Raw genomic sequence first — 56,946 nt, forward strand, 5'->3', positions numbered from 1 at the left:
TACTGAAGCGTACCGGCGTGGACTCGAGTTTCTGAGGTGGCAGATCAGTCACCTCCTTTGCAGGCGGTTGTTTGTCTCTGCGTGTTGAAAACGGGCCAATTTTGGATGGCGGAGTGTCTTTTTCAGTCTTACTGAAGCGTACCGGCGTGGACTCGAGTTTCTGAGGTGGCAGATCAGTCACCTCCTTTGCAGGCGGTTGTTTGTCTCCGCGTGTTGAAAGAGGGCCAATTTTGGATGGCGGAGGACTTGCCGGGGGGGCGAGCTTATTCTTTTTGGGAGGTAACTGATTTTTATCGTCTTGAACCGAATTACTTTTATCTGTTGGAAAATCCTGGTTGACTTTACTTCTATTGACCGCTGACACAACCATAACACCCCTCCAATATCTAATTTATATGGTTTGCTTATGTAAAACCCCAGATTTAATTCAAACATAGTTCAAGATTTAGGTAAAGAGTTAACTGTCATCTAACTTTCATACAGCAGAGATTATTGCCTCGGTTTATGTGCATAAGTCAGGTGGCGTGATTGTGTAGCAACCGGCGGAAACGGGAAGTTTCCAGCCGCGTTATACCAAATGTGGATGATTTGGACCGGTTGGGCCGGAGCCCTCTTCATCTCGCTGAAGCAGGAGGAATAGGCGCCTATAGCGGAACGCTGCCGCTCAAATAGCCTTATCATGGTCTTCAGACGGGTGATGGCTTCGCGTTTGGTGGTAAGCGCCTGACTGTAAGCGAGTCGGCCGAGCACTGGGGTGGGTTATCGCCGCAATACCTAACGATTGCCACCCGCCGGACCGAATGGTGGAACGAATTTGACATTTGATTCGCGCCTGCGTCACGCTTTCAGCTCAAATGTCAAATCCGGGAATGATCAAAGCGAATCACCAGAACGCATTAATAGGTGGAATTCTATGCGACCACGGGGCAGCCTTTTCGAGTTGTGCGGCCAGGGCGAAAAGGAGAGGTTCGCCACCGAAGGCCGCCGCGAAATGTGAGCCGATCGGCAGCCCGGCGGAGTTCCAATGCAACGGTACCGACATGGCAGGTTGACCGCTTGCGTTGAACAATGCCGTAAACGGAGAGAAGGAATGGAAGGTCTCGATGAGGCTGCCGATATCGTCTTCGTCCTTGACGACCAGTTCGCCGATCCTTGCAGGCGGTCGTGCCATCGTCGGTGTCAATAACACATCATAGCGCTGGAAAAGGGCAGCCATCCGCCTCCCGAAGGCATGAATATAATCAACAGCTGCTGCGTAATCCGCACCACTGAGATTGCCTTTGTCACGCAGAATTACACGGTGTCGGGCTTCCAGAAGCTGTTCGTCCATTGGATGGCCGGCCATGCGGCCCAGGAAGTTCATCAGGCTGCGTGTCTGCGAGCCGATGATTGTAAAGACCTGATCGTAGAATTCCAGTGCCTCGACCGGAAGGATGGTCTCCTCGACATGGTGACCAAGCGACTGGCATAGCTCTGCTGTCTTCTGTACCGCCTCGACACAATCCGCATGGCTTTGCCAAGGTGAGATATGTGATACGAGCCCTATGCGAAGTCCTTTCGGCGCGGCACCAGTGGCGGCCGAGAGAAGCGATTGAACATGATGCGGGGCAGCGTATGGGGCGCCGAGATCTGCACCGGCCAACTGATCAAGAGCAGCCGCACTGTCACGAACTGAAATGCTGATAACATGGCTGGTACTCATACCCGCCCATCCTTCACCAACCGCTGGGCCCATGGGGGTCAGACCTCTGGATGGCTTCAGACCAAATACGCCACAGGCTGATGCAGGGACGCGCAATGATCCGCCACCGTCGTTGCCATGCGCGACCGGAAGTACGCGAGCCGCGACCATGGCCGCCGCCCCACCGCTTGAGCCGCCGCAAATGTGGTCTAGCGACCAAGGATTGCGGGTAGCGCCGAAGAGCCTTGACTCTGTGGTATAGGACGATCCGAATTCGGGCGATGTGGTCGTTCCGAAGATGGTGAAGCCAGCCCGGCGAAGACGGATAGTAATTTCCGCGTCGAACGGCATGACGCTGTCCTTCAACGGCAACGAGCCGTTCGTCATCCGTGCGCCCCGGACTGGAGTGAAGAGGTCTTTGGTCAGGATCGGAACGCCTGCAAAAGGTCCCTCGGCAATGCCTGATTTGGCCTCTTCTGACGCTGTCTCGTAGAGCTTCTCGGCGATCGCGTTAAGCTGTGGATTGACCTTTTCAACCTTGCGGATGGCGTCAGAAAGGGCTTCGGCAGGTGTCAGGATGCCCTTCTGGATCTGAGACGCAAGATCCAGGCCGTCGGTTGTCGTCTTACTGGCTGAAATATTCATGTCAGATCCCTTTCAGTGTCATTTTTGTTGGCGGCGCAGTTTCGGGCGCCGCCAAGTTCGACTTTACCCGGCGACGGTCTGTTCGGGCTGCCTGCTTCTGGTGATTCCGACGAACAACCAGGCTGCCGCCAGTAGAGTAGCGAAGAGACCCCAAATGATGATCGCCGATGCGAGACCTGCAGGCATGCCGCCGAACGGTATTGCAATACCAGCGACAATAAGTGGGGAGGCGAACTGCCCGAGATACAGACAGGACGTGAATCCTCCGACGCCCCGTGCCCGCAAGCGCGGCGGCAGTTTCAGAAGCAGCGGAAGCGAGGCATTGGAAACGAGGAAGCCAGCTCCGAACCCTTGAATGACCATCGCAACCAACACGACTCCATAGGATGGGGCCAGCGCCAGTACAAATAGACCGCTCGCCATAAGAAGCAGCAGGAGGACGTTGACACCGGGTACACCAATTCGATCTCGCACGAACGACCAAGCGACCGAGCCGAGCAAGGTGCACAGGATCGCAAGTCCCGCCGCTGCACCGATCAATGAGGTGGAGGTCACGCCAAGGCCAACGAGAACCGTCGGTGTCTGAACTGTGACGACAAAGCAGGTGACCATACCGGCAAAGATCAGGAAGTAGGAAGAGGCAATGGTAAGCCTGAGCTTCTGCCCCGGAGCTGCAGGGACCGCAGTCTCTTCAGCGCGACGATCCGGCTCCCAGAGCCATGCCAGAATTGCCGGCATCATAAGCAATGGTGCAAGATAAAGCAGGAAGGGCGTTCGCCAGGACCCTTCTCCGGCAATGCCGCCGATCACGAAGAAGAGTGCTCCGACAACTCCGATCGTGATCACCTGACGGTTGATATAGCGCATTCTTTCTGCGGGTGCCCAGTAGTCGGCAATCAGCGTCGTGCAGCAGGTCATGATGATGGCTTCGGCGAAACCAAAAAACAGACGAGACAGCAGGATAAGCTTAATATCGGCGATAATCGCCGGGAGAGCACCGAACAGGGCGTAAAGAAGACAACCGACCAAAAGCATAGTCTTGCGTCCGAAGCGGTCTGCCAGAATGCCCGCAACAGGCGCGAACAGTGCAATGGCGAGTGCCGGAGCCGCTACGATCAAAGGCACCATATCGACCGATGCCGGATCGTTGGCAGCAACTTCTGCCGTAATCTTCGGCAACATCGGCGCGATCATCACGGAGCCCATGATTGTCAGGCTGCTGGCAAACTGGATAATCAACCCCTGCCGTGTGCCGGCGGTTCTGCTTTCGTGCGTTACATGTCCCATGGCAACCTCCTCAGAAGCTCATGGCTACACGAAGTGCGACGTTATAGCCTTCGGCACGGTTTTCAGCGCCGAATTCCTTGTAGGCATGCAGACTGACCAGCGGTAGACCCGGCTTGAAGAAGCTGATCGCCGGGCCAACGGCAAAGACTCGGGCGCGATTGCCGTCGGTGATGCCAGGCCCCTTGTCGTCGCTAATCTGCTGGTAGGCATAGCCAGCCACGCCGAACGTCCAATCCTGAACGTGTTGACCGATAGCGAATTCCTGTCGGTATTCGATGCCGCTTCGATAGTCGGTGTCCGGATTGACCGTATTGAAATTCAGCGTCGCCTGGGTGGAAATTTCGAAGCCGCTGTCGGAGAGATAGGTGACACCGAGAAACGGCGTAAACGTCCAGTGATTTGTGCCGGCATTGAAGGCATTCGACGTGCTGTAGGCTCCCGTCGGAGCCTGAACCTGGAGACCGGCATTGATGAACATGTTCGGAGGCGCCTGCCATCCGAGAATGAGAGGCAGGATCTGTATATCACCAACGCCGAAGTCATCACCAGCAATTGCGAGCGGCCCACCAGGGGTCCGTACATTGAGACGACCGTCGATGCTGATCATTGGCAGCACGCCACCGAAGCCGACCTTTGCACCGAATAGTTCCATGTCGGTCATATAGAAGTAGGCAAGCGCCAGAGATTCAACATTTATATTGAAGTTGTTGGGTATTTCGTTGCCTGATCCATCCTTCAATGTGGTTGCTGAGTAGTACGAGGCCCTGATCCCGACAGTGCCGTAGGGCGTGCTTGGCGGCAGAATTCCCGCACCGAAATCTGTGATCCCCATTGGGGTAATCGTTGCGCCTTGTTCGACAGCTAGAACTGGCTCGGAAAAGAGCGTCAGCATTGAAATCGCAGGTAGAGTAAGAAGTGCTGAGCGTTTGAGCACACGTTTAAAATTTGTCATTGATGTTCCCCAAGGTTTCTAGTTGAACCAGTGAGGAAACTGTAAAATGCTAGTCTGGAGCGCGTTATCCGTTTTGGGAAGTAACTGCGGTTTTACTTCGGTCGTTTTGATCACTATTGCGCAGCGTTTCCGAAGGGAGTTCGGCGAACATGTCTCTGTAATCGGCGGCGAACCGGCTTAAGTGCCAGAACCCCCACTGCGCGGCAATGTCGCCAATGACGGCGTTCTTGTTGTTGAGCCTCGCCTCAATCAACGCCTTTCGAACCATGTTTAACCGTTCTGCCCGAATAAACTCGGTGGCGGTCAGGCCAACGGATTTGTTGAAGCACGTCTGCAAATGGCGGCGGCTGATGCCTAAGTGCGCGGCAACCTCAGCGACGGTTGGTAGATCGGCGCCATCGCGGAACATCAGGCGACGCGCCTTGTCGATGATACGCTTGCTATTGGTATCGCTCACGGCCTCGATCTTGCGGGCTGAGGTAAGCGTCGTCAGCAGAAAATCAAAGACACAGTTTTGGACAGATGAGGCAACCGGCAAAAGCTGCATTGGTTGCACGGCGCTAAAATCCGACAGCAGCCGCAGAAATTGCGGGTCAAACGAAGGCCGCTCATCGTGCCACATGGCAATCGACGGAGAGGTGCGGATGTAGCCGGCCAGCCGGTCTTGCCCGTAGGTGGTCAGTTGTGCCGCGAGCCAAGCACGATTGATTGCGACATAGACGAGGTCAAGCGAGTGCGGTGTCACGATCTCCGGCAGAAACTGCCCATCCACCACGAGGCTGATCTGCGGATCAACCTCGTGCCCCGAAAGCCAGCCGGTACCTTGTGCATTGATAACGAAACTGAGAACGAGCGAGCCTGGCCAACTCGTGCCACGCTTCAGAAGCGACTTATCCGCTCGTTCGCGGAAGATCTGTATCATTCCGAGTTGCAGCGCAGAAAGCGAATAGGTGATCCTGCCCGGCGACATTTGCATGAGATCGAGTTGCCAGCCGCTCATGGCAAGCTCTGCTTCACCGAGCGAATGGACCGTTTTTGCGCAAAATTTTTGCGCTGCCCAACTGTCAGCAATTTCCATATCTACTGCCACCACGCCTTCCCCCTGAACTTGCTGTGTGATGGTCGGTCTTCAAGCGTCTCATCAATGAGTGAGACAGTTCATTTCATAGTATCATTATAATTGAATTTCCGAGTTTGATATTTGCTCTGAGAGCGTGCCGAAGAGGAAAACCAAATATCAAATTCATTCCACTATTGCCGAACATTATTTCATGTGGCCAACTTGATGTCCACTTCTAACCGTCGAAACGAGTTTTCACGCGAAGCGGAAGGTTTACTTTTTGCTCCCATATGCCAAGCGCAATAGCGGCTCTTCGATGAGCTTTGCTGCGCCGGATCCGGGTGGCGCACCATCACAAACTATGGTCGGCGGAATGTTTATGCTATTCGACCCCGCCACCCAGATAGGTTGCCATGACACGCGGATCGCTTGCCATGTCGGCCGCCTTGCCTTCGAGAACGAATTCGCCTGTGTCCATCACATAGGCATAATCCGCAACATCCAGCGCAGCGCGTGCATTCTGCTCGACAAGCAGGATTGAAACGCCTTGGTCGCGTAGTCCACGCACGCGTTTGAGAACATCGCGCACAATGGTGGGCGCAAGTCCAAGACTTGGCTCGTCGAGCAGGAGCAGGCGTGGCTGGGACATCAGTGCCCGGCCAATCGCCAACATCTGCCGTTCCCCTCCGGAAAGGGTCTGCGCCAGCTGCGCCTGTCGTTCCGCCAGCCTCGGAAACTGCTCAAAAACGCTTTCTAGGCTGTTCTTGACGTAGGCCTTGTCGCGGCGACGGACGAACGCACCCAAAAGCAGGTTGTCGAGAACTGGCATGTCACCGAATAGAGCCCTCTGTTCCGGCACCAGGCAAAAGCCTCGTTCCACTCTGTCTTCAACGGTCATGCGTGACAGGTCTTCTCCTTGATACCTTGCCCGCCCGCTCCAGGGCAGAAGCCCTGCCGCGGCGGAAAGGAGCGTGGTCTTGCCAGCCCCGTTTGCGCCGATCACGGTGGTAATCTGCCCCTCGCCAAGTGCAAGGTTGACACCACGCACGGCCTCAACCTTGCCATAGGCCACATGGATGGCTTCCAACGATAACAAAGCGTCGTTCATGCGAGACCTCCGAGATAAGCTTCCTGTACAGCCGGGTCCCGGCGGATTGTCGTTGGATCGCCTTCACGCAATTTCTGTCCGAAGACCATGACGACGATACGATCCACGAGATTCATGACGAAATCCATGTCGTGTTCGACGATCAGGATGGTCAAACCGTCGTCACGCAGTTTTCTCAGAAGTGCGGCAAGCGCATCCTTCTCCTTCTTGCGAAGGCCGGCCGCCGGCTCGTCGAGGATCAAGAGGACCGGATCGAGTGCCAGGGCACGGGCAATCTCCAGCACCCTTTGCTGACCCAGCGGCAGGTCTCCAGCCAGATCGTGCGCACGCTCGGCAAGACCAACCTGCTCCAGCCGCATGAGTGCTTCAAGCCGAGCGCGCTCTTCTTCCTCACGGTCGAGCTTGAGGCCGCTTTTGATGTAGCCAGCCTGGGTGCGCAGGTAGGTGCCGCCAACCACATTATCGAGCAGGGACATGGCGGGGCGCAATTTCACATGCTGGAAGGTGCGTGCGCAACCAAGGGCGGCGATCTGGCGTTGTGACAGGCGTCTGGTGTCCTTGCCAAGAAAGCGCACAGTGCCGCTGCTGACAGATAGCGTTCCCGTAATCAGGTTGAACATAGTGCTTTTTCCGGCGCCGTTAGGGCCGATCAGACCGACAATCTCGCCCGCCTTGACGTTGAAACTCACCTTGTTGACAGCGACAAGACCGCCGAAACGTCGCTCCACCGCATCAACCTCCAGCACTGTTTCGCCGGTCGCTGGCAACCTCCGCTTTGGCAAAAGGCCCGCCTGGACATCGACCGGACGCGGCATGCGTTTGACCAGTTTGAGAACCAGTGGCATCAGCCCGCTTCGCGCAAAACGCAGGATGAGGATCAGCATCAGCGCAAAGGCCACCTGCTCCAGTTGGGCAGGATTATCCGTAAGGTGCGGTAGCAGATCCTGAAGCCAGTTCTTGATCAGAACGATGAGGCTGGCCCCAACTGTTGCTCCCGCAACTTGAGAGGCGCCTCCAGTCATTGCCATCAGCAGGTATTCGATGGAGATCTTTACCTCAAACGGCGCCGGGCTGATGAAGCGGGTCATATGGGCATAGAGCCAGCCAGCGAGACCTGCAAGAATCCCTGCTATCACAAACACCCGCAGCCTCGTGCGGAATGTGTCCATGCCGATGCTTCCCATGAGATGCGCGCCGCCGCGCAGGAGACGCAGCGCCCTGCCCTCACGCGAGTCGAGCAGGTTCAGGCAAAAGAGCGTCGCCAGAAGCGTGAAGGTCCATATGAGATAGTACATCGCCGTCTGCGACATGAAGGAGACCGGTCCGAGCGTGATGGGCGGAATGTTCAGCATGCCGCTATGACGGCCGAGTGGCTCCAGATTGCCGAAGAGATAATAGATCGACAGGCCCCAGGCGATTGTCGACAACGGCAGGAAGTGTCCGCCCAGCCTGAGCGTAATTGCGCCGATGGCCAGAGCACTGGCCGCCGTGAGGGCGAGGGCGAACACCAGACCCAGCCATGGCGACCAGCCAAGCGCAGTTGTCAGCCAGCCGGTGGTGTAGGCGGCGATGCCTACAAAGGCTGCTTGACCGAACGACATCATGCCGCCGATGCCTGTCAGCAGAACAAGGCCCAGGACAACAAGCGAACTAACGCCGACATGGCTCATGAGGGTGACGAGAAAGGGAGGTGCCACGGCCGGGAGCGCCAGTAGCGCAAGGACCGCGAAAAGGGCGAATGAACGGGCGGGGATCATCTCAGGCAAGCTCCTCGATTTCTTCGTCGCCGTCTCGATGAACGGCAAATGAGCGCCAGATCAGGACGGGAATGACAACGCTGAAGATGATGATTTCCTTATAGTCACTCGCAAGAAATGAGGCCCAGCTTTCGAGGATGCCGATGAACACGGAGCCTATGGCCGTGATCGGATAGCTGGCCATGCCGCCGATGATTGCGCCCACGGAAGCCTTAAGCCCGATCATGAAGCCGGAATCGTAGTACATGGTGGTCACGGGCGCGATCAGAATGCCCACGATTGCCGCAAGTCCGGAGGCGATGAGGTATGCCGTCGCGGCTGCTCGCTCGGGCCGGATGCCCATGAGCCGTGCTCCGACGCGGTTTGACGCAGTGGCGCGCAGGGCCTTGCCCGTGATGGAGCGGCCAAAGAACAAATAGAAGACGAAGCTCAGCAGCAGGGCCACAATCATCATCAAGATCTGTTGTGCCGGCACGACGACACCGCCCGGCAGCGTAGTGACGCCGTCGAGAATGGGGTTCGTGCGCACGCCCTCGGGCCCGAAGACGATAAGGCCGATGCCGGCGATCAGGAAATGAACAGCGATTGCCACGATGAAGAGAATAAGCGTCGATGATGTGGCAAGGGGCCTTAGCGTCAGGCGGTCTATCAGTACACCCATAGGCAGGATCAAGGCCATCGTCGTAACAATCCGCAGTGCTTCCGGCACATCCTGTTTGGCGATCATCAGCCCGACGATGCAGGGTATGAGCGGCAAGACGGCGTAGAAGAAAATGGCATGCGGCAAACGCCGGGCGGTGCCGTTGCGCAGATGGGTCATGCACTCCGCCAGACAGGCAAGAGCCGCCATGGCCGCTACGAGCCAGATCGAGCCGGGCACGGTACGGCTTTGAAAGGCCGCAAGCGTTAGCGCTGCAAAGGCAGCAATATCCCCGGAGGGAATGAAGATCACGCGGGTTACCGAGAAAACCAGCACGAAACCCAGCCCGGCAAGCAGGTAAATCGCGCCGGTCGACAGCCCGTCGATCAGCAAAATCAATATGATGTCCAAAGACATTTGCGGACTCCCGAACATGGTGCAAGTCGGCCTCGGTCGAGGCCGGCGAATGGCGGCGGATACATGTATCCGCCGCGTCCAGCTCCATGGTTCAGGAGATGAGCTGCCAGGCACCTTTCTCGAGTTTTACCAGAACGCGAGAGCGTTCGTCATTGCCGTAGCGCGAGCCCGGCTTGAAAGTGTAGACCCCATGCGAGCCGACCACTTCGCTGGCATTGGTGAGAGCCTCGCGCATTGCAAGCTTGAATTCCGCCGTGCCCGGTGCCGCGGTCTTGATCGCAGTTTCGGCGGCAGTAAGGAATAGGATCCAGGCATCGAACGAGTAGCCGGAAAAGGCATTCGGCACGGCATCTGGCTGTGTTGCCTTCAGTGCCCTGGCGAATTCCTTTGAGACCGCCTTGGTTGGGTTGGAGTCTGGTAGCTGCTCGAAGACCACGACCGGGCCGGTGGATGCGATCAGACCTTCCACGGCGCTACCGCCAACCTTGACGAATGCCGGGTTGATGATGGCGGGCGTTCCGTAGAACTGGCCCTTGTAGCCGCGCTCCCGCAACGCAAGATAGGGAAGTGCCCCGGGCGTGCCGGAACCGCCAGCGACGAATACGTCCGGACGGGTTGCGAAGACCTTAAGTGCCTGTCCCGTTACGGAGGTATCGGCGCGGGCGTATCTTTCGTTCGATGTGACCTTGATCCCAGCGGCTGGCGTCGCTTCTATAAGCGCATTGTAAACGAGGTCGCCCCAAGGGTCGGCAAAACCCATGTATCCAACCGATTTGACGCCTGCTTGCTTCATGTGGGCTACTGCGCCCGCAATCATCAGTGGCGCAGGCTGCGGTATGGTAATTGTCCAATTGCCGGGCTCACCCTGGGGATTGGCGTTGGCAATACAGATCAACGGTGTCTTGGTTTCGGCGCATACGGTGGCGATTGCAAGCGCCCCTGGCGAACCTGCCGTGCCGATGATCACATCGACATTATTTTCCTGAATGAGCTTGCGCGCGTTGACTGCAGCAATGGTCGGATCGGATGCATCGTCCAGCGCGATCAGCTTGACTGTCTTGCCAGCAACCTGATTCTTGAAGGCGACAGCTGCCTTCAACCCCTGGTCATAGGGTATGCCGAGCGAAGATACAGGTCCGGACATCGAGGTGATGAAGCCAACGACAATGGTGCCGTCTGCGGCGCGGGCCGGTGACACCAAGCCCGTCGGCAAGGTCGACATCGCTGCGGCTGCCGCAAAAGTACTTGCACTGGTTTTGAGGAACTGCCGGCGGCCGAGATCGCCTGCTGTGCGCGTCAATAGCGAATGGATGGAACCCAGATTTTTCATGTCATGCTCCCCTGAGAGTTGAGTAAGATCTCGTTTGTGAAGATCCAGACGCTGCGGGCATTGTTTCGCCTCATCAGAGCATCCGGCAAAGCTTTGCCGTTGACGGACTTCGCACGCGAAGGCCGCCTCCCATCATTTTGGCACTATGGCCGCCAAAAAAGAAAATTCACGTGAAAATTCTACTTTTCGACTTGATGATTTTCAAGCGCCGTTCTGTTGTTCACGTCGAATTCTTCTTCGAATTCAGACTTCTCCTTTCATTTTGTCTTATGCGTTCGAATGGATGGGCCATCGGGCCCAGAAGGATTCTGTCTCTGGCGTAAGAGTTGCGAATAGTGGATTTTTCCACTATCGCCTTGAGCGTCGACTTGGCGCGCAAGCAGTTGCTGCTTCGGCGCCGAAGCTTTCCGAGAAGCCCGAAAGACCAAACAGGCGCGAGAAACCCATGTCTGAAAACACAGCCTCCAATGCTGCCAACCACACTGGAGTCACCGCAGAAAAACGAATGAAGAAAGATTGGCCGTTTTATTGGGTCTCTCGGGTGAATGCACGCTATGCACAAGTTCTGGAACGTCGGCTTAAGCCGTTGGATCTCGATGTGGCCCGCTGGCGCGTTCTGATGTCGCTGTACGAGGACGAACACCTGAGCGTCTCGGAAATCGCCGATTATGCTGTTATCAAGCTCAACACCGTGACGAAGATAGTTCAGCGCATGATTGCCGACGGACTTGTTGTCACACGCGTCCGGCCCAATGACGGGCGCGTGACCGAAGTCTGCCTCACCCCTGAAGGGGACCGTCTGCGTCGTCTCGCCCGCAAGGAGGCCGACCACGTTTTTGCCTCTTCCTTCGTCAACATTACGCCGGACCAGCTGGCGCAACTGAACAGCCTTCTGGAGAACGTATTCCAGCAACTCGAAGGGGCGTGAGGTTGTATAGGCCATCAATGCGGCTTCAGCGGATGGAAGGCACGGTCAAACCATACGAGGCCGTTGGCTTCCCCTTCAGCAACCTCGGTCGAGATCACTTCGCAAAAAAAGACGCTGTGCGTGCCACGAAGCTGCTGATCGACAATGCGGCAGTCGAAGGCAACTGCGGCATTCGCCAGAACCGGTGCACCCGTCGTCCGCACGTGCCATTCGGTGGTGGCGAAACGATCTTCGCCGGTCCAGCGAGCGAAGGCACGTGAGAGATCTTGATGCGCAGGGCCTAGAACATTAACGCAGATGGCACCGTTTTGAACGAAGGCATCGTGCGAGAATGCTCTGCTGTTGATGCAGACAAGTAGCGTCGGTGGCTGGTCGGTGACCGAGCACACGGCTGAGACCGTGAGGCCGTGGCGCCCAGCCGGACCGTCTGTGGTGACGATGTTAACGGCAGCGCCCAGACGGCTCATACCGTTTCGAAACGCCTGCGCTTCAGGAGTGGGAGGTTGAGGAGCGGTATCTTGGGTCATTGTCATACATCCAATACCAGGGTGGGAGTGGCAGCGCGTGAGCAGCAGGCGCAGATCATTGAGCATTCCTCGCGCTCCTCATCGGTGAGGAACTTGTCGCGATGGTCGGGTATGCCTTCCATTACATCCGTGACGCAGGTGCCGCACACACCTTCCTCGCATTTCACTTCGATCTTCACACCGGCAGCGGCAAGCGCTTTCGCAATTGTGTTACCTTCCTCGACGCGCACCGTGACGCCGGAGCGCTTGGCAACGACTTCGAACCCGCCGCCCGACTGGTCGACATTCGCCGAGAAGTATTCGCGGTGAACATTTGCCTTGGCATGGCCTGCACCTTCTGCGGTGCTGATCACCCAGTCCATGAAACCCTGAGGGCCGCAGACATAGAGATGGGTGTCGGGGGCTGGAGCAGGGAGATCCCGTACAAGATCGAGCCGCTGCTCTGCCGCCTGATCGTCGAAATGGAAAACCACCTTACTGCCCCAGGGCGCAGTTGCGATGAGGCCCCGGAAGGCTGTCACGTTTTCCGAGCGTGTGCAGTAGTGCAGCACAAAATCGCGCCCGAGCGCGTGCAGGCGCTGCGCCATGGCGAGCATGGGCGTGATTCCGATGCCGCCGCCTAGGAGGACTGACTTTTCAGCCGTCTCCTCCAGTGGAAAGTGGTTGCGAGGGCCTTCGACCTCGAAGGTGGTGCCGATCTGTGCAAGCCGATGCACTGCAAGCGAGCCTCCGCGCGATTTCGGGTCCAGTAGCACGCCGATTTCATAAGCGTCCTGCGTTGCCGGATTGGAGCAGAGCGAATACTGCCGCCAAAGGTCCATGGAGCCTTCGACGAGATGCAGATCGAGATGCGCGCCGGCCTCGAAGGTCGGCAGCATTGCACCTGACGCTTCAACAAGCCTCAGGTGCAGGATGTTGCCGGGCTCTTCGATCCGTTCGGCAACTTTCAGTTTCAGTGCGTTTGTGCTCATGACTGCCTCCTCATCGCATGTAGATGCCGCCATTGACGTCCCAGCAGGCGCCACTGACGAAGGATGCTTTCGGCCCGGCGAGAAGCGCCACCAGTTCGGCGACGAAGACCGGATCGCCGAGCTCTCCGACCGGGATATTGGCGAGCGCCGCCGCCATCTTTTCCGGCGTGATCACAGAGCGGACCATGGGCGTGTCCATTGGTCCCGGCGCGATTGCATTGCAGGTCACGCCATAGGGGGCGAGATCGCGGGCAAAAACCTTGGTGAGCGTCAGGATCGCGCCCTTGGAGGCCGCATAATGCGCGCCCGTTGCGGTGCCGCCATTCTGGCCCGCCAGCGACGCCAGATTGACGATCCGCCCATAGCCGCGAGCCTTGAAATGCCGACCGAAGATCTGGCTGCCAACAAAGGTACCGCCGGCATTGGTCGCCAGGATCGCGTTGAAGTCGGCGGGGTCGATATCGAGGACCGGTTTGACCGCTGTGCGCGCGGCATTGTTGACCAGCACTTCCACCGACCCCCAGCGCTCGACGCATTTGTCGAGAACCTCCTGAAAGTCTGCGGGCTTCATGACGTCCAGCGTTGCTGTCACCGCCATTTCTCCGGCAAGGTCGAGTTCGGAAGCGAGCGACGCGCCTGCCTCTGCCTCGACGTCGGTGATGACGACACGGAAGCCTGAACTATGGAGTGAGCGCACGATCTCCGCCCCAAGGCCACGGGCGCCGCCCGTCACCACGGCGGTCTGGATCTTTTCAGGAAGAGGGGCCGCCATCAGAACAGATAGCTGAACGAGTTCAGCACCCCATCTGAGTTGAGCAGACGCACCACCTTGGCGCGGATCTTGAAGCCCTGTTCCGAAACGACCAGCGTGTGCTTCATATTTGCTGCCCAGACGCGCTGGCGGCCGAACTTGTCCTCAATCACATGCTCGGCACTGGAAACCGTCACCGTATCACCCTCAGCGCTGTCAATGACAAAGCGGGAGACCGTGCGCACGGTAAGCGCCGGCGGGGCCGAGGAAATCGAGAAGCCCTGCTTGAAGCGCTGGATACGGTCGCGCCGCATCCGGTCGTTGTCGTGGCAGAGGTTCAACTGATTGTCAAAATCCTCGCCTTCACCGATCGGCAGGGTGTAGAAGCCTTCGGTTAGCCAGAGCGCCAGCCAGGCGTCGTAATCCTTGTCGTCCAGCAGAGCGGCTTCCGCCCACAGAAAGGCGCTGACCTTTTGCAGCAGCCCAAGATCGTTCACGTTGCTGATCATGTTCATCGCGACATCATCCTCTTCCACATCTTGTAGGCGGCGCGCATGCCGGTTTCGGCGCTGATATGGCCTCGGGGGCCAAGCGTGCCGGGTGTTTCGTCGACCAGGCCGCGATTGACCAGGATCGGCAGATCCTCCCCGCCCTTGGTGCCGCGCTGCACGCGTTCCCACACTTCCGCATCGTCTGGCGAGCCAAAGCCCATGGGGCCCTGGAAATGCTCGTGCAGGCGAAGGCGCATACGGTTTGCGGCAGCCGGACCGCCCTCCATGCCCAGAGCGATATGGCGGATATCGGTCTTCTCCACGTTGACAGGTGTCAGCACACGGAAGAAGGCGAGGGAGAAGGAGACGTTGGGAAACAGGTTAAGGTTGAAGCCCGCACCGCCCACAGCACGCACAATCTTCAAGACCTGATCTTCCGGGTAGCCATCGTCGCGCAACTCCTTGACGAGCGGCTGGAAGCGCTCCTCGATGGGATCGTCGAGATGCTCGTCGAGATCGATGCGCTCGGGGATCATCACCATGACCGAGTGGCCGTTGCCCAGATCCTCGACATAGCCCTTGCCGGTATCGAGGAACTTGAATGCCTCTTCCGCATCGCCGTCGAGCGACTGCATGAAGCTCTTGTGCACGACCGGGAAATGATAGGCGTCGGTCGTATTTTCGAGCTGAACCTTCCAGTTCATCGGTACGGAGAACTGATGCTCGCCCAGAACCTTGACCGGGAAACCGCCACCCTGCTTCATGAACAGGTCTATATAGCGGCACACTTCCGGCCCCAGGAAATCGACCAGCGGCTCGATCTCGTCGTTGAAGGTCGCGAAGATCATGCCGTTATAGCTTTCGGTGCGCAGCGTCTTGAGGCCATGCGCGCCCTTGTCGAAATCTGCGCCATATTGTTCGGGATAGGGCAGGCCGCGCAGCGATCCATCGAGACCATAGCCCCAGCCATGATACGGGCACTGGAAGGACGAGGTCTTGCCCTTCTTGACCTCGCAGACGGTCGCGGCGCGGTGGCGACACCGATTAACCAGTACGTTCACCTCGCCCTTGCGGTCACGCACTACTATGACTGGTTCGAGCCCGACATTCGAAAGCTTGAAAGACCCCTTATCCGCCAGTTCGCTGTCATGGGCGACCCACACCCAGGTCCGCTTGAAGATGCGCTCCATCTCCTCGCTGAAAAGATCGGCATCCTCGTACATCGATGTCGCAACTTTAGCATCGGGTGAGTAGAGCGCGTCGAGATCGCTGAATTTTTCGCTAGCGTGCAACATGGCAGCTCCTTTCAAATCTCAAAGTTCGGGAATGGTGAGCGCTCGGCCCATGCGGGCCTCAACGCGCATGTATTTCCAAAGGCGATGATCCTCGTCATCGACAACGATGGTTCTCAGCAGGTTACAGGCGGCAATCACCGACTGGCGGTCAGGGAAATCGCACAGCATGTACCAGGTCCAGGGAAAGGAGGGCGATGTGCCGACCTGCGTCTGGTCGTCATCCAGCGTGCCGAGGACGGTCACGCCTTCCAGTTTTGAAACTCCAGACATAAAGGCCTGCGTTGCCTTCCATACGCCGCCGATCTGGCCGAAAGGCAGATCGAAGAAGGAGGGCTGCACGGCAAGGCATAGAAGCGTGCGGATGGGTGTCGGTTCTGACATGGTGTCAATCCTGTCGGCAAGGGTTCTGGCTAAGGTGGCTCATGGGTAGCCGGGCGGGGTCTGCTGGTCGAAGAGTGCAGCGCCGGCGGCCTGCCAGCTGCCGGAATTGATGAAGGCGTGCTGAGCCACGCAGGCTGCATCGATCATCTTGCGGCCGAGCGGATGGCCGGTCGCCATGGCTTCCGAACCACCCATGACGAAGGCCAGGCGGGCGGCTTCCGCGCCGTCCTGTGCCGCCTTCGAGGCGGCGTGGCGCAGGCGCACCAGCGTCGGCCGGTCAACCTCGCCGTTCATCTGCATCTGCCGCCAGCCTTCCTCGATGGCATCGTAGAAGGCGGAGCGAGCGCCCATCAGAAGCCCTTCGGCCCGGGCAAAATCGATCTGGACATAGGCGCGCGCGGCCGGGCTGGGGGCACCTGTGACAGACGCACGGGTGAGTGCGTTGGTTTTCACCCAGTCGAGCGCCGAGCGGGCAGTGCCAAGCGCAACCACGGCCAGAACCTGTGCCGCAAGTGCCATGGCTGGATAGCGGAAGATCAGATCGTCCTGCTGCGGCTTGCCACCGCGAATGAAGGTCCATTCTTCCTGTACTATGGCCTTTTCGATGACGATGTCATGGCTGCCGGTAGCACGAAGGCCAACTGTGTCCCAGGTCTCATCGACCGTCGCATTTGCACGCGGCAAAACAGCGGTTCGAGGCAAAGGGCTATTCTCGCCTTCAATCTTGATGCCAGCACCGACAATTGATGCCCCCATGACTCCTGAACCCCAAGGCCAGCGGCCCGAGATTTCCAGCCCTTCCGGCGTCCGTCGTGCGGGCTGCGGTGGGAACATTGCTCCGGCAAAGACAGTGTTTGGGTCGGTGCCGTAGATCTGGGCATAGGTTTCTGGCGGCAAAGCCGCCAGATAGGTGGCCGAAACGCCAAAACTTGCTACCCAGCCGGCAGACGCGTCAGCGGTTGAGATGGCTTCCACCAGGCGACAGAATTCGTGGGGCGGCAGCTCATCGCCGCCAAACCGCTTTGGTACGAAGGCACGGTAGACGCCTATTTTCTGGAACTGGGCAACAATATCTGCAGGAATGTGCCGCAACGCCTGAAATTCCTCAGCACGTATGGAGATCTCCGCTTTCAACGCCTCGAGTGTTTCGGCAGGAGTGGGAGGGGCATGATAATTCATCGTCTCATTCCTTCGTCTGGGCGAGCCTTTGTCTGGAAAATGGGATTCGTTTCGATGAGCCGCCGGGCCGCCGCAAGCAGACGAGCGTCTGCGCCCTTGGCCGCAACGAGCTGAATGCCGGAGGGTAGGCCGTCAGACGTTGTCGTCGGCAGCACGAGGGCCGGGTGGCCCGAGAGATTGAACGGCCGCAGATACCGCGTAAGTGTCAGGACCTTTGCCGGCTCGCTTGCTTCGGCAAGCAACGGTGGCGGCACGGGCAGGACCGGTGTCAGAAGCATGTCGACGCGTTCGAGAAGCGCCTCAACCTCCGCCGTGAAGCGGGCGCGGACTTCTTCCGCTTCTGCTATGTCAGTACTCGTAATGTTTCTTGCGGCTTCCAGCCGGTTGCGTACGTCTTCGCCCAGCAGGTCTGGCTGCTTCAGAAGCGATACATTGGCGGCAAGCGTTTCACGGCCGATGATGGCGATGGCCGCCTTGAAGGCAGCATCGAGCAATGGCAGCTCGATTACCTCGATGACGCCGCCTCGCGGGGCCTCGACAGCCAGCATCGCTTTAGCCATGCCCGGTTCGATACTGCCATCCAACTGGAGCCTGCCGATGCGGAGCGGGGCGTCGAGCATCGCGGTCTGAAAGCCGGGATCGAGGACATGCATGGCACGCTCGATCATGGAAATGTTCCGAGCAAAGGGGCCGATGCAATCCAGCGAGGACTGTGCCGGTAGAGCGCCTTTGCGGCTGATGCGACCGAAGGTCGGCTTGAAGCCGATGACACCACAGCAGATCGCGGGCTGGCGAATAGAGCCGCCGGTGTCCGTGCCGATAGCGAAGTCAACGAGGCCTGCCGCCACGGCTGAAGCCGATCCGGAAGACGAACCACCAGGAATAAGCTGCGGGAAGGAAGGGTTTCGCGGAGTGCCCTCGAAATGGTTAACACCGGTCATGCCAAACGCAAGCTCATGCATCTTCGTTTTGCCGACGATCCGGCATCCGGCTGAAAGGAGACGCGTCACAATCTCTGCATTGCTTGTAGCAGGAGCGGAATGGGTGAGCGCACGGCTGCCACAGCGGGTCACCATGCCCTCAATATCAATGCAATCCTTGACTGCAACAGTCAGCCCGTCCTTTGCGCCCAACGCAAATTCAGACACAAAAGCTCTGATGGCGTTCTTATCGCTCGTTTCGTTTGACATTGCTCGTCGGGCTTTGGCCCGTTCCCCGTTATTTACGTGAATGTTACCGTAAATACTCCGGCTGTCAATGAGCAACGCTATAAAAATCTGAAAATTAATGTTTCGTATCAAGGGGATAATGCAAAAAAGGAACGGCTTCGCCCTCACGGCAAAACCGTTCCTCAGAAATTCGAAAAATGCAAAATGTTACAGCGATCCCTGGCAGCAGGATATCCGCAGTCCAACTATTAGCACGCGAGAGCCGACATTATTCTTGCGGAATTCGGAAAACTCTTTTCTAGACATGCAGTGTTTACCTCAGGTCCAGCAAGAACAGTGGCTTGACATGGTATCGGTGTCCCATTTGAAATTTACGTGATTATTACCGCTTGACGGTTGCCATGTCAGGAATAGGCTTTTTCGGGAAGGTGCCCTCGCGGGGGCTTAACCGGCCTTGAAACGGGATTTTATCATGAACGAAGAGTTAGACATCGCGGCGCTCGTGCGACGCATCGAAACGCTGGAAGCCGAAGCGGATATCCGCCGCATTCAGGCGCGCTACATGTTTCTCTGCGACACACCGAACCCGGAATTCGGTGTGGCCGACGATGCTGCGCGCATCGACCTGATCATGCAGCTCTACACGGAGGATGCCGTGTGGGAAGGTGTCGGCGAATACTACGATAATCAGTTTGGTCGAGCAGTTGGTGCTGACGCCATCCGCAAGCATTTCCAAGGCTTTTGGGGCGGTAAGACGGATCCGGCACTGATCCTTAACTGCCACTACCTGACCTCGGAACAGATCCATGTTCACGCCAACGGTACGACGGCAGACGGGCAATGGGTGCATATGCAGCCCTGGCTATTCTCCGATGGCAAGGCACTCTTACGCTCCTCGCGCCTCAACAACACGTTTCGCAAGGAGCCCGACGGCGTGTGGAAGATTACCCGCACCCGCACTGAAAACGTCTTCGTCGCACCGCTTCCCGCCACCTGGGCATCGGATTATCCTTCGAAATCGGTGCTTATGAAGCCGTAAGGATAACGCCCACAATAGAGCATTTCCGGTTAAAACGGGATCACCTGTAATACTCTATCTCTTTGTCTTTACGCAGTCTGGACTTAGAGCGCTTCAGGGTTAAATGGAAACAGTTCTGTTTGGGAGGGCCGGATCATTTTCAGCCATTATCTGCGGCTTTTGTCTCGATCGTACCTTGCGGGTATGCCCTTCGCCAAAAGCCTTGATCCTGACTGAAACCGAGCACGGCAGAACGATTCCATTGAGCCCTGAAACGCTCTAAAACCGCTAACGTACTTTTACTGGACCTGCTTTCAGAATGTCTCGTCGATCGTCTTGCAGAACGAAAAAGGGCCGGCATCCACCGGCCCTTCGCCATGCATGGCGTGCTGTCCATCACCGGTAGGCAATGCAGACAGCTTTGGTTTCGAGATAGTTTTCCAGCGCCCGGCTGCCATGCTCACGGCCTATTCCAGATTGCTTGCGGCCGCCGAAGGGCATGTTCTGGTCGGGAATATTGTGGCTGTTGACCCAGACGGTACCCGCCTCGATCTTCGGCACATAGCGCATGACCTTGTTGAGATCGTTGGTCCAGATCGATGCGCCAAGGCCGTAGCGGGTGTCGTTGGCAAGACGAACTGCTTCGTCCGGGTCATCGAATGGCGTGATGGTCACGACCGGGCCGAAGACTTCATCCTGCATGAGCGCCATGTCCTGTCGGACATCCGTGAAGAGTTCCGGTGCAACGAAGAAACCCTTGTCGGGCGCGCTGGCACCTAGAACTGGCTTTGCGCCATCTTCGATCCCGCGCGCGATGCAGGCTTTTACGTGGGACTGATGTTTGGCAGAGACCAGTGGATTGATCTGGTTCATCGGATTGAGGCCCGAACCCACCGCAAGGCTGCGCGAAACATTCGCAATCACCTCCAGCGCTTTTTCGTAAATGCCCTTCTGAGCATAGATGCGTGTGCCGGCGCAGCAGGTCTGTCCGGTATTGAAGAAGACGCCTATGCCGGCGGCGGCGCCGAGCAGATCGAGATCCATGTCGTCGAACATGATCATCGGCGCTTTGCCACCGAGTTCCAGCGTCACGCGTTTCATGTCCTTCATGGCTTGAACGCCGATCAGCTTACCGGTCTCGGTGGAGCCGGTAAAGGTAATCTTGGCAACGCCGGGATGGGCAACGAGTGCCGCCCCCGCCGTCTCGCCCATGCCGGTCACGACATTGACCACGCCTTCCGGAAAGCCGGCTTCAAGGCACAACTCGGCAAGTCGGATGGAGGTGAGCGGCGTTTCCTCGGCTGGCTTCAGAACAACGGTACAGCCGGCAGCGAGCGCCGGGGCGATCTTCCACGCGGCCATATTGAGCGGGAAGTTCCACGGCGTGATGGCGGCAACGACGCCGACTGGCTCCTTGCGGGTGTGGGCCTGATAGCGCATGCCCGGCGGGATACCGATAGAGACATCTAGCGTTGCGCCCTCGATCTTGGTCGCGCAGCCAGCCATGTAACGGAAATACTCGGCCGAGGACTGCACCTCGATCAGGCGTGACAGGAGGATCGACTTGCCTTGGTTGAGCGTTTCAAGCTGTGCCAGTTCCTCGCCGTTTTCTTCAATCAGATCGGCGAGCTTCAGGAGGAGTGACTGGCGCTGTACCGGCAGCATTTTCGACCAAGGACCTTCGAATGCCGCTGCCGCAGCCCTCACAGCGAGATCGATATCGTTTGCATCGCAGGCGGGCACATGGGCCAGCACTTCGCCGGTGGCAGGGTTCGTTACCGTGTAAGTGGCGCCGGACGTCGCTGCGGATGACTGCCCGCCTATCAACACCCTGGGCGATTTCAGGAAGTCGGTCACGGCATCGCATACCGATTCAACGACACTATCTGGTCGTGCAATTTTCATATCTAATCCCTCTTTGATTGTTGTTGGCTTTAGTGCCTGCTCTGCCTGTCAGTCAGCCTGTCGGCATAGGGTAAAGTCGTAATTGGCACGCCATGCTTCTGTGTCGGAATCGACTTTAAGGTAGTCGACGATCAGAGATTCCTTGACACCGAACACGGCGTCCGAGGCAAGGTATCGATCTCCCGCCACGAAGATGTGCGTGATCAAACGGCAGTGGCCCGCTGCCGTGACCATGAAATGCATGTGTGCGGGCCGCCATGGATGTCGCCCAAGCGCTGCCAGCATCCGGCCTACTGGTCCATCGTCTGGGATCGGATAGGAAACCGGCTTGATGCCTCTAAACGCGTAAGTCCCATCCGGGCCGGTGCGGAAACGGCCGCGATTGTTAAAGGCCGGCTGAAGGTCGGGCTGCTGGACATCGTAAAAACCGTCCTCATTATCGGACCACACATCGACCACGGCATTTTCCAGAGGCTTGCCATGCAGATCGAGCACACGGCCGGTGTAGAGGCAAATCTCGCCTTTGCCATCGAGACTGATATTGCTTCCCATGGCACGCTCCGGTGCACCATCAACATGGAATGGGCCGAACACGGTAGTTTCCGTGGCCCCATTGGGGGCGCGGTGGTTGATGGCATCGACCAGCATGGACGCCCCGAGCGTATCGGAGAGAAGAATAAATTCCTGCCGACTGCCGGAGCAGGTCTGACCGGTTTGCGTAAGAAATTCTATTGCCTGCTCCCACTCGGCTTCAGTCAGTTCCACATCCCGAATGAAAGCATGTAGATGGCCAACCAGTGAGGTCATAATCCTGCGCAATCGAGGCGATGTGTGCGGCCCGATGCGGTTGTTGACGACATCTGCGGATGTCTCCTCGGTGAAATAGCTCATGCGGTTTTCCTTCCCTCAACCCATGGTGTCGCGCCGTCGAAGGCCCTTTGCATCAATTGCCTGATGGGTCCTGCCTCAAGCGGGCGCGGGTTCCAGTAGCTGTTCGTCAGAGCAATCTCGGTTGCTCGATCGAGGCCATCTGCGGGCATGCCAATCTCTGCGAGACTTATAGGGGCGCCAACGGATCTGGCGAGTTTCTGGAGTGCAAGGGCCGGTTCCTCCCCGAAAATGGTTTCCAGCGAAGCGATGACTTCGGGGATGGAAGGCGCATTGTAGGCCAGTGCGTGTGGCAGAACGATAGTGTGCGTTTCAGCATGCGGCAGATCGAAACTGCCGCCCAGCGTGTGACACAGCTTGTGATGCAACGCCATGCCGACAGCCCCCAGACAGGTTCCACATAACCACGCGCCATGAAGTGCATCGAAGCGCGCGTCGCGGTCACCGGGATCCTGGGCTATCTTCGGCAATGCACGGGCCAGGGCTGCGATTGCTTCGAGGGCCAGCACAGAGATGACAGGATTGCTGTCTCGCGCATAAAGTGCTTCCACCGCATGAGCGATTGCATTCATGCCGCTGGTGCCGGACAACGTTATTGGCAGGCTCATGGTTTGTTCCACGTCGTAAATCACAACCTGCGGCAAGACCTTTGGCGTTGTCTGCGTTTTCTTGATGCCTTCATTGGTTTCCCCAAGAATTGGCGTCATCTCAGAACCAGCATAGGTGGTGGGGAGCACCACCTGCGGAAGGCCGGTGCGAAGGGCAATCGCCTTGGCAAGTCCGGTTGTCGAACCACCGCCGATTGCCACTATGGCATCAACCCTCTTCTGCGATGCAAGAGCGACTGCCTGTTCGCTGACATGGACCGGCGTGTGCATGACCGCGCCAGCAAACACGCCAGCAGCAGCTCCGCCCAGAAGCGCAGCCAACTGTTCGGCCTGTCCTTTCTGGGGAGGCGTGGAGAGGATCAGCGCGCGGGATGCACCAAGCCGTGCCACCTCTTCCGGCAATTGCCGAGTCGTTCCAAAACCGAAAATGACTCTGGCCGGATGGCTTGTGTAGACGAAATTGGAGCGCGACATTTCACGCCACCTTCCGTGACGCAATGAGGTAATCCATCTGATGGCGCGCTATACGCAGCCCTTTCAGCCTATTGCGAACGTATGATACGCCGTCTGTTTCCAGGCCTACCTCCAGCAAGGTCATACCCGGGATCTTGCTTCGAAGGCCCTCGAATTCGCGACAGACGGAAGCAATTGCCTCATTCTTCTGGTCCGCTGTAGAGCCAGCCACGTTCCACATAACGATATGGCACATGGCGCGCGTAGTCGTAGACATGGGCATAAATGTTTCCCCGTGATGCTGACGCGGAAACTTTCCGCCGTTTGCGCACCCTCTCATTGACCAATTACGTGATAAATCATGTTTTTTGGAAAAGTTTCTTGCGATTTTTGCAACAAAGAGATTCGGCAGCAGGGGCTTACGGAATTCGGAAGAACACGCTTAATGCCTCCGCCTTGTAGAGGCTGAAGGCAAACTGAAGGCATGAGGCGACCCGGTCATGCCGGGCCGCCCATGGTTTACGCGGCGGCGCGTGGGCGCAGAGCGTTGACCTGATTGTCGACACCATCGACGAGGGCTGTCAGTTTGATGTCGAAGACGATCTCGGCAAACGGACCGCTCAGGCCGTTGGCCTTGATGCTGGCTTCGTCCGTGCGCTCGATCACGTCAGGCACCAGGCCGTCGCGAGTGGCATAGGCGAAATCGTCGTTTATCAGCGGATCGCCTGCAATATTGATCTGCGTCGTCAGCTTGCGGTGGCCATCGGCACTGACGAAGAAGTGGATGTGGGCGGGACGCTGGCCGTGGCGACCGAGCGCCGAAAGCAGCTTTTCGGTCGGGCTGCCCGGAGGCACGCCATAGCCATGCGGCACGATGCTGCGGAACTTGTAGCGGCCATTCTCGTCCGTGATGATGGTACGGCGCATGTTGAAAGGCGCCTGCTTGCCCGTCGGATCGAAGTGCGAATAGAAGCCGCGCGTGTCGCAGTGCCAGACCTCGACCTTCGCTCCAGCGCTCGGCTTGCCGTCGGCGCCGTAGACTGTGCCGTGCATGATCAGCGTATGGCCGTCGGTATCCGTGCCGTCATCGAGACGGGCAAAGCCCTGACATTCCGGTGCGCCGGCCACATAGAGCGGCCCCTCGATGGTCCGCGGCGTCTCGTTCTTGATGCCGAGCGCATCGTCGATGGCATCCAGACGCTCGTCAAGGAAATGATCCAGACCGAGACCCGGCGATATCAGACCGGCCTGACCGGTCGCACCAATTTCATTGACCCAGGCAATCGCCGTCCAGTACTCGTCGGGCGTTACATCAAGATCGTCGATCGTCTTGAAAAGGTCCGATACGACCCGGTGGACGATCTGCTTGACGCGCGGATTGCCCTCTTTTTGCTCAAAGCCGCTCAAGACCTTGAGAAAGTCCTGGATGTCGGGGCGATTGAAGATTTTTACGCTCATGTCATGTCCTCCTCACATGGGATGAATTGAGCCGGATTGCTCCAGTGTTGTCGTCAGCGGTCGTCGTCGCGAACAGCAGAGGGATGGCGCAGCAACGGCATCACCTCGATGTCCATGAACTTGAAAAGTGGCAGGCCGGAAAGCAGCACATGGAGTTCTTCGTTGTCGGCCACATCAAAAATGCTGATGTTTGCATAGTGGCCAGCAACCCGCCAGATATGCCGCCATTTGCCCTCTGCCTGCAGCGCCTGCGAATAGGCTTTTTCCCGTGCCAAGATGTCGGTTGCTTGGTCGGCAGGCAAATCATGCGGCAGATTGACGGTCATCTTGACGTGAAACAGCATCGTCTTCTCCTCAAGCCTGCGCCCTGGTCATGTGGCGTGATCCCTCACGGGTGAAACGCTTGAGCCGGTCCTCATCCAGCGTGATGCCGAGACCGGGCGCTGTGGGGACGGCCAGCGAGAAATCGCTGTAGTCGAGCGGCGTCTCCAGAATTTCCTCGGTCAGAAGCAACGGGCCGAAGAGCTCGGTTCCCCATTGCAGCTCTGCGAAAGTCGAGAAGACATGCGCAGAAACGATCGTCCCGATTGCACCCTCAAGCATGGTGCCGCCATAGAGGTCGATACCAGCCGCATCGGCAATGGCCGCCACGCGCTGGGCGTTGAAGGGTCCGCCGCTCTGCTCCACCTTGACGGCAAAGACATCAGCGCCGTTGGTCCGTGCGATCTCGAAGGCGCTCTCCGGTCCAGTGAGGGACTCGTCCGCCATGACGGCAATGGGGAAGCGACGAACCAGACGGCCAAGCGCTGCGGTGGATTTGACCGGCTGCTCCACCAATTCACAGCCGGCATCGGCAAGGGCGGCAATCCCGAGATTGGCATCGGTTTCGGTCCATGCCATGTTGACGTCGACGCGCACAACGCCCCGGTCACCGAGCGCACGCTTGATCGCAGCAACATGGGCGACATCCTCGCGCACGGAGCGCAGGCCGATCTTCAGCTTGAAGATCGCATGACGGCGAAGCGAGAGCATCTGCTCGGCCTCGTCGATGTCGCGGGCGGTGTCCCCAGAGGCAAGCGTCCAGGCGACAGGCAGGCGATCACGACGGCGCCCGCCAAGGAGTTCGCTAACGGACAGACCGACCCGCTTGCCTTGGGCGTCGAGAAGCGCCGTTTCCACGGCACTCTTGGCAAACCGATTATCCTTCACCACCTTGCCGAGCCGTGCCATCAGGGACTGAACGCGCGTAGCATCCTGGCCCAGCATGACAGGTGCAAAATAGCGATCGATGGAAAGCTTCATGCTTTCCGGGCTTTCACCGCCATAGGCCAGCCCGCCAATGGTGGTACCTTCACCGATCCCAACGATGCCGTCGCTGCAGTGGATCATGACCAACATCAGCGTCTGGCCGTTCATCGTCGCAACCGAGAGCTTATGCGGCCGGATTGTTGGTAGGTCGACGAGCATCGTTTCGATGCGTTCGATGCTCGGAGCGGCGACAGGCGCTTCAAGAGGTGGATGGAAAATCTTGTTCATGAGGCTGATGATGGAAAAGATCATGCGCCCCGTCCAAGACCATTTAGGTGTCGTTTGATACCCTCAAGGTATCGTAGTTGTTTTATCTGCTGGATTTTGAGTATCTGTTGCAGATCCTTGGACGTATGGCGCAGATGTGGGAAGTGACACGACGGGTGGGTCTCAACCGGAACGGTGATCTTCGGGCGACCTCGCCACAATGATTGTCAGACCACAAGCTGCCTCCTTCGTGCGCATCCAGAACCCAGATTGCGTGCTGGCGCCAACCTTGCGAACCACAATCATTCCTCTGGCGGTGGCAGCTTTCGAGATCGGTGGGGTCTTACTTCTCTAGGCGATCGTCCGGTCCAATCCTTGAAGGCGCGGGAGAAGGCGGCACCGTCGGCATAGCCAAGGGCGAGTGCGACGTTGGCTGCGAGGGTATCCGGACGCTCCAAAAGGCCAGCAGCGAGTTCCGACCTGTGCTGGCGCATCAATGCTCGCACCGATGTGCCCTCGCCGTCGAGACGCCGTTGAAGTGTGCGCAGGCTCATGCCAAGTTCCTGTGCCAGGAAGGTCGTGGTCACAGGACGACGGCCGAGATAGAGCTGTATAAGAGAAGCCACCTTTGCGGAAAGTGCTTCGTCTGGCTTCATTTCCTGGATCAGGTCGCCAATATGGCGCTCGAGCGTGGCGACAAGAAACTTGTCCTCGTTACGGTAGATGCGACCCGTGTCCTCAGCGTCGAAGATCAAACGATTGCTGGATTGCGAAAACCGGATCGGGGCTCGGAAAATTCGTTTCAACGGCTCGATGTTGGCTGGCCGTTCATGCTCCAGATGCACCTCAAGCGGGTTGAGAGTGGCGCGAAAGCAGGATCGCACCAGCTCGCAGGTCGCCGCCATGGAGTATTCCGCATCCTGTCTGCGCGGCCAGATGGTGCGATCCGTCAAAGCGTAGCTCCAGGTCAGCGTCCCGTCTTGTTCCATGACGCCGGAATTGGTCCCCCCCTGCAAGGAGTTGGCGAGGCGGGCAATCCGCCGGAGGGCGATCTGAATGGTCTGGGAGACGGAAAACAAGATCCCCATGGGGCCGATATCGGCAGGTTTAAGGTGGGCGCCGACCTTTGCACCGAACGCTTCATCACCCGTCGCTGCTGCAGCCTCTTCCAGAAATGCGACGAAGTGATGGAGGGGGATCAGTGCATAGGAATCGCTGAGTTGGCTTGAAGGAATGTTATGTCGTTCGAGCAAGGTGGCTGGCGAAACCCCCGCATTCTGCAGATACTCGATGAACGGTGTCAGGGCGGCAACACGGATAAACGTAACAGAGTGCCGCCCCCGGACCGGCGCTAGGTCTTCAGGCATCGCAGATTCCCTCTCAATCTGGCATAAAATATCAAATAAATGTCACTTAGGGCAATGTCCAAGTGGCCGGTGCTCTCTCATCTTTCTTAACAATAAACAAAGAAACCGTGAGGGGTTCACATGACTGTCACCAATAGCGCGTCAGCGTCCACAGGACGGCTGGCCCGAAATTCTGTGGGCATGGCCCATATCGTCTTCTTCGTTGTCGCTGCAGCAGCGCCGCTGACTGCCGTTGTCGGTGCAACACCGCCGGCTTTCGCTTTCGGGAATGGTGCCGGTGTTCCCGGCGCTTTTGTGCTTGCCGGTTTGCTCTACCTCATCTTTTCGGTCGGCTTTACGACCATGGGCCGACATGTCGGCGGGGCAGGGGCTTTCTACACGTACATCACACAGGGCATCGGCAAGCCAGCTGGTGTAGGTGGTGCCTTTATCGCGCTTCTAACCTACAGCTCGGTCCAGATTGCGATCTACGCTCTGCTGGGTTTTTCCACCCAGAGCATGATGGCTCCCTTTGGCATCGATCTGCCATGGTATGTGTGGGCGCTCGGATTTCTCGCCTTGGTGCATCTGGCTGGCCAACGCAACATCGCCTTCTCCGGCACCATCCTTGGCCTTTGCATGGTGGCAGAAATCGTCATCCTGCTTGTTCTCAACATCGCCATCCTGATTGCTGGCGGTGGCCCCGAGGGTATCAACTTTTCGTCGTTCGAACCGTCAACCGTCTTCAGCGCGGGTCTTGGTGTAACTTTGGTGTTCGTCGTCGGCTCCTTCATTGGTTTCGAGGCAACCGCAATTTTTGCCGAGGAGGTTGATCGTCCTGAGATCACGATTCCGAGGGCGACCTATATCTCCATTGTGCTGATTGCGGTGTTCTATGCTTTCTCAACCTGGACAATTGGGCTGCATTTCGGTCCATCCAAGGTTCAGGAAGCAGCAACCGCCTTGCTGGGTGCTTTTTATTTTGACGCAGCAACAAACGTGCTCGGCGCGTGGTCGGCTACCACAATGAATGTCCTCCTTGTAACGAGCTTGTTTGCCTGTGTTCTGTCTTTCCACAACACACTGAACCGTTACTTTTTTGCTCTGGGCCGGGAGGGGCTTGCGGCCCGTGCGCTCGGCAAGGTTCATGCGCTGCACGGATCACCTTATGTAGCCGGCATTCTTCAGTCTATTTCCGCAGCAACCGTTATCGTCGTGTTCGCTATTGCCGGACAAGATCCCTTCACCGTCGTCTTCCCTTACATGTCGGCACTGACGGTCATCGGCATCCTCACGGTGCAGGCGGTGGTATGCATCGCGGTCATCCTGTATTTCAGGAAGAACAGCCATGGACATGGTCTCTGGCAGACACTGATTGCACCGGCGCTTGCCTTTGTCGGTCTCGTCGGAGCGCTTGGACTGGTCATCTCCAATCTCGAACTGCTGGCAGGTGCCTCCAACATCGTCGTCGATAGCTTCCCTCTGATCGTGGCGCTTGTTGGCCTTGGCGGTCTCGTCTTTGCGATGCGGATCAAGGGTTCCGATCCCGTTCGCTATGCGGCTCTCGGCAAGGTGTTCGAGGCGTAACGCTACTCCCATCACTGCGGGACGGGGACAAACCGTTCCGCTCCTTCCCAACCGCTCCTCGATCCTGTCGCCTCGACCGGACGCGATGTGCTGCAACCAAACGAAAGCATCAGCTATGAACGACATGACAGCAATCCAAAGCACAAAGATCGATTTCATCTACCTGTCGGAAGAAGACATGATCAAGGCCGGCGTGACCGACATGCCTGCCTGCGTTGACGCCATGGAAGAAATGTTCGGCCTGCTCTATCACGGCGATTACCGGATGGCTGGCCCGAACAGCGATAGTCATGGCGCCATGATCTCCTTCCCGGAAAACTCGCCTTTCCCTGATATGCCGAAGCCGACCGCCGATCGTCGCTTCATGGCCATGCCTGCCTATATTGGTGGCCGTTTCCGTACTGCGGGGATGAAATGGTACGGCTCCAACATCGAGAACCGCGAAAAGGGTCTGCCGCGCTCGATCCTGATGTTCTGCCTGAACGATGCCGATACGGGCGCACCACTCGCCTTCATGTCGGCGAACCTGCTTTCGGCCTACCGCACTGGTGCCATTCCGGGCGTCGGTGCACGTCATCTCGCACGCAAGGACAGTCGCATCGTCGGCATTCTTGGACCGGGTGTCATGGCAAAGACTACGCTTGCGGCTTTCATGGCAGCATGCCCTCATATCGATACGCTGAAGGTGAAGGGTCGTGGCGAAAAGAGCCTCAAGAGCTTCCTTGCCTGGGTTGCCGAAACCTATCCGCAGATCACGTCCGTCACCGTGGTCGACAGCATCGAGGCCGTCGTCCGCGACAGTGACCTCGTCAGCTATTGCAATTCGGGTGCCGTCGGCGATCCCTCTACCTATCCCATCGTGAAACGCGAATGGGTCAAGCCCGGCGCGTTCCTGGCGATGCCGGCGCTTTGCAACATTGACGAGGCCATGGAGGCTCGTGATGTCCGCAAAGTGCTCGACAATACCGGCCTCTATGACGCCTGGTATCACGAATTGCCCAAGCCTGCGCATGTACATGTGCCGATCATCGGCGTGAAGTTCATGGACATGATCACCGAAGGCCGCATGGATCGCGCCGATCTCGAAGACATCGGCAAGATCGTCGCTGGTGATGCGCCCGGTCGCCAGAACGATGAAGAGATCATCATCATGTCCGTCGGCGGCATGCCGGTCGAGGATGTCGCCTGGGGCACCATCGTCTACCGGAATGCGATCGCCCGAGGCATCGGCGTCAAGCTCAACCTCTGGGACGTTCCCGTCCTGCGCTGATTTTCCTGGCGCCAACTTGCCGGGCGGTGAGCGATATCGTCGCCCGCCCGGCCTTCTCTTTCTCAAGACAACAGCGAGTGCCACCATGACCAAGATCGTCAAGATCAAGACCGGATCCAAGTTCGAAGACCACGGCAGTTACTCCCGCCTTGTCGCGGTCGATAACTGGATCTTCGTGTCCAATACCGCAGGCCGCGATCCGGTCACCAAGGAAATCCCGGAAGAGATTACCGCGCAGACGCTTCAGGTCTTCTCCAATATCGAAGCAGCCTTGGCCGCGGTGGATTCCGGGCTTTCCGATGTCGTTGCGTCGCGTGTCTTCATCCAGGATCCGAACGACACCGTGGCCGTGATGACGGTTGTCGGGGATAAGTTTCGCGGTATCAACCCAGCCAGTACAGTTACATGCCCACCGCTCGGCTCGACAGTCTACAAGGTCGAGATCGAGGTAACGGCCTATCGCGGGGCGGGGAAGGCCGAGACTGAAGCACGGGTCATCTCCCTCTAATCCAGCTTCCGGGAGGTCTATGATCCATCCCTCCGTCATTTCCAGAAACTCCAGGTTTGTAGCCATGGCACCCACTATCCTACCCGTTCAGACAGACTCCTCCTTTCCAGCGCAAACAACTGTCGTCGTCATTGGCGGCGGAATTGTCGGGCTGACTGCCGCCCTCGTCCTTGCCGAACGTGGTATTCCCGTGGTGCTGCTCGAAAAGGGTCGCGTCGCAGGCGAACAGTCCTCCCGCAATCTTGGCTGGATACGCAAGATGGGGCGCTCGGCACCGGACGTGCCGATGGCGCAGGCTGCTGACCGTCTCTGGGCCACCATGTCCGAACGCGTCGGAATCGATGTCGGATATCGGCAGGCAGGCATCATGTATCTCGCCCGCACGGAAGCCGAGATGGAGATGCATCGCCAATGGATGAAGACGGTCGAATGTCTGAAGCTTGATTCCCAGATGCTCAGCGCCCGGGAGATCGATGATCGGGTGCCCGGCGGGCAGGGGACCTGGGCCGGAGGTATCTATACGGCCTCAGACGGCCGTGCCGAGCCGACGCTTGCATCCAGCGCGATTGCACGCGCTGCGATCGCGAAAGGGGCCCTGATTGTCGAAAACTGTGCCGTGCGCACGCTCGTCCGGTCCGCTGGTCGCGTCACCGGCGTGGCAACTGAAAAAGGCGAAATCCGCTGCGATCAGGTTCTGCTCGCCGGGGGACTATGGTCGCGCAAGTTCCTTGCCAATCTTGGAGTCGACCTCCCTACTCTGCCGTTGATCTGCTCGGTCATCCGCACGGCCCCCATGGAAGGGCCTACAGAAATCGCCGTTGGTGGTCCGGACTTTTCCTTCCGCAAGCGCCTCGACGGTGGCTATACGATTACCCAACGCGGTGCTCTCGGCGCACCGCTGATGCTCGATCACCTGCTGATCGGCATGCGTTACCTCCACATGCTGCGCGGTCAGCGGCAATTGCTGCGCATCAGCCTCGGGTCCGATTTCATGAAGGACATCTCGTTGCCGCGTCGCTGGGGCGCAAAATCCCGGTCTCCGTTCGAGCGGGTGCGAGTGATGGATCCGCCAGCAAATCAAGATATCAACGCCGAAGCGATGCGTAATCTGACGGCAGCGTGGCCGCTGTTCAACAAGGCGGTGATCGAAGAAGTCTGGGCAGGCATGATGGACATCACGCCAGATTCCCTGCCGGTGCTCGGTCCGGTGGCCGGGATTCCTGGCTTGACGCTTGCGACCGGGTTTTCGGGCCATGGTTTTGGTACGGGACCCGCTGCCGGACAGCTTGCCGCAGACCTGGTGACTGCATCTTCCACGCCCTTGCTCGACCCCGCACCCTACCGTCTGGAGCGATTTTCCTGAGCCATCGCAAGACTACCGATCGACGGTCAGCGGTCGGACGAATGGCGGGTTCCGGTGCCCGCCGTCCCAGTTGTTCAGGCTTGTCGGGGGTCAAGATTGCGCACGGTTTCAACCGCGTTGCGGGTGTCGGGTAGGAATTCGAGCAGCAACCCGTCGGGCATCTCTACCCAATGGGCGCCCTTGTCCAACGACTTGCCGCCATGGGCCAGTGCGCCCTGGATGGCTGCCGGAACATCGCCGCAAATCAAACCGAGATGCGCGAAGCGACCTTCAGGACCAGTGAAGGCTGGATCCTCGGCAATCTGCAGGCCGCCCAGAAGCCAGACCTGACTTGGCGTTTCTTCCGGACCGTCACGTTTGGTCACGGTCATGCCGAGTACATCGCGGAAGAAGATCAGATGCGGGGCGATGTCGCGAACGGTAAAGGCGACGTGGTCGAGATAGGCCTTCGTCGTACTCTTCAATTCAGGCATGGGAAATCCTTTTCCTTCTAAGGCGAGCAGCGCTTACAGCCCGATGGGCGCGCCGCCTTGCTTTTACTGCAGGGGGCTCAATGCGACCTGCTGCCAGGTTCGTTCGAGATCGTTTTCGCGAAAATGCCGGACCAACGCATCAATGAAGAGCCGTGTGCGGGCCGGAAGATGAGTTCGCGAAGGAAAGACGATGTTCATAGTCAGGCCCGGCAGTGCCCAGTCGGTCAGGACCGGTACGAGCCGTCCGGCGACAATGTCCTCATGGACTACGTAGGCGGGCTGGACCAGCAGCCCCATGCCGGAAAGTGCCGCTTGGCGCAGTAGCTGCCCGTCATTGCATGCCAATTCTGCCGAAACGTGAACCCTTCGCTCTTCGCTTCCACACGTAAAGCTTAGTTGATCCCAGTTGTCCGAGAGGGTGTAGAGAAGAAGCGCATGGTGTTCCAGATCTTCAGGTATCTTGGGAACCCCATTTCGTGCAAGGTACTCCTTGGTTGCTACCATGAGACGAGGCATCTCAGCCAGTTTCCTCATCGTCACACTGCTGTCGACCTCCGCCCGCCGCGTACGGATCGCGAGATCAAGTCCGTTCTCAATGATATCGCAATAGCGGTTTGAGACTTGTAGATCGACACGCACCTGTGGGTGGCGTGCTTTGAACGTGGTAATCACAGGCATCAAATGCAGCAATCCAAAAGAGAGCGATGCGCCGATCCGCAACACGCCAGTCGGTTCGGCCGAAACCCAGCTGACGGTTTCTTCAGCCTCTTGCAGCGCGGCAAGGATATCGCGCGCGCTGCGCGCAAAACGCTTCCCCTCCAACGTCAGTGATAGAGCCCGTGTGGTACGTTGAACCAGCCGTACACCAAGGCGAGTTTCCAGATTGGTGAGATGCCGACTGACGCCAGAAACCGACAGGCCCATCTCTTGTGCTGCGCGCGTCAGATTTGCTTCGTCAGCAATGCGTGTGAAGACCTCAAGTTCGACGAAACGATCCATCTCTCACCTAGTCTGTAACGTTTCCCCTCTAATAACGGTAATATTCACCTAAATTGGCGAACTTTCAAGTGATGTTGGAGCGTAATCCGACCGGAGTGAAACGACGACCGCAAAGATTATGCTGTGCATATTCCCTGGTTTCTCGGCCTGATCTCGTCACAAGCCACGTGAGATCGACCTGACCATCGCTAGGACAGAAAAGCACCGGGAAACAGCGAACCTGTTACCCGGTGCGCAAGAGCCCTGCCTTAGAACTCTTCCCAGCTTTCTCCAGCTGAACGACCTTGTCCTACGGCCCTCAATCGAGGTGCGGGCGCTGTGACACGATGATCAGGTCTGGCGGTAGATGCTTTCGGATTTCGTGCTGCAAGCACAACGTCATCTTCTTTGTGTTTGTGCCGACTTGTCGCCAGCGAGAATTGAGCGATCAATCCACGAAGCTTGGCGACTTCATCCATGAGAGCATTGGATGCCGCGCTCGACTCCTCGACCATTGCCGCATTTTGCTGCGTGGTTTGATCCATCGAGCTAACGGCCTGATTAACTTCACTCAGTCCCGTGAACTGCTCTTTGGCCGAAAGAGCAATGACGTCCATGTGCGCGTTCATTTCAACAATCAGAGATCCGATAGTCCTCAAGGTTTCGCCCGTTTTACGGACAAGATCCACGCCACTTGAGACTTCGCCCGTCGAGTTCTGAATGAGCGCCTTGATTTCTTTCGCTGCGGTCGCCGATCTTTGCGCAAGCTCACGCACTTCCTGTGCAACCACTGCGAAGCCCTTGCCTGCTTCACCGGCGCGAGCGGCTTCGACACCAGCGTTCAGTGCGAGCAGGTTTGTTTGAAATGCGATCTCATCGATCACGCCAATAATGTTGGAAATTTGCTGCGATGAACCTTCAATTCGTTTCATGGCCTCTTCAGCTAGGGCAACCACCTCGGATGACTCGTTTGCAGAAAGCTTTGCCTGGCTTGCGACCTGTCGCGCATCTTGCGTGCGTTGTGTGGAGTTCTTGACATTTGAAGTGATTTCCTCAACCGCCGCCGCCGTTTCCTCCAAGGAGGCCGCCTGCTGCTCGGTACGCTTGGAAAGCTGGTTTGCACCAACAGCAATTTCGTTGGATCCGGTATCGATCAAAGCGATACTCTGACTGACAGCCGAAAGGGTATCATTAAGTTGCTTCACAGACTGGTTGAAATCGAGTCGCAAAGGCTCAAATTCGGGCGAGAATTTTTCTTCGAGTTGGAAGCTGAGATCGCCGTTGGCAAGAAGCTTAAGCCCACGTGCCAGGCCGCCGGTCGCGACACGAAGCCTCTCATCAGCCTGAGCTTCCGCAAGCGCTTGAGCTGCCTGGCGCTCGGCATCTGTTCGCTGCCGCATCTCTTCTGCCTCTTTCTGCAGCTGAGCGTTTGCTACCGTTGCATCTCGAAAGGTTTCGAGTGCAGCGTACATCATTCCAATCTCGTCTCGCTGGTTGGCGAGAGTAAAACTGACGTTCGTATCTCCTTGAGAAAGGCGTACTGTTGCGTCGGTCAAGTCCTTTATTGGCTTTATCACGCTCCGCCAGAGTACAAAGGCCGTCAGTAGCAGCACTCCCAATATGCTAAATTCAATCAGGTCGGAAATCCAACGTTGTTTCACTTTCGTTTCCGCAAGCCTGTCCTTCGCTTCCTGGGTAAAGTGCTTTGCATTGGTGATTGAAGCGTCGATGGCCTTTTTAGCCGCCGTGCTTATCGGCACCGTTGACTGCGCACGGAAGGCATCCAGTTGCTTGAGATTCGTGAAATTGTTGTCTCGTACGTAATTCGCGACCACTGTGGACGCTTTCGCGTATTCCTTGAGAGACGTTTGTATATCCTTCAGGACGTCTGGCTTCATTGCGATCCGGATGGACTCGTCCAGACCTCTTTGCCCAGCTTCAGAAACGGGCGCAATTTGGGAAAGAGCCTTGTCAAGTTCATCTGGCGTATCCGCGAGGCTGATATCGCGCAGATAGATTTGTAACTGAAGCAAAGTCTTCTCAGCTTGAGCGATCCCGTCGAAAATGATCTGCTCTCGTTGAACGACGCCCTCGGCATCAGTGATGGCCGCTTGCGCCAGATAATCATTCACAATGAGTCCGGCGATCATGGAGATTGCCAGACCAGACGCTATGTAGATCTTTTTTGACACCGAAATAGTTGGGAAAACCATCGTATTGCCCCCGGCGGTTACGTTCACAAGCACTGATATAGTTTTCTAATAATTAATGAATTTAAAGGATCTGATTACAACATTTAATCTAGTAAATAATGTGGGTAAAAATCCAAATTAGCTCTCATGTTTTTTATATTTGGTATCGGTTATCAGATTTATATTATGCTGTCCTTCAGTATTAAACTAAAATAATACAACATATAATATCTAATAATACTTGAATATTAAAGTATTATGGAAGAAATATAAATAATATAATGAAAATATAAATTCCACTCTATAATGGCGGCTGTACCCCTTGATAGCACTGAAAAAATGGGGGTAAGGTCGCTAAAATAGGTGCCGTTCTATCATCCACGACGGAAAGTAGGCCACCCTGTGACGCCCGCCGCCCCGAACGGACGCGAGACTGTCAAAACCGGCAGTTCCAAAATCGCCATAAAACATAGCGGTAACCCCAGAAATCAGCGTCAGATGCGATTTCAAACTTCGCCGGGGCGACATGCGATAAGGTTCTCGCGGAATACACCGGCTTGGTCTCACGGGATGATACAATCAGGCCGACCTCTAGAGTATCCGTTACCCTTTCAGAATGATATGCTGGAAACTTGTGCAGCACAGCTGCATCTTTTGTCCGCAATCGATAGGATCATCGTCTAAAATGACAGGATTCAAACGTGCGCGCTAATCTCACCAAGGTGCTTGATAGTTACGAATTGACTCTTACCGACATGTTGCCGGAAGATGTTCCGCGTCTTTACGAACTATCAATTGCAGTTAACTGGCCCCATCGCCCGAAAGACTGGGAAATGGCGATAAATCTTGGCCGCGGCTATGTAGCGCGGGACGAAATTGGTCGTGTGCTCGGTTCGGCGATGTGGTTTCCTATGGGCGAGACACTTGCCTCGATCGGTATGGTCATCACATCACCTCGACTGCAGGATCACGGTGCGGGGCGCTGGCTCATGCAGCATGTGTTGGCCGACACGAGGGCGCGCAGCAAGGTGCTGAACGCTACCAAGGCTGCATACCGTTTGTATCTTTCGCTCGGATTTTCATCACGAACCAGCGTTTTCCAGCATAACGGGATTGCTTCCAAGGTTCCGGACGGACCGGACCATGCGCGGCCAATGCTCGCGGATCATGCGCAGGCGATCGTCGCTTTGGATGCGCTGGCTTATGGCGCTGACCGTCGGGCACTATTCGAGCGGCTTTTTCCGGTGTCGGAAGGAACCGTGATACTGCAGGATGGCATAGTGTGCGGTTTTGCGTTGTGTCGCGAATTCGGCCGTGGAAGGGTCATCGGTCCTGTGGTTGCCAAAACTGAACAGGATGCGATAGCACTTATCCGTCCACATGTGATTGCCCACAAGGATCAGTTCCTGCGCATGGACACGCGCGCCGAGGGCGGGCTGTTGCGTCGCTTTCTCGACGAGGCGGGCATTGCCTTTTACGATACCGTCACGACAATGACACTTGGGGAGGTTCCTCACGGCGGTTCCGTCACAACTTACGGTCTGGCCAATCAAGCCTTTGGCTGATCAATTATACTAATATCAATTCTCGTCGGATGCGACTGATTGCTCTTCGGCGTTAAAATTCCGCCACCTTGCCCCAAGAATTTTCACGGAATCGAGAAGGATGGTAGGGTCTTGGATCGAGCGCGGGCTCCTTACCCATTACGATGTCGGCGATCATATCGCCGGCCCCGGTTCCAATACCGAAGCCGTGACCGCTGAAACCGGCAGCGAGCACAAAGCCTGGAATTTCTGTCTCCCCAATGGCCGGTACGCCGTCAGGTGTGCTGTCGATATAGCCCGCCCAGGCGGCGGTGACCTGGCTTGCCATGAGTGCCGGGATCAGGTTTCGTGCCCGCTTCAGCGTTTCGTCGATCTGCTTCTGGTCAGGCTTCGGGTCCAGGATTCGTACTCGTTCCATGGGTGTTTCCCGGTCGAGAACCCAGCGGCTGAGCGTTTCGTGTCCCGAGTACAATCCCTCAAGGCCACCAATGGCCAGCGATTTGTGACGCTTCAGGAACATTGGAATGAAAGTGCTACCGAAGCGTAGCATCTGACCTGTCGGATCGACGCGGGCCTTGCCGGATATGGCCAGCGTATGACCGCCGTGGCGGGCAGTGAGCGAAACTTGTGCAGTATGCAGCGCATCCGGCATACCGTCGGCCTTGCTCACAGACAGGATCGAGGCGCGGACAGAGGCCTGCGGAAACCGGATCCCCAACTGTCGGCAAAAGCTTGAGGCCCAAGCGCCGCCTGCCATAATGGCGGTGGGTGTCCGTATGGTGCCACGCTCGGTCACCACGCCGCAAACTTTACCCGAAGCCAGTTCCAGCCCACGCACGGCGCAGTTCTGCAGTACCCGTCCGCCATGGGTTTCCACGGCCCTGGCAATCAAAGGCACGGCCCGCGATGTATCGGCAATCCCATCCGTCGGTGAGAAGACACCGCCTTTCCAGCGCTTGCTCGTTACCTTTCCTCGTTCGGCCGCCTGCGCAGCCGTCAGCATGTGAGTTTCGATGTTCTGTCTGCGTGCAAAATCGCCCCAGCGTGCCCAGCTCTCCAGCTCGGCCTCATCGTTCGACAGATATAGGAGTCCACAACGACGGAACCCGAGATCGGGACCAATTTCCTTGGCCATTTCATCCCATAACGCCAGACTACGAGTCGCCATAGGCAATTCACGGGCGTCCCGATTTTGCTGGCGACACCACCCCCAGTTTCGGCTCGACTGTTCGGCGCCCGGCCGTCCCTTTTCGACAAGGACAACCTTCATGCCTTGTCGGGCGAGATAGTAAGCCGTGCATGTTCCGACAATGCCGGCGCCGATAACGACCACATCGGCCTCTCGGGGCATGGTGCTGGCGGTCTCTATGGTGAGGAGGGGTGCGGGCATGGATAAGCTCCTTTATTGGCACCTTATCGTCGCTTTGTCGTTTTGGGCTGCCGCATTGAGCTTGAGTTGCAAAATATTATGCTGATTCAAGCGCAAGAAATGCATTTAATTTACAAGCGTTATGGGAGGATATTCGCCTGTGAAGGCCGGTTACAGGTTGCAAAATCGGCATTTCATGCTTAGCCTGCATTCCAGCACGAGGATTATCATGAAGCTGGACCGCATCGACATCCGCATCCTGCACGAGTTGCAGAAAAATGGTCGCATCACGAATGTTGAGCTTGCCGAACTCGTGCATCTCTCGCCAAGCCCATGCCTCATGCGGGTTAAGAAGCTGCAGCAGGCTGGCTACATTATCGGCTATGCCGCGCAGATAGATCTTGCCAAACTTGGCCCAACCCTCACGGTCTTCACGGAAATCACTCTCAAAAACCACCGCAAGATGGACTTCGACCGCTTCCAGCAGGCCGCCGAGAAGGTCGAGGAGATCATCGAATGCCACCTGATTTCGGGCGGCTACGATTATCTACTCAAATTTGTCACCGGCAGTATTGGTGACTACCAGGCGATCATGGAGCGGATGATCGACATGGACATGGGCATCGACAAGTACTTCAGTTTTGTGGTGATGAAGTCGCCCTTCGTAAAATCGCATCTGCCCCTCAAGACGATCTTCCCCATGTAGTGGCGGCACCGGCCGCCTGGAGCGACCGACAGCATCGTCTCTACGGGGTGTCACACCTTTGCCGATAGACATCAGGCGTGCTCGGAAATATCGGTCGGCAGTCCGTCCAACCAGCCGGGATCGAGCTTTGGAACGGATGCGAAAAGCAGTTTCGAATAGGGGTGGCGCGCACCGGCAGGCAATTGGTCATTGGCCAGCATTTCGACCATTTCTCCATGCTGCATCACCATAACCTGATCGCAGATCGACTGTACTGTGGAAAGATCGTGGCTGATGAAGACATAGGATAGCCCCAGTTCTCGCTGCAGGTTCTTTAGCAGGTCGATGATGGCTGCGGCAACGACTGTGTCGAGGGCCGAGGTTATCTCGTCACATAGGATGATTGCGGGCTTGGCAGCCAGTGCTCTGGCAAAGTTGACGCGCTGCTTCTGGCCACCGGACAATTCGCCCGGCATTCGATGACGTAGGGCGCGGGGTAGTTGGACCATATCGAGGAGTTCGCCAACGCGGGCTTCACGAGCTGCGCCCGTCTGGCCATGATAGAAGGTCAATGGCCTGCCGAGAATATCGGCGACGGAGCGCGACGGATTGAGCGCAGTATCTGCCAGCTGGAAGACGATCTGCATGCGGCGCAGTTGCTCCTTGCTCCGCGCGCCAGCCGTCGGATCCAGTTCCCGTCCGTCGAGTTGCACATGGCCACGTGCCGCCGGCAGCAATCCGGCAATCACCCGTGCGAGCGTGGACTTGCCCGAGCCGCTTTCGCCGATCAGGCCAAGATTGTGGCCCCGTTCGAGCTTGCAGCTGACATTCCGAAGTACTGTCTTGTACGGTAGTCCGTTCGATTGGATTGGCCCGAAACCGGCGAAGATGTCGGTGACTTCAAGGAGGGGACGCTGGACTGAGGTTTCCGCTGCTGCCGGTGTCGGTGCAGCGAAAGGCTTGGGCTGGAAGGCGGCGAGCAGCTGGCGTGTGTAAGGATGGTTGGCAGATTCGAGGATCTGTGCGGTCGAGCCCTCTTCCTGAATTTCCCCACCTTTCAGCACGATGATACGGTCGGCAATCTGCGCGACGACTGCCAGGTCATGCGAGACATAAACCCCCGCCATGCCCCCTTTGCGCATGACGGATTTGAAGGCACGCAGCACTTCGATCTGGGTGGTCACGTCCAGCGCCGTGGTTGGTTCGTCGAAGATGACCAGCCTCGGGCCGCCAATCAAAGCCATGGCAGCAGCCAGACGTTGCAGCTGGCCACCGGAGACCTGATGCGGGTAGCGGTCTCCTATGGTCTCGGGATCCGGAAGTGCGAGTGCGTGAAAAAGCTCTATCGCCTTGATCTTTGCCTCGGTGCGGGACATCAACCGGTGAATACCAGCGACTTCGATGACCTGATCGATCAGGCGATGCGACGGATTGAAGGCAGCCGCAGCACTCTGCGGGACATAGGCCACATCCGTACCGCGCAGCTTCTGCCGGTCGCGTTCCGACATGGTGACGAGATCCCTCCCGCCGAGAAGCGTCTTGCCGCCGCTGATTCTGCAGCCGGTGCGCGTGTAGCCCATCAGAGTCAGGGCAATGGTGGTCTTGCCGGATCCGCTTTCGCCGATCAAGGCTACGATCTCGCCCTCATTGATGGTGAGGCTGACCCCCTTTATGATTTCAACCCGACGCCCGGCATCGGTTTGGGCTTCGACACGGAGGTCCTGGACTTCGACGAGCGGTTTGGTCATCAGCTGCGGTCCCGGATCTTGACTGGCAGATTGTCGATCAGGAGGTTGACGCTGATCGTTAGGCTGGCGATGGCGAGGCATGGGGCGATGACGGCAGGCGCTGCAAAGGCGAGGCCGCCGATGTTTTCCTTCACCAGTGACCCCCAGTCGGCGTTGGGCGGTTGTACGCCAAGACCAAGGAAAGAGAGACCGGACAGAAGCAGCACGATGAAGACGAAGCGCAGACCGAGATCAGCAAGCACCGGACCAGTTATGTTCGGCAGGATCTCCTGGAAGATAAGATAGAGCGTCTTTTCACCGCGGGCACGGGCCACTGCCACGTAGTCCATAGTGTTGCAATTGACTGCGAGCGCCCGGGCGAAGCGGTAGGAGCCGGGCGTGTATATGACCGCCAGAAGGATTACCAGAACCGGGATCGAAGAGCCGATTGCCGCGACCATGACCAGACCAAACAACTTGGATGGGATCGAGTTGAGCGCATCCAGGACCCTGCTCAGAATGGTGTCGAAATACCCTCCGGTTACTGCAGCCGTCATGCCCAGGACCACGCCCGAAAAACAGGCGATGCAGACCGCGCCGAAGGAAATGCCAACTGTATAGCGTGTTCCGAGCAGGATCCGTGAGAAGATGTCCCGACCAAGATAGTCTGAGCCCAACCAGAGCTGTTCGGACATGGGGCCGAAGAAATCGAAGTCGACGATATCGCCTGGGGCGTGCGGGGCGAAGGTCGGGCCGATGACCGCGATGACCGCCCAACACAGGATGATCAGACCGGAGATAATGCCGGTCGCGTTCATCCGCATGCCGAAACGAGGCGAAGAAACGGGTGTCTGGCTCATTTGCGCAGCCTCGGATTGGAGAGAATGGCAATGATGTCGGCGATGGTGATCAAAAGCAGGAATCCGAAGCAGAAGATCATGGCGCAGCTCTGGATCAACGGCAGGTCGCGCGTTGATACTGCGTCCACCATCAGTTTGGCTATGCCGGGATAGTTGAAGATGGTCTCGACAATAATCACGCCTCCCAAGAGATAGGAGAGGGACAGGGCAATGGCATTGGCGATCGGTCCGATGGCATTGGGCAGGGCATGGCGCAGCACCATGCGGGTGGGGGACGCGCCTTTCAGCAGTGCCATTTCAACATAGGGCATTTTCAGTGCGTCGATCACGGCAGCGCGGGTCATGCGGATCATCTGGGCCGAGATCACGAAGGTGAGAGTGATCACCGGCATGGCGAAGACCTTCAGCAGTTGCCCGAAACCCTGAACTTCATTTGCGAGCGAGAGGGCCGGCAGCCACTTGAGCCAGACGGCAAAGACGAGCACGGCGAAAGTTGCGATCAGAAACTCCGGAACTGAGATGACCGAAACGATCGCAGCCGTGACCATGCGGTCGTAGGACGAGCCACGATACATGGCGGTGGTGACACCGAGAAACAGAGCGAGCGGCACTGCGATCGCACTCGTTACAGCTGCCAGTCGCAGGGTGTTGGCGAGCCGTCCGCCGATCATGTCCGCAATCGGCATGTTGTTGGCATAGGACATGCCAAAATCGCCTTGCGCCATACCCAGCAGCCACTGGCCATAGCGGACAAGAGCTGGGGAATCGAGATGCATGGCTTCGCGCAGGCCTGCTACCGCTTCGGGTGTCGCGGCCTGACCCAGCAGTATTTCTACAACATCGCCCGGCAAAAGCAGGGTAGCGCCGAAGACGACGAAGGATACGATGAGGAGCGTGAGCAGTGTCACGCCGAGCCGGCCAAGGACCAGCAATGTCATTTGTCCCGGCATTCTGGCTGTCCTCAGATGCAGTCGGAAGAGAGAACCGGAAGTTTTTGCCTCCGGTTCGATCCTTGTAGCATATCAGGCTTCGATCCAGACATATTCCGCCATAGCGTAGCCCATCTGCCCGCCCAGCGGATTGGGTTCGAGACCTTTCAGCTTGGTCTGCTTGGCGTCCACATTGGAGAGATAGACCGGAATGACTGTGCCAGCCTCGTTGGCCACCATCGTCTGCATCTCGCCATAGATGGTCTTTCGTTTCGCAGTGTCCAGTTCACCTCGAGCCTCAAGCAGCATGGCATCGAATTTCGCGGACTTGTAACGGCTTTCGTTCCACGGCGCATCCGATGCATAAAGCAGCGAGAACAGAATGTCGGGGGTTGGTCGTGGATTGATATTGCCGAAGTGAACCGGGGCTTTGAGCCAGTAGTTGGACCAGTATCCGTCCGAGGGAACACGCTGGATATCGAATGTCATGCCGATCTTGCTGCCAGCCTGTTGCAGGACGGTGGCCATTTCGACCGATGCCGTGGCGGCATCAGATGCCACGACAGGAATAGTCTGTCCAATGAGGCCACCTTTCTTGAAGTGGAATTTTGCCTTTTCCGGGTCAAAGGCGCGAGGCTTCAGATCCGCGTTATGGTATATGTTCATTGCCGATATCGGTTGGTCATTGGCAATCTCCGCCAAGCCCCGCATAACCGACTTCTGGATCAGCGCGCGATCGAAGAGCGATTTGACGCCTTCAATCAGGTCCATCTTGCTGCCGGGCTCCATGTCCATGCGGAAATTCAGATTGGTGTAGTTGCCTGAGGTCGATTTTACCACCTCGACACCCTTTGCGTTTTCCAGCAGGCGCATAGACTGCGGCTTGATCGAAGCGCCGACATGAATATCACCCGAGAGCACTGCGTTGACGCGGGCCATATCGTCGGAGATCGCGAAGTATTCGAAGCTGTCGACATGGGCGCCGCCGGGCTTGAAATAGTTTTCATTGCGGCTCATCAGCGAGCGGACGCCCGGTTCGAAGCGTTCCAGTTTGAAGGCGCCAGTGCCGATCCCCTTGCTGAAATCGGTGGTCCCATCCTGCACGATCATGAAATGATGCATGGCCAGGATGGTCGGCAGGTCCGCATTCGGTGCGGAAAGTGTGATCTCGACGGTCAGCGGGTCGAGGGACTTGATCTGCTCCATCTGTTTGGCAATCGCGTTAACTTTGGAGCCGGTCGCCTCGTCGAGGTGACGCTTTAAGGAGTATACAACATCGGCCGAAGTCAACGACTTGCCGTCATGGAAGGTCACGCCCGACTTTAGCTTGACGATCCAGACCTTGGCGTCCTTGCTTTCGATGCTGTCGGCAAGCTCCATTTGCAGCGTTCCACCGTTGGCGAGGAAGGTCAATCGGTTGTAAAGAGCGCAACAGCGAACATAGTCTGTTGAAAGCGAGGCCTTGGCCGGATCAAGCGTGTCCGATGTCGATGATGACCAGCCGGCGGCCTTGAAGTGACCGCCCTTTACCGGCGTTGCGGCGATGGCAGAAGTTGCCCGTGCAAAGAGCGAGCCGCCTGCGGCAAGCCCGATGCCGCCGGCAAGAAACATGAGAAGCATGTCTCGGCGTGTCGCGCCAAGACGAATTGCATTTTCGACCATCGCGTCGTCGGCGTCGGTCCAATTGGTGATTTCGTTGTTGCTCATCGTGATTCCCCTTTTATTTGAGCTTGCTTAGTTTTGATCATTGGCAAGCGGCCACGGCTTGGGAGGATCGCAGTCGCTACCAACAGCATTTTCTATCGGGGCTCCCGTCCCGACATCTCAGCGGTTAGAGCCCTTGATGCGCTTTTGCAGGAGGTATCTTTCGAGACGTAGTGTGCGTCCCTTTGCTGCCGCGAATGCTCCGAATATCCGCTCTGTGCGGCATAAAATGCCGTTTTTGACGCGTGTCTGGGATACAGACATCAATAGCCCCTCGTGCGATCAACCAGCCCAGGTATCGGAAGACCCGCTTTGTGCGCCCGGATGCCGGCGATCACATGTCGTGCTCCATCGTCTGCTCGGGTCTGGCAGGCGATGTGCGGTGTCAGCACGATCTGCTGATGGTTCCAGAAAGGATGCTCGGCCGGTAGGGGTTCTGGCTCCGTCACGTCTAGCCACGCGTTTGAGAGCTGGCCGCTGGCCAGCGCCTCTAGCAGCGCATTGTGATCGAGCTGGCGACCGCGCCCGGCGTGAACCAGAGCCGCGCCTGGCGGCAGCTTAGAGAAGAGCCCAGCATCGAGAATACCAGCAGTATCTGGCGTGAGCGGCAGCAGGCAGATCAGAATGTCCGTGCGGGAGAGGAAGGTGGAGAGGTCCGTAAAGGTTTCCACGCCAGGGATCTGTCGGGCGCTGCGGCTCCATCCGGCCAGCGGAAAGCCGAAGGGTGTCAAAGCCTGCAGCACCGCTTTTCCGAGTTGACCGAGACCCATGATGCCCACTCGTCTTTCGCGCGCGGGAACGTTGCGTCCCGGTTGCCAGAGGCTTGAGGGCCGCTGATGGATGTAGCGTGGCAAGTCACGGTGAAGGGCAAGTACCGCGAGCGTAACGTATTCCTGCATCTGCTCGGCCAGTCCAGGCTCCAGCATCCGTACAACGTCGACTTTCCGCGGGAGGGCCGCGAGGTCGAGCTGGTCGACGCCTGCGCCGACCGAGAATAGCAGCTTCAGATTAGGGTAGCGGCTCGCGACATCCGGCGGGGCGGTCCAGGCAACGAGATATTCTATTGCCGCGGGGTCCGGAGCCGTGTCTCGGTGGAAGGGCAGGTCTGGCAGTTCGGTGGCGAAATGCGCGGCAAAGACTTCGCCACGCTGCGCCTCTGAGGTGTAAAGTACAGCCATGTCTCAAGCCATCGCTGCCCGGACATCCGGGTCCGCCAAGGTCTGGTCCAAGGTCTTGCGGGTGCGCTCAATGATTTCGGCGATGTCATCCTCGGTGCAGCAGAGCGGAGGGGCGTAACCAACCACACCTTGCATAAAGGCACGAATGACCAGGCCGTTGTCCCAGGCCCGGTCGAAAATGCGAGTGGAAGCCTTGGCGCTCGCCGGCAGTGGAGTCTTTCGTTCCTTGTCGGTGACCAGTTCCAGCGCGGCCAGCATACCGCGACCGCGCACGTTGCCGACCAGCGGATGGTCTGCCAGCGAGGCAAGCCCCTGCTGGAGCAAGGCCCCGACCTTGCGTCCGTTGTCGAACAGGCCATTTTCGTAGAGGTCGAGGACTGCCAAGCCGATAGCAGCGCTGACAGGATGGGCGGAATAGGTGAAGCCGTGGCCGATGGCGGCAGGGCCGGCTGCATCGGCCATCACCTGGTACATATGGTCCGACAGGAATAAAGCACCCATCGGTACATAACCTGAGGTCAGACCTTTTGCGGTGGTCATCATATCGGGGACGATGTCTTCTTCCAGGCATGCAAAAATGGGACCGGTGCGTCCAAAGCCGGTGATGACCTCGTCTGCAATGAAGAGAATGTCCATGGCCTTGCAGGCCTCACGCATGGCCTTGACCCAGCCTGTCGGCGGTACGATGACGCCGCCTGATCCCTGGATCGGCTCAAGATAGAAGGCTGCCACCTTGTCTGCGCCGCCCAGCGCCTCGACCTTGGCCGTGAGGGCAGCCAGCGAGGCGGCTATGATCGCCTCCGGACGGTCGCCCGCCGGATTGCGATAGCTGTAATGCGAGGGGATCTTGTGCTGCCAAGTATAGGGAACGCCGAATCCGGTATGGAAGGCAGGCAGGGCAGTGAGGCCCGAACCCACTGTCGTGGATCCATGATAGCCCTGCTCGACAGAGAGGAAGTGTTCCTTCTGCGGCTGACCCTTGGCCTGCCAGTAGTAGCGCACGAAGCGGACAGTGGTATCGATTGCATCCGAACCGCCGAGCGTGAAGAACACATGAGTCAAATCGCCCGGGGCATGTTCGGCTAGGCGCGAAGCCAGCCGGATGGCGGGTTCCGAGCCCAGGCCGAAATAACCGGTCGCATAGGGCAGTTCCCGCAGCTGCTTCGTTGCAGCTTCGATGATGCTCTCGTGTCCATAACCCGCATTGACGCACCAAAGACCGGCAAAGCCGTCGAGCAGCGTACGGCCGCTCGCATCGGTCACGGTTGCCCCCTTTGCAGATTTCAAAACGCGGACCCCGGCCGCTTCATGGCCCCGCCAGCTGGCGACAGGATGGATGAGGTGGGCACGGTCGAGTTCGACCAGCGAATTCGCAAGCATGGAAGGTCCTTTCTTACCAGGCCGACATTTTGTCGGGGCGGCATGGGTTCAGCCGAGCGCCTGCGCGGCAAGTGCAAATGTTTGGTAGCTTCCGGCCGACCTGTTCTGTGTCGGTCCGAGCCGCATCGCGATACCGCCGCCGACATGGATCAAGCCCCGTTCTGCAAGCCATGGGGCAAGGCCAGTCGTTGCGCCGGTATCGACGCGCAGGAAGCGTCCAGCACTCTCGGCGAGGATATGGGACAGCAGACGGCGCGCCTGGTCCGTGTTTCGGGCGATGACAGGGCCGGCGACTTCACCAAAGCCGAAGGCACGCACCGAAGCATAGGCTGTGATCGCGCGGTTTTCTCGGATAACAATGATCCGGCCGAGTTTGACGAGTTCGCCGATGAGTCTTGTTCGATCCATTCCGGTTGCTGCCTCATCAAGCTTTGCCAGCATCGTCACGTCATACTCGCACGCTATCCCCAGGTCTCCATCGTCGCAAAGTTCTGTAGTCCCTGTAGGGACTAAAGCGGTGCCCTGTAGTTGAAGGATCTCACCGACTGCCCGGAAGCCTAGCTTTTCGTAAAGCGGCAAGCCCTCACGGGTCGCCACGAGCCGCCACTCTCTGGGATGCAGAAGGCTCATGACGTTCGTCATCATCTTTCGTCCAAGACCTTTGCCGCGCATGCGCCCATCGACGATGATCATGTTGATTGTCGCGGTATCCCCAAAGGGCGTGGCAAGCGCGGTCGCGACAACATCGCCATTCTCTACGGCAACTATGCCTTTAGACAGGGTCAGGAAGAGTTTCCAGTCCTCGGCCCTGTGAGGCCATTTCTCTGCCTGCGACAGTTGCAGGGCTCCGGCGAGATGCCGGGGCTCCATCGGCTGAATGGTGAAGGTGTCATCGGTCAACATGTGAACCTGCGCTGGAGAAGGGCTGATGTCTCCAATATTAAGTCCGGGATCAGCAAAGATGCCGCGCTTGGCCTTTGTGCTGGCGGTATCTTTGGCTGTTCGGATACCACCTGAAAGCATGATCTGCCAGAATGATGGCAAGGCGGGGCCAGTTGAGGGACCGGTGCCTTGTGAAGGCGCAATAAGTTGCCGAGATGGCTGCCGGATACGGCTGAATATGCTTCTGGATGGGGTGAATGCGGCGGTGGCTTTCCCCTCGGCCGGATAGGATTAAGTCAAGGGCCCGGTTCGGGCTTCAATTGCACCTCCCGCCATCCGGCGGCTACATCACGGGGATAAAGATGACCTTCCGTCCAAAATACGTGACCTTCGATTGTTATGGCACTCTCATTAACTTCGACATGGCTGGTGCCGCGCGGCGCATTTATGGCGACATTCTGGACGAAGCGCAGATGACCGTATTCATCCGTGACTTCGCCGCCTATAGGCTTGATGAGGTACTGGGGGCATGGAAGCCTTACGCGGATGTAGTGCACAATGCCCTGAAGCGCAGCTGCAAGCGTAACGGCGTGGTGTTTCGCGAAGAAGATGCACTGCGTGTCTATCATGAGGTGCCGACCTGGGGTCCCCATCCGGACGTTCCGGAAGGTCTTGCCAGACTTGCCAAGGAGATCCCGCTCGTCATCCTCTCCAACGCAATGAACAGTCAGATCATGTCGAATGTGGAGAAACTCGGCGCGCCCTTCCACAAAGTCATCACGGCGGAAGATGCCGGCAGCTACAAGCCGCAGATGAACGGCTTTGAATACATGTTCGATATACTTGGCTGCGGGCCGCAAGACGTGACCCATGTGTCGTCCTCGTTCCGCTACGATCTGATGACGGCTTACGATCTCGGGATCAAGTCTAAGGTTTGGGTCAACCGCCGTCACGAGCCGGCCAATCCATTCTACGAATACACCGAGATCAAGGACATCGGCGGCTTGCCCGGCGTATTCGGCATCTGAGATCCGGCGAGGAGCCGCACAAGCTTCAGGAACTGACCCATGAAATTTGCATCTTATTGGCAGGATACGGCGCCTGCCTTCACCGGCGGCGCAATTGCTGTACCTTCAGGGGTCTATGACGTTGCTGTGATCGGGGCTGGGTTTACGGGGCTCGGCGCCGCGCGGCGTCTGGCAAAGGAAGGTCGCCGGGTGATTGTGCTAGAGGCTGAAACCGTCGGCTTTGGCGCCTCGGGGCGTAATGGTGGCCATCTCAATAACGGCGTAGCCCACAGCTTCACCGGTGCCATCGCTACCTATGGGGTGGAGACGGCCAAGGCCATGTACAAGGCTTTCGATGACGGTATCGACACCATAGAGCGGATCATTGCGGAGGAGGGGATCGATTGTAGTTTTCGCCGGGCCGGTAAGCTGAAGCTGGCCTCCAAGCAGCAGCACTACGAGGGCCTTGCCCGCAATCTCGACGCGATCAACCGCACGGTCGATCCCGACACCGCAATGCTCACGAGAGCAGAGCTTGCCGGGGAAATCGGTTCCGACATCTTCCACGGCGCCATGCTGCAAAAGAAGAGCGCGATGATGCATATGGGCCGTTTCGTTGTGGCACTGGCGGAAGCGGCAGCCCGGCACGGAGCCCACATCCATGAGAAAACGCCCGTGACCGGTCGGCGCCAGATGGCCGCTGGGCATGAGTTGGAAACGCCTAAGGGCATCGTGCAGGCGAGGAAGGTGGTGCTGGCGACCGGTGCATATACGCCCAAGACGTTTAGCTTCTTCCGTCGCCGCATCGTGCCCGTCGGCAGCTTCCTGCTCGCTACCCGTCCTCTGACGGATACGGAAGTGCAGTCGGTCATGCCGGGCAACCGCACCTGTGTTACATCGCTGAATGTAGGCAATTACTTCCGCCTGGCACCCGACAACCGCCTGATCTTTGGCGGTCGTGCGCGGTTTGCCGCGACCTCGAACCAGACCTCGGACGAAAAGAGCAGCCGCATCCTCAAGGATGCACTCAAGGGCATCTTTCCTCAGCTGGGGGATATCGCAGTAGACTATTGCTGGGGTGGTCTGGTCGATATGACAAAAGACCGTTTCCCGCGCGCAGGTGAAGCGGACGGCGTGCATTTCGCCATGGGCTATTCCGGCCACGGAGCACAAATCGCCACCCATATGGGCGAAATCCTTGCCGATCAGCTGCTCGGCCTCACTCGGAGCAATCCCTGGGCCGATCTCCCCTGGCCCGCTATCCCCGGCCATCTTGGCCAGCCGTGGTTCCTGCCGCTGGTTGGCGCCTACTACAAGTTCAAGGATCGGATCGGATAAACAGCCCCGATCAAATCAGGTATGGAAATTGGGCGGGCAGCGAACCCGCCCATTCGTTTCAAAGGCCACCGATGTGGAAGGCCTTGGTTTCCAGATATTCTTCGATCCCTTCTCGTGCGCCCTCGCGGCCAAGGCCGGATTGCTTAACACCGCCAAAAGGGGAAACGGCCATGGAAATGGCACCGGTATTGAGACCGACCATACCCGATTCCAAGGCTTCGCCTACACGCCAGGCGCGAGCCATGTCGCGAGTATAGAAATAGGCGGCAAGGCCGAAGGGGGTGTCGTTGGCGATATTCACCGCTTCCTCCTCCGTCTCGAAGCGGAAGAGGGGGGCTACGGGGCCAAAGGTTTCCTCGGATGCCAGCTGCATCTCCGTGGTGCAACCGGTGAGCACCAGCGGAGCGGCAAACCGGCTCCCTTCAGGTGTCTCGGCGCTGGCCGCGATTGTCGCACCCTTGGCGAGCGCATCCGTCACGTGGCGGTTGATCTTCTCCACTGCCGCGCTGTTGATCATCGGCCCGATGACCACTCCACTCTCCAGACCGGAGCCAACTTTCATCGCGGAGACCCGCTCAGATAGCTTCGCGGCAAAGGCGTCATAGATACCCGACTGTACGAGAATACGATTGGAGCAGACGCAAGTCTGGCCGCCATTTCGGAACTTCGAGGCAATGGCGCCTTCAACGGCAGCATCCAGATCCGCGTCGTCGAAGACAATGAAAGGCGCGTTTCCGCCCAGTTCTAGGCTGAGGCGCTTCACCGTCGGAGCGCACTGCGCCATCAGCAAGGAGCCGACGCGTGTGGAACCTGTAAAGGACAGCTTACGCACGATCGGGTTGGCGGTGAGTTCGGCTCCGATCTCAGCTGGCAAGCCAGTGACAATGTTGATGACGCCCGCCGGAATGCCAGCGCGCTCGGCCAGCACCGCGAGCGCCAGCGCCGAATAGGGGGTGAAGTCGGATGGCTTGATCACCACGGTGCAGCCTGCGGCCAGTGCTGGAGCCACTTTGCGGGTGATCATTGCATTGGGGAAATTCCATGGCGTGATGATCGCCGAAACTCCCACCGGCTCCTTGAGGGCCAGGATCTTTCGATCAGTGCTCGGCGAGGGGATGATACCGCCCTCTATGCGTCGTGCTTCCTCGGCAAACCATTTCACGAAGGATGCGCCGTAGATGATTTCGCCACGTGCCTCGGTCAGCGGCTTGCCCTGCTCCAGCGTCAGGATGAGCGCAAGATCCTCCGTATGCGTCTCCATCATGGTGAACCAGCGCTCAAGCTTAGCTGCCCGTTCGGCATTCGGCACCTGGCGCCAGCTGCGGAATGCAGCCTCTGCGGCTTCTATTGCGCGGCGGGTGTCTTCAGCTGACATATCCGGGACCATGCCGATGGTCTGGCTGGTGGCAGGATCGGTGACCTCGATGGTTTTGCCAGTCGAAGCGTCACACCAGACGCCGCCGATCACGCTCTGTTGGCGGAACAGGTCCGAATCCTTGAGGCCGGCCAGAAGGTCAGAGATTGCATTCGTCATTATCTTGTCCTCAATCCAGTGCCGAGATGACGGCCTGGGTAATCTCATCCGTCTTGTTCTGCCCCGGCACGGTACCGATGCCTTGGGCGGTTACCGTTTCCATGGCGGTCATGATGCGGGCCGCCGCTTCTACTTCGCCCAGATGTTCCAGCATCATGGCGACAGACCAGATGGCTGCCAGCGGGTTGGCGATGCCCAGATGCGCGATATCAGGCGCGGAGCCATGAACCGGTTCGAACATGGAGGGGGCGGAGCGGTCCGGGTTGATGTTGGCGGAGGCGGCAAAGCCTAGACCGCCCTGGATGGCTGCTCCCAGGTCGGTCAGGATGTCGCCGAAGAGATTGGAGGCGACCACCACGTCTAGGCTTTCCGGCGCCATCACCATACGGGCGGCAATGGCATCGATGTGATAGTGGCTGATGGCAACGTCCGGATATTCGGCGGCCAACTCCTTCGTCACCTCGTCCCAGAAGACCATGGAGTATTTCTGCGCATTGGATTTGGTGACAGAAGCCAGTCTGCCGCTGCGCTTGCGGGCCTGCTCGAAGCCGAAACGCAGGATACGTTCGACGCCAGCGCGGGTGAAGACAGCGGTTTCGACGGCCACCTCGTCCTTCGTGCCCTGATGCACGCGCCCGCCTGCCCCCGAATACTCGCCTTCCGTATTCTCGCGGATGCAGAGAATGTCAAAGCCGCCCTTGCGTAGCGGGCCTTCAACACCGGGCAGAAGCCGGTGCGGACGGATGTTGGCATATTGCACGAAGGCCTTTCGGATCGGCAGCAGCAGGCCATGCAGGGAGACCGAATCCGGCACCTTTTCGGGCCAGCCGACGGCGCCCAGACAAATGGCGTCAAAGCTGCGCAGAGTGTCGATGCCATCCTGCGGCATCATCTGCCCGGTCTGCAGATAGAAATCGCAGGACCAGGGGAAGGTGACGGCTTCCAGTCTGCCCGGCAGGGCCTTTGCGGCAACGACAAGCGCGGCTTCTGTGACCGGAATACCAATGCCGTCGCCGGGGATAACTGCAATACGATAGGTGGTCATGTTCCCTCACAGGCCGATGAGCACGCTCTTTGAGCGGCGATTGGCGTGGTAGGCGTCCCGCCCTAGATCTTTACCGATGCCGGACGACTTGTAGCCTCCCGTCGGCAGGATGTGATCGCGCGAGCGCCCATAGCGGTTGATCCAGATGGTGCCTGCCTCGATGCGGTGAAGGCTCTTCAGAGCCCGGGAGAGGTCGCGTGTATAGATCCCGGCAGCGAGGCCATAGGTGAGATGCTCGGCCAGCGAGAAGGCTTCTTCATCCGTCTCGAAGGTCTGCAAAGTCAGCACTGGGCCGAACACTTCCTCGCGCACAGCGGTGTTGTCCTGGGCCACATTGGTGAGTAGCGTCGGCTGGTAGAAATAGCCTGGATGATCTATCTCGCGTGCGCCGGTCAGCACCTCTGCGCCCTCACTGATCGCAGCCTGCACAAGGCTGTGGACACGGGCACGCTGCCGGGCAGAGATGCACGGTGAATAGTCGGTGGTCTCGTCCCAGCCAGGGCCGGGCTGCGGACCACTCATTAGCGAGGTCAGCCGCTCTGCCAACTCATTTGCGATGCTGCTATGGGCAATGACACGGCTCCCGGCCACACAGGCCTGCCCACCGTTGAAGAGGATGGAGCGGGCGATACAATCCGCAGCAAGCGCGATGTCCGCGTCGGCAAAGACGAGCTGCGGGCTCTTGCCTCCAAGCTCCAGCGTCATTGGCTTGATGCCGGTGCGTGCGATATTTGCCATGATGGCTGCGCCCGCTGCCGTAGAACCGGTGAAGCTGACCTTGGCGACATCGGGGTGGCCGGTCAACGCATTGCCTGTAACTGGGCCATCTCCCAGGACCACGTTAACGAGCCCGGCGGGAATGCCCGCCTCGACTGATAGCGCGGCCATACGCAGGGTGGCGAATGGCGTCATTTCAGAGGGTTTCAAAACCACCGCATTTCCAGCTGCGAGGGCGGGTGCCATCTTCCACCCGGCCATGGAAAGGGGAAAGTTCCACGGCGTAATGGCACCGACGACGCCATAGGGCTCCGTCACGATCATGCCGAACTGGTTGCCGGCAGTCGGCACCACATTCCCGCCTTCCTTGTCGGCAAGTTCTGCAAAGAAGCGGATCTGTTCGGCTGTCACGGCAATGTCGCCGGCAATCAACTGGTTGATCAGGCGCGTCGAGGGTACGGCTTCCAGTTGCGCAAGTTCTTCTGCATGCCGTTCGATCAGATCCGCCCAGCGGAGCAGCGCATTGGTGCGTTCTCGCGGGCGGCAGGTGCCCCAGCCGGTCTCCTTCTGCGCCTTGCGGGCGGTAGTGACTGCCTGATCCACACGGGTCGCATCGGCGACCGGGCAAGCGGCGAATTCCATACCATCCGACGGGCGGTGCATGGCCAAGACCGGCACATCTTCCACGAAGCTGCCGCCGATGAAATGGCCGGACCGGAAGGAAACTGAGTCGGGATCGAAGGAGATGGACATTTTTGGGCTCCGGTAAATCTCCGCCGATCCTATCGGCTGGTCCCCGCAAGCATCCGCCAATTGTCATGACCGGGCGGCGTATTGCTCTGTTCACAAGGGCGGCGACGCAATTCTGTGCGGCTGCTTGTGGGCTGGCGAAGCCTGATCATGAAGGATAGGGCAGCTTTGCCGCAGTATATCCTGCTGCAAGGCACTTCTTCGGCATGAACTGTGCAGCAAAGCGCAGATGATGGTCGGCAGAGACGTGCTCGGCATGGAGACTTTTTGAATGGGTTTTTCTGATCCAGCTTTTTCGGTCGAAATGCTGCTGGCGGATCTTGTGGCCTTCCCGGTACTACCGGGTGCGGCAAATGATGCGATTGCTCAGTATGTGCGCAGCTATCTCGCCTCCCACGGGGTAGAGTGTACGGTGCTGCCCGGACCGGATGGCGATCGGGTCAATCTGTTTGCCACCATCGGCCCGAAAGACGTGCCCGGTTATGTTCTCTCGGGCCATATGGATGTCGTCTCGGTTGAGGGACAGAAATGGTCTGCCGATCCCTTTCGCCTGACAGATCGTGACGGGAGGCTGACAGGGCGGGGCACCACCGATATGAAGGGGTTTCTTGCCTGCATGCTGGCAGCCGTTCCCCTATTTCAGGCGGCAGGGCTTAAACGTCCCGTGCATCTCGCCTTTTCCTATGACGAGGAGATCGGCTGCCGGGGCGTACCGCACATGATCGCCAGACTGCCGGATCTCTGCGCACCGCCGAAAGGTTGCATTGTCGGCGAGCCCACCGACATGCGGCCGGTCCTCTCTCACAAGGGAAAGCAGGCGATAGAGATCACCTTCACCGGAAAGGCGGCACACAGCTCTCAGCCGGCGCTAGGAGAAAACGCTCTTTATCCAGCGGCAGAACTCATCCTGTTCATTCGTGATCTTTTGGCGCGCATGGAAGCAGAAGGGCCCTTCGACACGCGCTTCTCCCCGCCGTCTTCGACAATTGTGGCTGGCATTGTGTTGGGAGGGAGCGCGGTCAACATCATTCCTGATCTGTGCCGACTCGCTTTTGAGGTACGCTCGGTTCCGGGTGTGGCCCCACAGGATGTGAGCGCCAAAGTTCTCGAAAAGTTGCACTTGCTGCTTGGTTCTGCCGAGGCGGCAGGGCGGAAGATTTCAGCTACCTGGACGGAGCTTTCGAGCTATCCCGCTCTCGCTCCCACGCAGGACGCTGCCTTCGTAGACATCGTAGAACGGTTGTCGGGCGGTCTGGCGATCCCATCGGTCAGCTATGGGACGGAAGCCGGGCTTTTCCAGGAGGCTGGCATCCCCTCGATTGTCTGCGGCCCTGGTTCAATCACACGAGCGCATCGCCCGGACGAATACATCCTAAGAGACGAGCTTGCTGCCTGCATGACCATGCTGCAGCGACTGGCGCGAGGACTGGCGGCCTGAAGGACGCCAGTGGCGGGCATCAGTAGCACACTACGTAGATCTTGCGCACGGTCTCGATGGTCCGCCATGTCCCGACGAAACCAGGTTTCATGACGAAGCTGTCCCCGGCCCTATAGGTAATTGGCTCTTGGCCGGTCTCGGTGATCTCCACCACGCCCTCAATGATATGGCAAAATTCGAAGGTCTCGCCCTTGATGGAATGGGTAAGGCCCGGTGTTGCCTGCCAGACGCCCGACTTGATTTTGCCATCCCGGGATTCGTCCATTGCCCAGGTCGAGAACTCAGGCGTGCCTGAAATCAATCGTTCGGGTGCAGGGAAGGCAAGGGTGGGTTCAAAGGTGGGGTTGTGGTCAAGGGTCTTGATGTGGCTCATATCTGCTCCGGATCGTGACTTTTTCCGGACCATCAGACCCAATTATGACGCTCGCTTTGTGCTGTCGTTCGCAGTCAATCAGGATGTCATGCGGAATTTGGGGGCCAAGCCAAAGATCCTGCGGCGATTGCTTCACTTTCTGCTGGAGCAAAATCCGAGCGGAGTGAAACGAGGATCGAAGCGATGAAGTATCGCCTAGGTGGTGTGATCATCATCGTCACGCATGCCGGTCCCCGGATCGATGTGGCAGCTGTGGTGGAGAGGCTGGGCTGGTCGTGTCAAGGATTATGAAGGCGGCGCATGGGCGCATTTCTTTGCAAACCCCGTTGTCGGCGTTGGCACTGCAAAAGTCGTG

At 58.0% G+C, this 56,946-nt stretch carries 51 protein-coding genes and 1 pseudogene (1 of these 52 only partly in view); 12 read left to right on the top strand and 40 right to left on the bottom strand.

Going from position 1 to position 56,946, the window contains the following annotated elements:
* The 9 genes and pseudogenes from MUU53_RS04145 to MUU53_RS04185 all read right to left on the bottom strand — a co-directional run.
* A pseudogene (locus MUU53_RS04145) lies at nt 1-370 on the bottom strand (hypothetical protein); the annotation flags it as partial.
* Nucleotides 371-883: 513 nt separating this feature from the next.
* Complete coding sequence (locus tag MUU53_RS04150; RefSeq protein ID WP_247259748.1) at nt 884-2,326, bottom strand: amidase; 1,443 nt, start codon at nt 2,324-2,326, stop codon at nt 884-886.
* Nucleotides 2,327-2,389: 63 nt separating this feature from the next.
* Nucleotides 2,390-3,613, bottom strand: a complete 1,224-nt coding sequence (locus tag MUU53_RS04155; RefSeq protein WP_247259749.1) for an MFS transporter — start codon at nt 3,611-3,613, stop codon at nt 2,390-2,392.
* 10 nt (nt 3,614-3,623) lie between these two features.
* Complete coding sequence (locus tag MUU53_RS04160) at nt 3,624-4,565, bottom strand: SphA family protein (RefSeq protein WP_247259750.1); 942 nt, start codon at nt 4,563-4,565, stop codon at nt 3,624-3,626.
* 64 nt (nt 4,566-4,629) lie between these two features.
* Nucleotides 4,630-5,643 carry a helix-turn-helix domain-containing protein gene (locus tag MUU53_RS04165; protein ID WP_247259751.1) on the bottom strand — a complete coding sequence of 338 codons (1,014 nt, stop codon included), beginning with the start codon at nt 5,641-5,643 and terminating at the stop codon, nt 4,630-4,632.
* Between the two features lie 364 nt (nt 5,644-6,007).
* Nucleotides 6,008-6,733, bottom strand: coding sequence for an ABC transporter ATP-binding protein (locus MUU53_RS04170; protein WP_247259752.1), 726 nt, complete (start codon nt 6,731-6,733; stop codon nt 6,008-6,010).
* Complete coding sequence (locus tag MUU53_RS04175; RefSeq protein ID WP_247259753.1) at nt 6,730-8,490, bottom strand: branched-chain amino acid ABC transporter ATP-binding protein/permease; 1,761 nt, start codon at nt 8,488-8,490, stop codon at nt 6,730-6,732. The genes MUU53_RS04170 and MUU53_RS04175 overlap by 4 nt, the downstream gene beginning before the upstream one ends.
* 1 nt (nt 8,491) lies before the next feature.
* Entirely contained in the window at nt 8,492-9,547 is a 1,056-nt protein-coding gene (locus MUU53_RS04180; protein WP_247259754.1) for a branched-chain amino acid ABC transporter permease, read from the bottom strand.
* Between the two features lie 91 nt (nt 9,548-9,638).
* Nucleotides 9,639-10,877 (bottom strand): ABC transporter substrate-binding protein, encoded by a 1,239-nt coding sequence (locus MUU53_RS04185; RefSeq protein ID WP_247259755.1) that lies wholly within the window; start codon nt 10,875-10,877, stop codon nt 9,639-9,641.
* A 145-nt stretch (nt 10,878-11,022) separates the two neighbouring features.
* Here MUU53_RS04185 and MUU53_RS04190 point away from each other — a divergent pair, with 145 nt between their 5' ends.
* Entirely contained in the window at nt 11,023-11,805 is a 783-nt protein-coding gene (locus MUU53_RS04190; protein WP_247259756.1) for a MarR family winged helix-turn-helix transcriptional regulator, read from the top strand.
* Nucleotides 11,806-11,819: 14 nt separating this feature from the next.
* Here the strand turns inward: MUU53_RS04190 and MUU53_RS04195 are convergent, their stop codons facing one another.
* From MUU53_RS04195 to MUU53_RS04230, 8 genes are read right to left on the bottom strand one after another with little or no spacing between them, the layout of a single operon-like run.
* Nucleotides 11,820-12,332 carry a flavin reductase gene (locus MUU53_RS04195; protein ID WP_247259757.1) on the bottom strand — a complete coding sequence of 171 codons (513 nt, stop codon included), beginning with the start codon at nt 12,330-12,332 and terminating at the stop codon, nt 11,820-11,822.
* A gap of 2 nt (nt 12,333-12,334) precedes the next feature.
* Nucleotides 12,335-13,303: a PDR/VanB family oxidoreductase gene (locus MUU53_RS04200; RefSeq protein ID WP_247259758.1), complete on the bottom strand. Its 969-nt coding sequence runs from the start codon at nt 13,301-13,303 to the stop codon at nt 12,335-12,337.
* A 10-nt stretch (nt 13,304-13,313) separates the two neighbouring features.
* On the bottom strand, nt 13,314-14,075 hold the full coding sequence (locus MUU53_RS04205; RefSeq protein ID WP_247259759.1) for an SDR family NAD(P)-dependent oxidoreductase: 762 nt from the start codon (nt 14,073-14,075) through the stop codon (nt 13,314-13,316).
* A complete protein-coding gene (locus tag MUU53_RS04210; protein WP_247259760.1) occupies nt 14,075-14,569 on the bottom strand; it encodes an aromatic-ring-hydroxylating dioxygenase subunit beta in 495 nt (164 codons plus the stop codon). The genes MUU53_RS04205 and MUU53_RS04210 overlap by 1 nt, the downstream gene beginning before the upstream one ends.
* Nucleotides 14,566-15,840: an aromatic ring-hydroxylating oxygenase subunit alpha gene (locus MUU53_RS04215; protein WP_247259761.1), complete on the bottom strand. Its 1,275-nt coding sequence runs from the start codon at nt 15,838-15,840 to the stop codon at nt 14,566-14,568. The genes MUU53_RS04210 and MUU53_RS04215 overlap by 4 nt, the downstream gene beginning before the upstream one ends.
* Nucleotides 15,841-15,858: 18 nt before the next feature.
* A complete protein-coding gene (locus tag MUU53_RS04220; RefSeq protein ID WP_247259762.1) occupies nt 15,859-16,221 on the bottom strand; it encodes a hypothetical protein in 363 nt (120 codons plus the stop codon).
* Nucleotides 16,222-16,260: 39 nt separating this feature from the next.
* Complete coding sequence (locus tag MUU53_RS04225) at nt 16,261-17,400, bottom strand: acyl-CoA dehydrogenase family protein (protein ID WP_247259763.1); 1,140 nt, start codon at nt 17,398-17,400, stop codon at nt 16,261-16,263.
* Nucleotides 17,397-18,548 (bottom strand): amidase, encoded by a 1,152-nt coding sequence (locus tag MUU53_RS04230; protein WP_247259764.1) that lies wholly within the window; start codon nt 18,546-18,548, stop codon nt 17,397-17,399. Before MUU53_RS04230 ends, MUU53_RS04225 begins: the two co-directional genes overlap by 4 nt.
* Before the next feature lie 493 nt (nt 18,549-19,041).
* On the opposite strand from MUU53_RS04230, the gene MUU53_RS04235 reads away from it, so the two are divergent.
* Nucleotides 19,042-19,608, top strand: coding sequence for a nuclear transport factor 2 family protein (locus MUU53_RS04235; protein WP_247259765.1), 567 nt, complete (start codon nt 19,042-19,044; stop codon nt 19,606-19,608).
* A 375-nt stretch (nt 19,609-19,983) separates the two neighbouring features.
* On the opposite strand, the gene MUU53_RS04240 is transcribed toward MUU53_RS04235, so the two are convergent.
* The 8 genes from MUU53_RS04240 to MUU53_RS04275 all read right to left on the bottom strand — a co-directional run bounded on the left by MUU53_RS04240 (nt 19,984) and on the right by MUU53_RS04275 (nt 27,781).
* Nucleotides 19,984-21,492 carry an aldehyde dehydrogenase family protein gene (locus tag MUU53_RS04240; protein WP_247259766.1) on the bottom strand — a complete coding sequence of 503 codons (1,509 nt, stop codon included), beginning with the start codon at nt 21,490-21,492 and terminating at the stop codon, nt 19,984-19,986.
* Between the two features lie 48 nt (nt 21,493-21,540).
* Entirely contained in the window at nt 21,541-22,383 is an 843-nt protein-coding gene (locus MUU53_RS04245) for an intradiol ring-cleavage dioxygenase (RefSeq protein ID WP_247259767.1), read from the bottom strand.
* Nucleotides 22,380-23,462: a maleylacetate reductase gene (locus tag MUU53_RS04250; protein WP_247259768.1), complete on the bottom strand. Its 1,083-nt coding sequence runs from the start codon at nt 23,460-23,462 to the stop codon at nt 22,380-22,382. Before MUU53_RS04250 ends, MUU53_RS04245 begins: the two co-directional genes overlap by 4 nt.
* Nucleotide 23,463: 1 nt before the next feature.
* On the bottom strand, nt 23,464-23,718 hold the full coding sequence (locus MUU53_RS04255; RefSeq protein WP_247259769.1) for an antibiotic biosynthesis monooxygenase family protein: 255 nt from the start codon (nt 23,716-23,718) through the stop codon (nt 23,464-23,466).
* A 242-nt stretch (nt 23,719-23,960) separates the two neighbouring features.
* Nucleotides 23,961-24,899, bottom strand: coding sequence for a catechol 1,2-dioxygenase (catA, locus tag MUU53_RS04260; protein WP_247259770.1), 939 nt, complete (start codon nt 24,897-24,899; stop codon nt 23,961-23,963).
* Between the two features lie 53 nt (nt 24,900-24,952).
* On the bottom strand, nt 24,953-25,243 hold the full coding sequence (gene catC / locus MUU53_RS04265; protein WP_247259771.1) for a muconolactone Delta-isomerase: 291 nt from the start codon (nt 25,241-25,243) through the stop codon (nt 24,953-24,955).
* 10 nt (nt 25,244-25,253) lie between these two features.
* Nucleotides 25,254-26,435, bottom strand: coding sequence for a muconate/chloromuconate family cycloisomerase (locus MUU53_RS04270; protein WP_247259824.1), 1,182 nt, complete (start codon nt 26,433-26,435; stop codon nt 25,254-25,256).
* A gap of 281 nt (nt 26,436-26,716) precedes the next feature.
* Nucleotides 26,717-27,781 carry an AraC family transcriptional regulator gene (locus MUU53_RS04275; RefSeq protein ID WP_247259772.1) on the bottom strand — a complete coding sequence of 355 codons (1,065 nt, stop codon included), beginning with the start codon at nt 27,779-27,781 and terminating at the stop codon, nt 26,717-26,719.
* A gap of 120 nt (nt 27,782-27,901) precedes the next feature.
* Between MUU53_RS04275 and MUU53_RS04280 the strand changes: the two genes are divergently transcribed.
* The 4 genes from MUU53_RS04280 (at nt 27,902) to MUU53_RS04295 (ending at nt 32,488) form a co-directional block, all read left to right on the top strand.
* The gene (locus tag MUU53_RS04280; protein WP_247259773.1) at nt 27,902-29,347 is read left to right on the top strand and encodes an APC family permease; all 1,446 of its coding nucleotides are present in this window, start codon (nt 27,902-27,904) and stop codon (nt 29,345-29,347) included.
* A gap of 115 nt (nt 29,348-29,462) precedes the next feature.
* Entirely contained in the window at nt 29,463-30,617 is a 1,155-nt protein-coding gene (locus tag MUU53_RS04285; protein WP_247259774.1) for an ornithine cyclodeaminase family protein, read from the top strand.
* 85 nt (nt 30,618-30,702) lie between these two features.
* Nucleotides 30,703-31,125, top strand: a complete 423-nt coding sequence (locus MUU53_RS04290) for a Rid family hydrolase (protein WP_247259775.1) — start codon at nt 30,703-30,705, stop codon at nt 31,123-31,125.
* Nucleotides 31,126-31,189: 64 nt separating this feature from the next.
* Entirely contained in the window at nt 31,190-32,488 is a 1,299-nt protein-coding gene (locus tag MUU53_RS04295; RefSeq protein ID WP_247259776.1) for an NAD(P)/FAD-dependent oxidoreductase, read from the top strand.
* A 74-nt stretch (nt 32,489-32,562) separates the two neighbouring features.
* On the opposite strand, the gene MUU53_RS04300 is transcribed toward MUU53_RS04295, so the two are convergent.
* The 3 genes from MUU53_RS04300 to MUU53_RS04310 form a co-directional block, all read right to left on the bottom strand.
* Nucleotides 32,563-32,961, bottom strand: a complete 399-nt coding sequence (locus MUU53_RS04300; RefSeq protein WP_247259777.1) for a VOC family protein — start codon at nt 32,959-32,961, stop codon at nt 32,563-32,565.
* A 63-nt stretch (nt 32,962-33,024) separates the two neighbouring features.
* Nucleotides 33,025-33,960, bottom strand: coding sequence for a LysR family transcriptional regulator (locus MUU53_RS04305; RefSeq protein WP_247259778.1), 936 nt, complete (start codon nt 33,958-33,960; stop codon nt 33,025-33,027).
* Between the two features lie 248 nt (nt 33,961-34,208).
* Nucleotides 34,209-36,152 carry a methyl-accepting chemotaxis protein gene (locus MUU53_RS04310; protein ID WP_247259779.1) on the bottom strand — a complete coding sequence of 648 codons (1,944 nt, stop codon included), beginning with the start codon at nt 36,150-36,152 and terminating at the stop codon, nt 34,209-34,211.
* Between the two features lie 680 nt (nt 36,153-36,832).
* Here MUU53_RS04310 and MUU53_RS04315 point away from each other — a divergent pair.
* On the top strand, nt 36,833-37,696 hold the full coding sequence (locus tag MUU53_RS04315; RefSeq protein WP_247259780.1) for a GNAT family N-acetyltransferase: 864 nt from the start codon (nt 36,833-36,835) through the stop codon (nt 37,694-37,696).
* A 52-nt stretch (nt 37,697-37,748) separates the two neighbouring features.
* On the opposite strand, the gene MUU53_RS04320 is transcribed toward MUU53_RS04315, so the two are convergent.
* Nucleotides 37,749-39,065, bottom strand: a complete 1,317-nt coding sequence (locus MUU53_RS04320) for an NAD(P)/FAD-dependent oxidoreductase (protein ID WP_247259781.1) — start codon at nt 39,063-39,065, stop codon at nt 37,749-37,751.
* Nucleotides 39,066-39,273: 208 nt separating this feature from the next.
* Between MUU53_RS04320 and MUU53_RS04325 the strand changes: the two genes are divergently transcribed.
* Nucleotides 39,274-39,750: an Lrp/AsnC family transcriptional regulator gene (locus MUU53_RS04325; RefSeq protein WP_247259782.1), complete on the top strand. Its 477-nt coding sequence runs from the start codon at nt 39,274-39,276 to the stop codon at nt 39,748-39,750.
* Between the two features lie 71 nt (nt 39,751-39,821).
* Here the strand turns inward: MUU53_RS04325 and MUU53_RS04330 are convergent, their stop codons facing one another.
* The 7 genes from MUU53_RS04330 to MUU53_RS04360 form a co-directional block, all read right to left on the bottom strand.
* Entirely contained in the window at nt 39,822-41,477 is a 1,656-nt protein-coding gene (locus tag MUU53_RS04330) for an ABC transporter ATP-binding protein (protein WP_247259783.1), read from the bottom strand.
* Complete coding sequence (locus tag MUU53_RS04335) at nt 41,477-42,316, bottom strand: ABC transporter permease (protein ID WP_247259784.1); 840 nt, start codon at nt 42,314-42,316, stop codon at nt 41,477-41,479. Before MUU53_RS04335 ends, MUU53_RS04330 begins: the two co-directional genes overlap by 1 nt.
* The gene (locus tag MUU53_RS04340) at nt 42,313-43,266 is read right to left on the bottom strand and encodes an ABC transporter permease (RefSeq protein ID WP_247259785.1); all 954 of its coding nucleotides are present in this window, start codon (nt 43,264-43,266) and stop codon (nt 42,313-42,315) included. Before MUU53_RS04340 ends, MUU53_RS04335 begins: the two co-directional genes overlap by 4 nt.
* Before the next feature lie 72 nt (nt 43,267-43,338).
* Complete coding sequence (locus MUU53_RS04345) at nt 43,339-44,952, bottom strand: ABC transporter substrate-binding protein (RefSeq protein WP_247259786.1); 1,614 nt, start codon at nt 44,950-44,952, stop codon at nt 43,339-43,341.
* A gap of 260 nt (nt 44,953-45,212) precedes the next feature.
* Nucleotides 45,213-46,127, bottom strand: a complete 915-nt coding sequence (locus MUU53_RS04350; protein WP_247259787.1) for a 2-hydroxyacid dehydrogenase — start codon at nt 46,125-46,127, stop codon at nt 45,213-45,215.
* Between the two features lie 3 nt (nt 46,128-46,130).
* Nucleotides 46,131-47,507 carry an aspartate aminotransferase family protein gene (locus MUU53_RS04355; RefSeq protein ID WP_247259788.1) on the bottom strand — a complete coding sequence of 459 codons (1,377 nt, stop codon included), beginning with the start codon at nt 47,505-47,507 and terminating at the stop codon, nt 46,131-46,133.
* A 48-nt stretch (nt 47,508-47,555) separates the two neighbouring features.
* On the bottom strand, nt 47,556-48,410 hold the full coding sequence (locus MUU53_RS04360; RefSeq protein ID WP_247259789.1) for a GNAT family N-acetyltransferase: 855 nt from the start codon (nt 48,408-48,410) through the stop codon (nt 47,556-47,558).
* 341 nt (nt 48,411-48,751) lie between these two features.
* Between MUU53_RS04360 and MUU53_RS04365 the strand changes: the two genes are divergently transcribed.
* Nucleotides 48,752-49,417 carry a haloacid dehalogenase type II gene (locus tag MUU53_RS04365; protein WP_247259790.1) on the top strand — a complete coding sequence of 222 codons (666 nt, stop codon included), beginning with the start codon at nt 48,752-48,754 and terminating at the stop codon, nt 49,415-49,417.
* A 39-nt stretch (nt 49,418-49,456) separates the two neighbouring features.
* Nucleotides 49,457-50,734, top strand: coding sequence for an NAD(P)/FAD-dependent oxidoreductase (locus tag MUU53_RS04370; protein WP_247259791.1), 1,278 nt, complete (start codon nt 49,457-49,459; stop codon nt 50,732-50,734).
* A 58-nt stretch (nt 50,735-50,792) separates the two neighbouring features.
* On the opposite strand, the gene MUU53_RS04375 is transcribed toward MUU53_RS04370, so the two are convergent.
* Genes MUU53_RS04375 through MUU53_RS04385 form a run of 3 tightly spaced genes read right to left on the bottom strand, consistent with a single transcriptional unit; the run spans nt 50,793 to nt 54,783 of the window.
* Entirely contained in the window at nt 50,793-52,268 is a 1,476-nt protein-coding gene (locus MUU53_RS04375; RefSeq protein ID WP_247259792.1) for an NAD-dependent succinate-semialdehyde dehydrogenase, read from the bottom strand.
* A 10-nt stretch (nt 52,269-52,278) separates the two neighbouring features.
* A complete protein-coding gene (locus MUU53_RS04380) occupies nt 52,279-53,313 on the bottom strand; it encodes a tartrate dehydrogenase (protein ID WP_247259793.1) in 1,035 nt (344 codons plus the stop codon).
* Between the two features lie 6 nt (nt 53,314-53,319).
* Nucleotides 53,320-54,783 carry an aldehyde dehydrogenase family protein gene (locus tag MUU53_RS04385; RefSeq protein ID WP_247259794.1) on the bottom strand — a complete coding sequence of 488 codons (1,464 nt, stop codon included), beginning with the start codon at nt 54,781-54,783 and terminating at the stop codon, nt 53,320-53,322.
* Nucleotides 54,784-55,051: 268 nt separating this feature from the next.
* On the opposite strand from MUU53_RS04385, the gene argE reads away from it, so the two are divergent.
* Complete coding sequence (argE, locus tag MUU53_RS04390; RefSeq protein ID WP_247259795.1) at nt 55,052-56,218, top strand: acetylornithine deacetylase; 1,167 nt, start codon at nt 55,052-55,054, stop codon at nt 56,216-56,218.
* A gap of 19 nt (nt 56,219-56,237) precedes the next feature.
* On the opposite strand, the gene MUU53_RS04395 is transcribed toward argE, so the two are convergent.
* Nucleotides 56,238-56,591, bottom strand: coding sequence for a cupin domain-containing protein (locus MUU53_RS04395; RefSeq protein WP_247259796.1), 354 nt, complete (start codon nt 56,589-56,591; stop codon nt 56,238-56,240).
* A 223-nt stretch (nt 56,592-56,814) separates the two neighbouring features.
* On the opposite strand from MUU53_RS04395, the gene MUU53_RS04400 reads away from it, so the two are divergent.
* On the top strand, nt 56,815-56,946 hold the beginning of the coding sequence (locus MUU53_RS04400; RefSeq protein ID WP_377307284.1) for a nitrilase-related carbon-nitrogen hydrolase. Its footprint extends 189 nt past the window's final position; the window shows 132 of its 321 coding nt (coding positions 1-132); its start codon is at nt 56,815-56,817; its stop codon lies beyond the right edge, outside the window.

Source organism: Affinirhizobium lemnae (genome assembly GCF_022968395.1).
GTDB classification, from domain to species: Bacteria; Pseudomonadota; Alphaproteobacteria; order Rhizobiales; family Rhizobiaceae; genus Neorhizobium; species Neorhizobium lemnae.

Bases quoted from the DNA above. Each gene is read 5' to 3' on its own strand.
- MUU53_RS04160 (WP_247259750.1), bottom strand. From the start codon at position 4,565: ATGACAAATTTTAAACGTGTGCTCAAACGCTCAGCACTTCTTACTCTA.
- MUU53_RS04195 (WP_247259757.1), bottom strand. From the start codon at position 12,332: ATGACCCAAGATACCGCTCCTCAACCTCCCACTCCTGAAGCGCAGGCG.
- MUU53_RS04245 (WP_247259767.1), bottom strand. From the start codon at position 22,383: ATGAGCTATTTCACCGAGGAGACATCCGCAGATGTCGTCAACAACCGC.
- MUU53_RS04185 (WP_247259755.1), bottom strand. From the start codon at position 10,877: ATGAAAAATCTGGGTTCCATCCATTCGCTATTGACGCGCACAGCAGGC.
- MUU53_RS04200 (WP_247259758.1), bottom strand. From the start codon at position 13,303: ATGAGCACAAACGCACTGAAACTGAAAGTTGCCGAACGGATCGAAGAG.
- MUU53_RS04310 (WP_247259779.1), bottom strand. From the start codon at position 36,152: ATGGTTTTCCCAACTATTTCGGTGTCAAAAAAGATCTACATAGCGTCT.
- catA (WP_247259770.1), bottom strand. From the start codon at position 24,899: ATGAGCGTAAAAATCTTCAATCGCCCCGACATCCAGGACTTTCTCAAG.
- MUU53_RS04155 (WP_247259749.1), bottom strand. From the start codon at position 3,613: ATGGGACATGTAACGCACGAAAGCAGAACCGCCGGCACACGGCAGGGG.
- MUU53_RS04345 (WP_247259786.1), bottom strand. From the start codon at position 44,952: ATGAGCAACAACGAAATCACCAATTGGACCGACGCCGACGACGCGATG.
- MUU53_RS04305 (WP_247259778.1), bottom strand. From the start codon at position 33,960: ATGGATCGTTTCGTCGAACTTGAGGTCTTCACACGCATTGCTGACGAA.
- MUU53_RS04240 (WP_247259766.1), bottom strand. From the start codon at position 21,492: ATGAAAATTGCACGACCAGATAGTGTCGTTGAATCGGTATGCGATGCC.
- MUU53_RS04270 (WP_247259824.1), bottom strand. From the start codon at position 26,435: ATGAACAAGATTTTCCATCCACCTCTTGAAGCGCCTGTCGCCGCTCCG.
- MUU53_RS04150 (WP_247259748.1), bottom strand. From the start codon at position 2,326: ATGAATATTTCAGCCAGTAAGACGACAACCGACGGCCTGGATCTTGCG.
- MUU53_RS04395 (WP_247259796.1), bottom strand. From the start codon at position 56,591: ATGAGCCACATCAAGACCCTTGACCACAACCCCACCTTTGAACCCACC.
- argE (WP_247259795.1), top strand. From the start codon at position 55,052: ATGGGTTTTTCTGATCCAGCTTTTTCGGTCGAAATGCTGCTGGCGGAT.
- MUU53_RS04250 (WP_247259768.1), bottom strand. From the start codon at position 23,462: ATGTCGCGCTCCAATTTCGTCTACACAAGCCATCCGGCCAGAGTCATT.
- MUU53_RS04215 (WP_247259761.1), bottom strand. From the start codon at position 15,840: ATGTTGCACGCTAGCGAAAAATTCAGCGATCTCGACGCGCTCTACTCA.
- catC (WP_247259771.1), bottom strand. From the start codon at position 25,243: ATGCTGTTTCACGTCAAGATGACCGTCAATCTGCCGCATGATTTGCCT.
- MUU53_RS04335 (WP_247259784.1), bottom strand. From the start codon at position 42,316: ATGAGCCAGACACCCGTTTCTTCGCCTCGTTTCGGCATGCGGATGAAC.
- MUU53_RS04205 (WP_247259759.1), bottom strand. From the start codon at position 14,075: ATGGCGGCCCCTCTTCCTGAAAAGATCCAGACCGCCGTGGTGACGGGC.
- MUU53_RS04350 (WP_247259787.1), bottom strand. From the start codon at position 46,127: ATGGCTGTACTTTACACCTCAGAGGCGCAGCGTGGCGAAGTCTTTGCC.
- MUU53_RS04290 (WP_247259775.1), top strand. From the start codon at position 30,703: ATGACCAAGATCGTCAAGATCAAGACCGGATCCAAGTTCGAAGACCAC.
- MUU53_RS04225 (WP_247259763.1), bottom strand. From the start codon at position 17,400: ATGAATTATCATGCCCCTCCCACTCCTGCCGAAACACTCGAGGCGTTG.
- MUU53_RS04170 (WP_247259752.1), bottom strand. From the start codon at position 6,733: ATGAACGACGCTTTGTTATCGTTGGAAGCCATCCATGTGGCCTATGGC.
- MUU53_RS04255 (WP_247259769.1), bottom strand. From the start codon at position 23,718: ATGTCTACGACTACGCGCGCCATGTGCCATATCGTTATGTGGAACGTG.
- MUU53_RS04210 (WP_247259760.1), bottom strand. From the start codon at position 14,569: ATGAACATGATCAGCAACGTGAACGATCTTGGGCTGCTGCAAAAGGTC.
- MUU53_RS04320 (WP_247259781.1), bottom strand. From the start codon at position 39,065: ATGCCCGCACCCCTCCTCACCATAGAGACCGCCAGCACCATGCCCCGA.
- MUU53_RS04295 (WP_247259776.1), top strand. From the start codon at position 31,190: ATGGCACCCACTATCCTACCCGTTCAGACAGACTCCTCCTTTCCAGCG.
- MUU53_RS04220 (WP_247259762.1), bottom strand. From the start codon at position 16,221: ATGTCAGAACCGACACCCATCCGCACGCTTCTATGCCTTGCCGTGCAG.
- MUU53_RS04285 (WP_247259774.1), top strand. From the start codon at position 29,463: ATGAACGACATGACAGCAATCCAAAGCACAAAGATCGATTTCATCTAC.
- MUU53_RS04165 (WP_247259751.1), bottom strand. From the start codon at position 5,643: ATGGAAATTGCTGACAGTTGGGCAGCGCAAAAATTTTGCGCAAAAACG.
- MUU53_RS04380 (WP_247259793.1), bottom strand. From the start codon at position 53,313: ATGACCACCTATCGTATTGCAGTTATCCCCGGCGACGGCATTGGTATT.
- MUU53_RS04235 (WP_247259765.1), top strand. From the start codon at position 19,042: ATGAACGAAGAGTTAGACATCGCGGCGCTCGTGCGACGCATCGAAACG.
- MUU53_RS04330 (WP_247259783.1), bottom strand. From the start codon at position 41,477: ATGACCAAACCGCTCGTCGAAGTCCAGGACCTCCGTGTCGAAGCCCAA.
- MUU53_RS04360 (WP_247259789.1), bottom strand. From the start codon at position 48,410: ATGTTGACCGATGACACCTTCACCATTCAGCCGATGGAGCCCCGGCAT.
- MUU53_RS04190 (WP_247259756.1), top strand. From the start codon at position 11,023: ATGGCCGCCAAAAAAGAAAATTCACGTGAAAATTCTACTTTTCGACTT.
- MUU53_RS04355 (WP_247259788.1), bottom strand. From the start codon at position 47,507: ATGCTTGCGAATTCGCTGGTCGAACTCGACCGTGCCCACCTCATCCAT.
- MUU53_RS04180 (WP_247259754.1), bottom strand. From the start codon at position 9,547: ATGTCTTTGGACATCATATTGATTTTGCTGATCGACGGGCTGTCGACC.
- MUU53_RS04275 (WP_247259772.1), bottom strand. From the start codon at position 27,781: ATGCCTGAAGACCTAGCGCCGGTCCGGGGGCGGCACTCTGTTACGTTT.
- MUU53_RS04175 (WP_247259753.1), bottom strand. From the start codon at position 8,490: ATGATCCCCGCCCGTTCATTCGCCCTTTTCGCGGTCCTTGCGCTACTG.
- MUU53_RS04280 (WP_247259773.1), top strand. From the start codon at position 27,902: ATGACTGTCACCAATAGCGCGTCAGCGTCCACAGGACGGCTGGCCCGA.
- MUU53_RS04340 (WP_247259785.1), bottom strand. From the start codon at position 43,266: ATGCCGGGACAAATGACATTGCTGGTCCTTGGCCGGCTCGGCGTGACA.
- MUU53_RS04300 (WP_247259777.1), bottom strand. From the start codon at position 32,961: ATGCCTGAATTGAAGAGTACGACGAAGGCCTATCTCGACCACGTCGCC.
- MUU53_RS04385 (WP_247259794.1), bottom strand. From the start codon at position 54,783: ATGTCCATCTCCTTCGATCCCGACTCAGTTTCCTTCCGGTCCGGCCAT.
- MUU53_RS04365 (WP_247259790.1), top strand. From the start codon at position 48,752: ATGACCTTCCGTCCAAAATACGTGACCTTCGATTGTTATGGCACTCTC.
- MUU53_RS04325 (WP_247259782.1), top strand. From the start codon at position 39,274: ATGAAGCTGGACCGCATCGACATCCGCATCCTGCACGAGTTGCAGAAA.
- MUU53_RS04375 (WP_247259792.1), bottom strand. From the start codon at position 52,268: ATGACGAATGCAATCTCTGACCTTCTGGCCGGCCTCAAGGATTCGGAC.
- MUU53_RS04370 (WP_247259791.1), top strand. From the start codon at position 49,457: ATGAAATTTGCATCTTATTGGCAGGATACGGCGCCTGCCTTCACCGGC.